The 48,771-nt window shown below is 47.2% G+C and carries 45 protein-coding genes and 1 tRNA gene; 29 read left to right on the top strand and 17 right to left on the bottom strand.

Features of this window, described 5'->3' with window-relative positions; genetic code table 11:
* Positions 1–14: 14 nt before the first annotated feature.
* Together nadC and argS are read left to right on the top strand one after the other, a co-directional pair.
* Positions 15–944: a carboxylating nicotinate-nucleotide diphosphorylase gene (nadC, locus tag NDI33_RS23890; protein ID WP_190672851.1), complete on the top strand. Its 930-nt coding sequence runs from the start codon at positions 15–17 to the stop codon at positions 942–944.
* Positions 928–2,685 (top strand): arginine--tRNA ligase, encoded by a 1,758-nt coding sequence (gene argS / locus NDI33_RS23885; protein WP_190672848.1) that lies wholly within the window; start codon positions 928–930, stop codon positions 2,683–2,685. Before nadC ends, argS begins: the two co-directional genes overlap by 17 nt.
* Before the next feature lie 67 nt (positions 2,686–2,752).
* Here the strand turns inward: argS and def are convergent, their stop codons facing one another.
* The gene (gene def, locus NDI33_RS23880; RefSeq protein ID WP_190672845.1) at positions 2,753–3,289 is read right to left on the bottom strand and encodes a peptide deformylase; all 537 of its coding nucleotides are present in this window, start codon (positions 3,287–3,289) and stop codon (positions 2,753–2,755) included.
* Positions 3,290–3,369: 80 nt separating this feature from the next.
* Between def and dnaA the strand changes: the two genes are divergently transcribed.
* Positions 3,370–4,752 (top strand): chromosomal replication initiator protein DnaA, encoded by a 1,383-nt coding sequence (gene dnaA / locus NDI33_RS23875; protein ID WP_190672842.1) that lies wholly within the window; start codon positions 3,370–3,372, stop codon positions 4,750–4,752.
* A gap of 419 nt (positions 4,753–5,171) precedes the next feature.
* Positions 5,172–6,344 carry a DNA polymerase III subunit beta gene (dnaN, locus tag NDI33_RS23870; protein WP_190672839.1) on the top strand — a complete coding sequence of 391 codons (1,173 nt, stop codon included), beginning with the start codon at positions 5,172–5,174 and terminating at the stop codon, positions 6,342–6,344.
* Here dnaN and NDI33_RS23865 read toward each other — a convergent pair.
* The 6 genes from NDI33_RS23865 to NDI33_RS23840 all read right to left on the bottom strand — a co-directional run bounded on the left by NDI33_RS23865 (position 6,341) and on the right by NDI33_RS23840 (position 10,983).
* Positions 6,341–7,780 (bottom strand): trypsin-like peptidase domain-containing protein, encoded by a 1,440-nt coding sequence (locus NDI33_RS23865; RefSeq protein ID WP_190672836.1) that lies wholly within the window; start codon positions 7,778–7,780, stop codon positions 6,341–6,343. The genes dnaN and NDI33_RS23865 overlap by 4 nt on opposite strands.
* Positions 7,781–7,908: 128 nt before the next feature.
* Entirely contained in the window at positions 7,909–8,394 is a 486-nt protein-coding gene (locus NDI33_RS23860) for a PD40 domain-containing protein (protein WP_190410269.1), read from the bottom strand.
* A 215-nt stretch (positions 8,395–8,609) separates the two neighbouring features.
* On the bottom strand, positions 8,610–9,134 hold the full coding sequence (locus tag NDI33_RS23855; RefSeq protein WP_190672833.1) for a PD40 domain-containing protein: 525 nt from the start codon (positions 9,132–9,134) through the stop codon (positions 8,610–8,612).
* Positions 9,135–9,136: 2 nt separating this feature from the next.
* The gene (locus NDI33_RS23850; protein WP_199302290.1) at positions 9,137–9,631 is read right to left on the bottom strand and encodes a PD40 domain-containing protein; all 495 of its coding nucleotides are present in this window, start codon (positions 9,629–9,631) and stop codon (positions 9,137–9,139) included.
* A 163-nt stretch (positions 9,632–9,794) separates the two neighbouring features.
* Positions 9,795–10,625 (bottom strand): Ycf66 family protein, encoded by an 831-nt coding sequence (locus NDI33_RS23845; RefSeq protein WP_190672827.1) that lies wholly within the window; start codon positions 10,623–10,625, stop codon positions 9,795–9,797.
* A gap of 238 nt (positions 10,626–10,863) precedes the next feature.
* Entirely contained in the window at positions 10,864–10,983 is a 120-nt protein-coding gene (locus NDI33_RS23840) for a photosystem II reaction center X protein (protein ID WP_190410189.1), read from the bottom strand.
* A gap of 270 nt (positions 10,984–11,253) precedes the next feature.
* Here NDI33_RS23840 and NDI33_RS23835 point away from each other — a divergent pair, with 270 nt between their 5' ends.
* The gene (locus tag NDI33_RS23835; RefSeq protein WP_190410190.1) at positions 11,254–11,547 is read left to right on the top strand and encodes a YggT family protein; all 294 of its coding nucleotides are present in this window, start codon (positions 11,254–11,256) and stop codon (positions 11,545–11,547) included.
* A gap of 60 nt (positions 11,548–11,607) precedes the next feature.
* On the opposite strand, the gene accC is transcribed toward NDI33_RS23835, so the two are convergent.
* On the bottom strand, positions 11,608–12,960 hold the full coding sequence (accC, locus tag NDI33_RS23830; protein ID WP_190672824.1) for an acetyl-CoA carboxylase biotin carboxylase subunit: 1,353 nt from the start codon (positions 12,958–12,960) through the stop codon (positions 11,608–11,610).
* A 192-nt stretch (positions 12,961–13,152) separates the two neighbouring features.
* Here accC and NDI33_RS23825 point away from each other — a divergent pair.
* Positions 13,153–13,233 (top strand) — tRNA-Leu (locus NDI33_RS23825).
* A 167-nt stretch (positions 13,234–13,400) separates the two neighbouring features.
* Positions 13,401–14,024, top strand: coding sequence for a chorismate lyase (locus NDI33_RS23820; RefSeq protein ID WP_190536009.1), 624 nt, complete (start codon positions 13,401–13,403; stop codon positions 14,022–14,024).
* A gap of 246 nt (positions 14,025–14,270) precedes the next feature.
* Here NDI33_RS23820 and purF read toward each other — a convergent pair whose 3' ends face one another.
* From purF to pdhA, 3 genes are all read right to left on the bottom strand, one after another.
* On the bottom strand, positions 14,271–15,764 hold the full coding sequence (gene purF / locus NDI33_RS23815) for an amidophosphoribosyltransferase (RefSeq protein ID WP_190410193.1): 1,494 nt from the start codon (positions 15,762–15,764) through the stop codon (positions 14,271–14,273).
* 164 nt (positions 15,765–15,928) lie between these two features.
* On the bottom strand, positions 15,929–18,286 hold the full coding sequence (purL, locus tag NDI33_RS23810; protein WP_190672821.1) for a phosphoribosylformylglycinamidine synthase subunit PurL: 2,358 nt from the start codon (positions 18,284–18,286) through the stop codon (positions 15,929–15,931).
* 185 nt (positions 18,287–18,471) lie between these two features.
* On the bottom strand, positions 18,472–19,506 hold the full coding sequence (gene pdhA, locus NDI33_RS23805; RefSeq protein WP_190410195.1) for a pyruvate dehydrogenase (acetyl-transferring) E1 component subunit alpha: 1,035 nt from the start codon (positions 19,504–19,506) through the stop codon (positions 18,472–18,474).
* Positions 19,507–19,675: 169 nt separating this feature from the next.
* On the opposite strand from pdhA, the gene NDI33_RS23800 reads away from it, so the two are divergent.
* The 6 genes from NDI33_RS23800 (at position 19,676) to NDI33_RS23775 (ending at position 27,480) form a co-directional block, all read left to right on the top strand.
* Positions 19,676–22,114 (top strand): IMS domain-containing protein, encoded by a 2,439-nt coding sequence (locus tag NDI33_RS23800; protein ID WP_190672819.1) that lies wholly within the window; start codon positions 19,676–19,678, stop codon positions 22,112–22,114.
* Between the two features lie 88 nt (positions 22,115–22,202).
* Complete coding sequence (locus tag NDI33_RS23795; RefSeq protein ID WP_190410197.1) at positions 22,203–23,165, top strand: AEC family transporter; 963 nt, start codon at positions 22,203–22,205, stop codon at positions 23,163–23,165.
* Positions 23,166–23,896: 731 nt separating this feature from the next.
* Entirely contained in the window at positions 23,897–25,165 is a 1,269-nt protein-coding gene (locus tag NDI33_RS23790) for a DUF4912 domain-containing protein (RefSeq protein ID WP_190410198.1), read from the top strand.
* Between the two features lie 99 nt (positions 25,166–25,264).
* Positions 25,265–25,834 (top strand): hypothetical protein, encoded by a 570-nt coding sequence (locus NDI33_RS23785; RefSeq protein ID WP_190410199.1) that lies wholly within the window; start codon positions 25,265–25,267, stop codon positions 25,832–25,834.
* Positions 25,835–25,857: 23 nt separating this feature from the next.
* Positions 25,858–26,259, top strand: coding sequence for a DUF2358 domain-containing protein (locus NDI33_RS23780; protein WP_190410200.1), 402 nt, complete (start codon positions 25,858–25,860; stop codon positions 26,257–26,259).
* A gap of 33 nt (positions 26,260–26,292) precedes the next feature.
* Complete coding sequence (locus NDI33_RS23775; protein WP_190426895.1) at positions 26,293–27,480, top strand: TRC40/GET3/ArsA family transport-energizing ATPase; 1,188 nt, start codon at positions 26,293–26,295, stop codon at positions 27,478–27,480.
* Positions 27,481–27,628: 148 nt separating this feature from the next.
* Here NDI33_RS23775 and NDI33_RS23770 read toward each other — a convergent pair whose 3' ends face one another.
* Positions 27,629–27,829, bottom strand: a complete 201-nt coding sequence (locus NDI33_RS23770; RefSeq protein WP_190672816.1) for a chlorophyll a/b-binding protein — start codon at positions 27,827–27,829, stop codon at positions 27,629–27,631.
* Positions 27,830–27,859: 30 nt separating this feature from the next.
* Complete coding sequence (locus NDI33_RS23765) at positions 27,860–28,879, bottom strand: succinate dehydrogenase/fumarate reductase iron-sulfur subunit (RefSeq protein WP_190410203.1); 1,020 nt, start codon at positions 28,877–28,879, stop codon at positions 27,860–27,862.
* 453 nt (positions 28,880–29,332) lie between these two features.
* On the opposite strand from NDI33_RS23765, the gene NDI33_RS23760 reads away from it, so the two are divergent.
* Both NDI33_RS23760 and NDI33_RS23755 read left to right on the top strand, forming a co-directional pair.
* Positions 29,333–29,761: an AbrB family transcriptional regulator gene (locus NDI33_RS23760; protein WP_190524196.1), complete on the top strand. Its 429-nt coding sequence runs from the start codon at positions 29,333–29,335 to the stop codon at positions 29,759–29,761.
* A gap of 226 nt (positions 29,762–29,987) precedes the next feature.
* Positions 29,988–30,869, top strand: coding sequence for a type II CAAX endopeptidase family protein (locus NDI33_RS23755; protein ID WP_190672814.1), 882 nt, complete (start codon positions 29,988–29,990; stop codon positions 30,867–30,869).
* A gap of 17 nt (positions 30,870–30,886) precedes the next feature.
* Here NDI33_RS23755 and cbiE read toward each other — a convergent pair whose 3' ends face one another.
* From cbiE to NDI33_RS23740, 3 genes are all read right to left on the bottom strand, one after another.
* On the bottom strand, positions 30,887–32,164 hold the full coding sequence (cbiE, locus tag NDI33_RS23750) for a precorrin-6y C5,15-methyltransferase (decarboxylating) subunit CbiE (RefSeq protein WP_190672811.1): 1,278 nt from the start codon (positions 32,162–32,164) through the stop codon (positions 30,887–30,889).
* A gap of 94 nt (positions 32,165–32,258) precedes the next feature.
* The gene (locus tag NDI33_RS23745) at positions 32,259–32,876 is read right to left on the bottom strand and encodes a cobalt-precorrin-8X methylmutase (RefSeq protein ID WP_190672808.1); all 618 of its coding nucleotides are present in this window, start codon (positions 32,874–32,876) and stop codon (positions 32,259–32,261) included.
* 52 nt (positions 32,877–32,928) lie between these two features.
* Positions 32,929–33,714, bottom strand: a complete 786-nt coding sequence (locus NDI33_RS23740) for a DUF1868 domain-containing protein (protein WP_190410208.1) — start codon at positions 33,712–33,714, stop codon at positions 32,929–32,931.
* A gap of 34 nt (positions 33,715–33,748) precedes the next feature.
* On the opposite strand from NDI33_RS23740, the gene holA reads away from it, so the two are divergent.
* The 11 genes from holA to NDI33_RS23685 all read left to right on the top strand — a co-directional run bounded on the left by holA (position 33,749) and on the right by NDI33_RS23685 (position 45,760).
* A complete protein-coding gene (holA, locus tag NDI33_RS23735) occupies positions 33,749–34,768 on the top strand; it encodes a DNA polymerase III subunit delta (protein ID WP_190672807.1) in 1,020 nt (339 codons plus the stop codon).
* 339 nt (positions 34,769–35,107) lie between these two features.
* On the top strand, positions 35,108–35,587 hold the full coding sequence (locus NDI33_RS23730; protein WP_190410210.1) for a DUF4168 domain-containing protein: 480 nt from the start codon (positions 35,108–35,110) through the stop codon (positions 35,585–35,587).
* A gap of 98 nt (positions 35,588–35,685) precedes the next feature.
* Positions 35,686–36,129 (top strand): urease accessory protein UreE, encoded by a 444-nt coding sequence (ureE, locus tag NDI33_RS23725; RefSeq protein ID WP_190410211.1) that lies wholly within the window; start codon positions 35,686–35,688, stop codon positions 36,127–36,129.
* Between the two features lie 146 nt (positions 36,130–36,275).
* Complete coding sequence (locus tag NDI33_RS23720; protein ID WP_190672804.1) at positions 36,276–36,977, top strand: urease accessory protein UreF; 702 nt, start codon at positions 36,276–36,278, stop codon at positions 36,975–36,977.
* 103 nt (positions 36,978–37,080) lie between these two features.
* Complete coding sequence (gene ureG / locus NDI33_RS23715) at positions 37,081–37,698, top strand: urease accessory protein UreG (RefSeq protein WP_190410213.1); 618 nt, start codon at positions 37,081–37,083, stop codon at positions 37,696–37,698.
* Positions 37,699–37,838: 140 nt separating this feature from the next.
* The gene (gene urtA, locus NDI33_RS23710; RefSeq protein WP_190672801.1) at positions 37,839–39,173 is read left to right on the top strand and encodes an urea ABC transporter substrate-binding protein; all 1,335 of its coding nucleotides are present in this window, start codon (positions 37,839–37,841) and stop codon (positions 39,171–39,173) included.
* Between the two features lie 295 nt (positions 39,174–39,468).
* A complete protein-coding gene (urtB, locus tag NDI33_RS23705) occupies positions 39,469–40,629 on the top strand; it encodes an urea ABC transporter permease subunit UrtB (protein ID WP_190440244.1) in 1,161 nt (386 codons plus the stop codon).
* A 63-nt stretch (positions 40,630–40,692) separates the two neighbouring features.
* Positions 40,693–41,823 carry an urea ABC transporter permease subunit UrtC gene (gene urtC / locus NDI33_RS23700; protein WP_190672798.1) on the top strand — a complete coding sequence of 377 codons (1,131 nt, stop codon included), beginning with the start codon at positions 40,693–40,695 and terminating at the stop codon, positions 41,821–41,823.
* Positions 41,798–42,559: an urea ABC transporter ATP-binding protein UrtD gene (gene urtD / locus NDI33_RS23695; RefSeq protein ID WP_190440242.1), complete on the top strand. Its 762-nt coding sequence runs from the start codon at positions 41,798–41,800 to the stop codon at positions 42,557–42,559. The genes urtC and urtD overlap by 26 nt, the downstream gene beginning before the upstream one ends.
* A gap of 203 nt (positions 42,560–42,762) precedes the next feature.
* The gene (gene urtE / locus NDI33_RS23690) at positions 42,763–43,464 is read left to right on the top strand and encodes an urea ABC transporter ATP-binding subunit UrtE (protein ID WP_190672853.1); all 702 of its coding nucleotides are present in this window, start codon (positions 42,763–42,765) and stop codon (positions 43,462–43,464) included.
* A gap of 175 nt (positions 43,465–43,639) precedes the next feature.
* Positions 43,640–45,760: an ATP-binding protein gene (locus NDI33_RS23685; RefSeq protein WP_190672795.1), complete on the top strand. Its 2,121-nt coding sequence runs from the start codon at positions 43,640–43,642 to the stop codon at positions 45,758–45,760.
* Positions 45,761–45,883: 123 nt separating this feature from the next.
* On the opposite strand, the gene NDI33_RS23680 is transcribed toward NDI33_RS23685, so the two are convergent.
* Positions 45,884–46,705, bottom strand: coding sequence for a hypothetical protein (locus NDI33_RS23680; RefSeq protein ID WP_190672792.1), 822 nt, complete (start codon positions 46,703–46,705; stop codon positions 45,884–45,886).
* Positions 46,706–46,817: 112 nt separating this feature from the next.
* On the opposite strand from NDI33_RS23680, the gene NDI33_RS23675 reads away from it, so the two are divergent.
* From NDI33_RS23675 to NDI33_RS23665, 3 genes are read left to right on the top strand one after another with little or no spacing between them, the layout of a single operon-like run.
* Entirely contained in the window at positions 46,818–47,705 is an 888-nt protein-coding gene (locus NDI33_RS23675; RefSeq protein ID WP_190672789.1) for an urease accessory protein UreD, read from the top strand.
* A 49-nt stretch (positions 47,706–47,754) separates the two neighbouring features.
* Positions 47,755–48,057 (top strand): urease subunit gamma, encoded by a 303-nt coding sequence (gene ureA, locus NDI33_RS23670; RefSeq protein WP_190672786.1) that lies wholly within the window; start codon positions 47,755–47,757, stop codon positions 48,055–48,057.
* 27 nt (positions 48,058–48,084) lie between these two features.
* The gene (locus tag NDI33_RS23665; RefSeq protein WP_190672783.1) at positions 48,085–48,642 is read left to right on the top strand and encodes a DJ-1/PfpI family protein; all 558 of its coding nucleotides are present in this window, start codon (positions 48,085–48,087) and stop codon (positions 48,640–48,642) included.
* The last annotated feature ends 129 nt before the right edge of the window (positions 48,643–48,771 follow it).

Raw genomic sequence — 48,771 nt, 5'->3', positions numbered from 1 at the left:
GGAAAACTGAAGTGGTGAGTCCCAGGGCTGTTCTACCTCCCTTGATCGTATTAGACCCACTCCTGCACTCCTGGTTGTTGGAGGATGTCGGTCGCGGCGATCGCTCGAGTCAAGGTTTGTTAGGCAACAAGGTACGTGTGGGGCAAGCTGAGTGGACTGCTAAGGAGGCAGGAGTCATTACCGGATTGCCGATAGCTAGTCGGATATTCCAACTGTTGAACGATAGAGTCAGTTTTGTTGCTGTTGTCGCTGAGGGGGAACAGTGCCAGCGAGGACAGTTGGTTGCTCGCGTTGATGGCTCGCTAGAGGCGCTGCTGCTCGGAGAACGAGTTGCTTTAAACCTAGCTATGCGTTTGAGTGGGATTGCTACACTCACCCGTAAGTATGTTGAGCAAATTGCGGATTTGCCAGCTCAATTGGTGGATACTCGCAAAACGACTCCGGGGCTGAGAATTTTAGAAAAGTACGCGACACAGGTGGGGGGAGCGATGAACCACCGAATGGGGTTAGATGATGCTGTGATGATTAAGGATAATCACATTGCTGTGGCTGGAGGGATTGGCAAGGCGCTCGCTTGTATTCGCTCCCAAATGCCCTATCCATTGACTATAGAAGTAGAAACCGAAACCCTAGCTCAAGTGAAAGAAGCCTTACAGCACGGTGCTGATATCATCATGCTGGACAATATGCCGCTGGAGATGATGCGGCAGGCAGTGCAGATAATCCGCCATAGCAATGACCGGATCAAGATTGAAGCATCGGGCAACATTACTCTAGAAACTATTCGTGCTGTGGCTGAAACTGGCGTAGACTACATTTCCAGTAGTGCCCCGATTACTCGCTCAACATGGCTCGATTTGAGTATGAACATAGACGTTAGTACGATGGAGGAGAGAAGTACGCTGCCTGAGGTTTCGGCAAAACCCAATGAACTCTACCCTTGAACAACTTAAAAATAGATTTGAGCAGGCTTTAGTTGCCGCTTTCGGCAGTGACTATGCTGGGGTAGACCCAATGTTAGTGCCTGCTAGCAATGCCAAGTTTGGCGATTATCAGTCTAATGTGGCAATGTCTTTAACTAAAAAGTTGAGTCAGCCGCCACGAGCGATCGCCCAAAAAATCGTTGAGTATATAGATGTCACCGATTTCTGTCGTCCGCCAGAAATTGCGGGTCCTGGTTTTATCAATTTCACCCTGAAACCAGAATATTTGGAAGCGCAGCTAAGTGCTATTCAGGCAGACTCCCGATTGGGTATCAGCAAGGCAAAACATCCCCAGCGGGTAGTGGTGGATTTTTCTAGCCCTAATATTGCTAAAGAGATGCACGTTGGGCACTTGCGTTCAACGATCATTGGAGATTGCATTGCCCGAACTTTGGAATTTCAAAATCACGATGTTTTGCGACTGAATCATGTAGGCGACTGGGGAACCCAGTTTGGAATGCTAATTGCCTACTTGAGAGAAGTTTGTCCAGAAGCTTTGACAACTGCTAATGCGATAGATTTGGGCGACTTAGTGGCTTTCTACCGCAAAGCAAAACAGCGGTTTGATGAGGATGAGAAGTTTCAAGAAACTGCCCGACAAAAAGTCGTCAAGTTACAAGCGGGTGACGAAGAATCCCGCCGGGCATGGCAGCTGCTGTGCGAACAGTCTCGGCAGGAGTTCCAGATTATCTACGATCGGCTTGATGTCCATCTGACAGAACGAGGGGAATCTTTCTATAACCCCTTGCTAGCCGGAGTAGTGGAAGACCTCGCTCAGTTGGGCTTGCTCGTGGAAGACAATGGGGCTAAATGCGTATTTCTGGAAGGGTTTACCAACAAAGCAGGTGAACCTTTGCCCATGATTGTCCAAAAGTCTGATGGAGGCTATAACTACGCCACTACTGATTTGGCAGCCTTACGCTACCGGATTGAACAAGATCGAGCCGATCGGATTATCTACGTTACGGATGCTGGACAAGCCAATCACTTTACTCAAGTGTTTCAGGTAGCGAAACGGGCTGGCTGGATTCCAGATAATTTAGAGTTGGTACACGTCCCCTTTGGTTTGGTGCTGGGGGAAGATGGAAAGAAGCTGAAAACTCGCTCTGGAGAAACGGTGCGGTTACGAGATTTGCTGGATGAAGCGATCGCGCGTGCCCGTGCTGATTTAGAAACCAGACTGAAAGAAGAAGGTCGAGAGGAAACAGAAGAGTTCATCACCCATGTTGCTAAAGTGATTGGCATGAGTGCGGTTAAGTACGCCGACCTCAGCCAAAACCGCACTAGCAACTACGTCTTTAGCTATGACAAGATGTTGTCTCTCCAAGGCAATACCGCACCTTACCTGCTTTATGCCTATGTACGAGTACAGGGAATTAGCCGTAAAGGCAATATTGACTTTGAACAGTTGGGAATGAATGCCAAAATTCTGTTGCAGGAAGAAACAGAATTAGTGTTAGCGAAGCATTTACTACAACTGAGCGAAGTTCTCAGTGACGTTGAGCAAGATTTACTGCCCAATCGCCTTTGTCAATATCTATTTGAACTGAGCCAAAAGTTTAATCAGTTCTATGACCAGTGTCAGGTGCTTAAAGCGGAGGAACCCGTGCGGACATCTCGGTTGGTTTTGTGCAATCTAACAGCGCGAACTTTGAAGTTAGGATTATCTCTACTTGGCATTTCTGTGCTAGAGCGTATGTAGGCAGGGTGGAAGCGATCGCTCACGCTTCTAATCAGTCAAACCAAACAATCGTCAACAATCTAGGATATCAGTGCTGCTGTTGAACAATTCGTTGCTGATATTCCTGTTCGGTCATCATCTCTTGCGTGCTTTGTAAACGATCTACAAACACGATGCCATCCAGGTGATCGGATTCGTGTTGAAAAATTCGGGCGACAAAATCTGTGAACTGTTGACGATGCAATTTACCATCCCGACTGGTGTATTCCACATCAATCGTTTGATATCTGGGAACCGACCCTCGAATTCCTGGAATGCTGAGGCACCCTTCCCAGCCTTTCACCACCTCATCAGAGTGAGCAATGATGCGAGGATTTATTATGGCGGTTGGTTCCATCTCAGGAGCGGCGGGATACCGAGGATTCGGACGAGATGCGACGATGAACAAGCGATAAGATTGAGCTACCTGGGGTGCTGCAATGCCAACACCGCTTGCTTGAACAACGGTTGTAATTAGGTCATCAATCAGCTTTTGGATCTGTCCAGAGTGGACATTTTCAATAATTTGAGCTTGTTGGCGCAGGATGGGATTTCCCAGTTGAGTAATTGGCAGGATTTCAGCCATATTTGAGACTGGTTTAAAAGAGCGATCGCTCTTCACAAGAATGGATAATACTATTCTGCACAAAGCCGTAGAGGTGAGGCGTGGATATTTCTCTTGAACAGCTCTGGAGCCAAGTGCTAGAGCGTCTACAGCTACAACTGAGCCGTCCTACCTTTGAAACGTGGATCAAAACTGCCAGCGCTCAAGAGCTGGAAAATAACTGCTTGGTGATTTGCACACCTAATCCGTTTGCCCGGAATTGGTTGCAGAAATATTACATCAAAACAATTGCTGATGTCGTACAAGATATTCTGGGACAGCCGGTGGAAATTCACATCACGGTTGCCAAAGGAAATGAAATCTCTAGCGCTGATGATGCCGAAATTTCTTGGTCGCTGCCTATAGAAACCAGTGTCCCCGAAATTCCCCATAACCAGCGTCCCAGACCGACCGAACTAAATCCTAAATACGTTTTTTCACGCTTTGTTGTTGGCTCTAATAATCGGATGGCTCATGCAGCTTCTTTAGCTGTGGCAGAATCTCCAGGGCGTGAGTTTAATCCATTATTTTTGTGTGGAGGTGTTGGACTAGGAAAAACTCACTTAATGCAAGCAATTGGGCATTACCGTTTGGAAATTCACCCAGATTCTAAAATATTTTATGTTTCTACTGAGCAGTTTACAAATGACTTGATTGCAGCAATTCGTAAAGACAGTATGCAACGGTTTCGAGAACATTATCGAGCTGCCAATGTACTGTTGGTGGATGATATTCAATTTTTAGAAGGAAAGGAATATACTCAAGAAGAATTTTTTCATACTTTTAATACTTTACATGAAGCTGGAAAGCAAGTAGTAATCGCTTCTGACCGCCCTCCTAATCAGATTCCTCGCCTGCAAGAACGCCTTTGTTCCCGCTTTTCTATGGGATTAATTGCCGATATTCAGCGCCCAGACTTAGAAACACGGATGGCAATTTTACAAAAAAAGGCAGAATATGAAAATATGCGATTACCGCGAGATGTTATTGAATATATAGCGACTAACTATACTTCAAATATTCGGGAATTGGAGGGCGCTTTAATTCGGGCTGTGGCTTATATTTCAATTTCCGGTTTGTCGATGACTGTCGAAAATATTGCTCCAGTTTTGAATCCACCTGCGGAAAAAGTAGCGGTTTCTCCAGAGGCGGTAATGATAGCGATCGCAGAAACTTTTGAGCTTCGCATTGAAGATTTAAAAAGTAATTCTCGCCGTCGAGAAATTAGCTGGGCGCGACAAGTTGGTATGTATTTAATGCGTCAGCACACAGATTTGAGTTTACCCAGGATTGGTGAAGAATTTGGGGGTAAAGATCACACCACAGTAATGTATAGCTGCGAGAAAATTACTCAATTAAAGGATAGCGACCCTGATGTAGCTAGAACGCTACGCCAACTTAGCGATCGCATCAATTTTGCTAGCAGAAGCCAAAATAAATCCTGATACTCCTCTCACAGCTAGTCAGCAGCCGTTGATTTAAGTTTTTGGAAACTACTTATAAAGAATGATTCACCTCCAGAAGGGTTGTGGAAAACTCCTAGTTTTCTGTGGAAAAGCTTGTGGTAAAGCCGTGAAAAACTTTGTGTCATTAGTGAAAAACAATGACAAGTATAAATACCTTGTGGAAAAAAGAGTCACTTTTCCACAAGGTTCCCACAATTCATTAGAGCTGCTAAAACATTCACGGAAAATTCATTTGACAACATTTTCCACATTTTCCACAGAGCTTCAGCAGTTTTGCCTAAAGCAGGTAAGCAGGGTAATCTGGATTGCTGAGGACAAGGGTGCTACGATCTCCTTCTGTGCCAAAAGTACCGCGCTATGAGCGTCGTTTGGCTGAACAACTCCAAGGTTGAACATCTATGAAACTGGTTTGCACCCAAAACGATCTCAGTACCAACCTTTCTCTCGTCAGCCGAGCAGTGCCATCGCGTCCGACACATCCGGTCCTAGCGAATGTCAAGCTGGAAGCTAACAAAAAAACGCAGCAAGTCAGTTTGACGGCATTCGATCTCAGCCTTGGCATTCAGACTAGCTTTCCAGCACAAGTGGAAGAGGAAGGTTATCTCACTTTACCCGCTAAGCTGTTAAACGATATTGTTTCCCGTCTAGCAGAGGGAGAAATTACTTTAGAGGATAAAGGGGAGGAAGGGACAAGTGAAGGGATTATTGCCACACTGACTTCTGCCTCTGGGCGTTATAAAGTCCGGGGTATGACCGCAGAAGAATTTCCAGAACTGCCAGTAATAGAAAATGGCGAAGCTGCTCAATTGCCTGCCGCTGCATTAATTGATGGCTTGCGGGGTTCCTTATTTGCCACCAGTCCAGACGAAACGAAGCAGGTTCTCACGGGCATCCATTTAACAGTCAAACCAGAGTATCTTGAATTTGCCGCGACAGATGGTCATCGTTTATCGGTTGTTGAAACGACTAACCAAGGTCAAACGGATGAAGAACCCTCTGAGGCGATTAGTCAGGCAGCTCCGTTAGAAGTCACGATTCCAGCACGGGCACTGCGAGAACTAGAACGAATTTTAGGAATGCGCCAGTCGGCGGAAGCGATCGCTCTCCATCTTGACCAAGGGCAGGTCGTATTTGAGTTAGTCGATCAACGTTTGACTAGTCGCACCTTAGAAGGTCAATATCCCGCCTATCGTCAGTTGATTCCACAACAATTTGAGCGGCAGGTGACAATCGATCGGCGTCAGCTACTCAATGCATTAGAACGAATTGCTGTACTAGCTGACCAAAAAAATAATATTGTCAAATTCACGATAGATAGCACTAACCAGCAGATTGCTTTATCAGTGGAAGCACAGGATGTCGGTAGCGGGCGCGAATCTCTGCCTGCGCAGATATCGGGAAAGGATCTAGAGATTGCCTTCAATATTACCTATCTCAGAGATGGACTGAAGGCGCTGCAATCCTCCGAGATTCAAATGCAAATGAATACAGGGAATAGCCCGGTGATTTTGACACCGCTAGGAGGTCTCAAAATGACTTACTTAGTGATGCCGGTGCAGATTCGCGCTTAACGAATTGTTAAGAGATAGCGACCTCGACCGCGCGGATTTGAGGCGGTGGCGATCGCTCGATAAACGCCTGTTCGGGGTAAAGTCACACTCATCTGAGAATTGGGATTGCTGCGGCTGATGTTATCGTTCTCAGCAATCTTCCGACCATTTTGATCGACCAAAATTAGATAGGTATCAAAATCAGGACTGGCAAGTGCGATCGTCAGAGGCTGACCGGCACGACCTTGAAAGGAATATTCCTGAAACAAACTGCCATCAGAAAGCACCTTGGCACCCCGGCCCAGAATACCCGCTTGCCGCATCAGCAAACGACTTTGGGAAGTTTGATAGCGATCGCCTCCGGCAGCCGCCATTGCTCGAAGACGGTAAGCACCTACTTGTCTTCCCTCAGAGGAATTGGCAATGATTAGATAAGTGCCACTTGCAGGCAGTGTCGCCACAAGGCTAGCGTTTCCCCTACCGCCCCTATCATCGTCTTGTGCAACTTCATTGCCATTGGGGCCAAGCAGAATTAAGTAGGAATCAATCTGCTGACTCGCCATATCAATTCTGACTTGCTGACCGGCTCTCCCCTGAAAGGTGTAAAGGTCAAAATAGCTATTATCCGCTCGGAGAACATTATCACCACTGCCGAGAGTGGCGTTAATCACCGCACCATTCAAAACAATGGGCTGAGGCGGTTGTCTTCCAGAAGCAGGTTGTTGCCGTTGAACAGTGGTAGGGGCGCGTCCTTGGCGCACCGCTGTCAAGAACGGCTGTACTCTGTCTACAGAAATCGCAAATCCAATGCCAATGTTTCCCGCAGTCTGACCGCTGGTAAAAATAGCAGTATTGACGCCAATCAATTCTCCTTGGCTATTGAGAAGAGGACCACCGGAATTGCCTGGGTTGATGGCTGCATCGGTTTGGATTAAACCGCGCTGTTGGTCAATCCGGCTAACAATACCAACGGTGAAGGTTCCTTGAAATCGACCAAAAGGATTCCCAATCGCAAACGCCCGCTGACCGACTTGTACAGAGTTTGGAGGAGCGATCGCAACAGTGGGCAAATTGTTCTGTCCGCGAATTTTAAGGACAGCTAAGTCTAGACTGCTGTTAGCAAAAGCAATGATATCGGCTGGGAGTCTTCTGCCATCTGAGAGAATAACAGTAACAGTTTGGCGACCATTTGCCACAACGTGAGCATTGGTCAATACCAGGCCGTCTCGGCTAATAATGCTACCGCTGCCGCTACCGTCACCAGCCTGGATGGATACCACTCCTGGACTAGCGCGTTTATAAACCTGAATATTTGTTTGTTCTTCAGCTTCTTGGGCAACAGCGATATTTGACTGTTGCCAGTTAAAGGGAACCATTGCGTCGATTGCATTAGCACCAATGGCAGCGGCGGCTGCGATGATGCCCGAAGTGGCAATACGCAGAACTTTGGTACTCATTATGTTAATTTTTTAAGCTTTTTTGACTGTTTTAGCATATTTAGTAGCGATCGCTCTCAAGCAATGCTCTTTCCATAGAAGAAGCCTCTGACTCGCTCGTGCAGGAACTCGCCAATTTCATCGATCTTCTACTGTTGTAAAGAGCCAGAATTTGTTGCTGAAGTTCCTCTTTCTACAGTTGCAATATGCCATTGGCCTAACTGGCTAGTTTCAAACGCCACGTAGCGACCATCACCGGAAATAGTGGGATGGCGTACCGAGCCTCGGATGCTGCTAGTGAGCAATTCGGAGCGTTGAGTTTGACGGTCGTAGACAAAGATATCCGTCTTGCCTCGTTCGCTAGAAACATAAGCAATAAATCGACCATCAGCATTCAAAGCGGGTTGATCCTGTCTGGAGTCCCGACGATTGATATTGGGGAGATCGACGAGACGGCGTTGCTGCAAGTCGTAAAGGAAAATGTCTCGATTATTATTGCGGTCAGAAGCAAAGGCGAGATAGCGACCGTCACTGCTGTAGGCGGGATATTCGTCAGGGGTCTGGCTGTTGATACCGCCAGTCAGTATTTGCGGCGGGTTGAAGAGCTGGGTATCAAGACAACCAGTTATCCCCATTGTGAATAAAATCGTTAGCCAGCGCCAGTTAATTAGCCATTTCATATCACTTGCGCCTAAATACCTGATGACTGTAGCTGTGAAGTGCGACTACACGAATCAAGCCTGCCTTTATAGGCTAAAAAAATCCCCTGATTCGCCAAAGCTGTGGATTCAGATAAGCGGGTATTTACTTTTTCCAACCATTCCTTCCCAAATACTCAGCACTTTTATCCTCAAGGAGGTGCTGGAAGATTCAGCGTTTGTCCAGAGCGATCGCTAACTACAATATCCCACTGACCATTTTCACTAGATTCAAAGGCAATCGTACTGCCATCAGCGCTAATCGTTGGATTTCGCACTTCTGCTTGCACGTTTTCCGCGAGATTCCTTAACTGGCGAGTTTCGCGGTCATAGAGGTAGATTCCCGACCGACCCTGACGACTTGCAGCAAAGACAATGTAACGACCATCAGCGGAAACAGCCGGGTGAGATGCGATCGCATCCAAAGAATTTAATCCGGGCAAATCAATCAAACGCCGATCCACCGTGTCGAAAAGATAAACATCCTGACTGCTGCGCCGGTCAGAAATTAGGACTATGTAGCGGCTGGCGATTTGAGGATTGATATCAGACGCGGGGCTATTTAAACTTCGCCCCCCTGAATCAAAGGGAAAACTCACGAGACGACCTGAGCCAGTACAACTACTCAATAAACTGGCTAAGGCAACAAATACTGATAGAAAAAGGTTACGTTTCACGCTCAGGGAGAGGCAGACGGGCTGCCATCAGGGATATCTAACTCAATATTAGGCCCCCGGTCTAGCACCTCTACATCCCACTGACCGCGACTGCTGCTTTCAAAGGCAATATAGCGACCATCTGGACTAATGCTAGGATTTCGCACCCAACCGCGATAGCCCATCGTGAGAATTTGTGAGGATTTGGTGCTGCGATCGTAAAGTTCAACTTCCGGGCGTCCTTGGTCGCTGGCAATGTAGACAATGTAACGACCGTTCTGACTGAGACTGGGATTTTCTGCGATCGCGTCTTGCCGGTTCAAGCGCGGTACATCTACAAACTGTCGCTGTTGCAAGTCATACAGCAAAATCTGTCGGCTGCCATTGCGGTTAGAAACAAAGGCAAGCAACCGACCATTGCCGCTCAAAGCCGGTTGCTCATCTGTATAACGACTGTTGAGGGCAACTGGTCCTGTTGAGCGATTGACTGGGGTACAGGCAACGACTAACCCAGCCATGCTAAACCAGATTCCCCATTTGACCCAGGTATGGATTCCCAGACCGCACGTCCATCTTTTCACGTCAAAGTTGCATTGTTGCTTGCAAAAGTAACCCGACCCAATGAACCAGATGCGTCTCATGAAACGCGGGGCAGACACGAAGACACCGCCCTTACCAGACTCATTCTTGGTCAAAATTGCTGGAGTTGCCGCCTTCGTCTTCCGGGTAGTCTATGGGTTTGTAGTCTACATAGTCGGTTGGGGTTGCTTCTACATCTTCCCGGCTCTCTCGATTAGGCGATCGCTCCGATGATTCTCCCCTAGGTGGACGACTTCTTCTTGGCTTGGCAGCAGTCTCTGGATCTCGGCTGGGTGGACGAGTCGAGCTGGGACGGCTACTGCGAGACGGTTTTTCCTCCCATGTGTCTGAGACTTCCCAATCGTCCGGTTGTTCGGTTGGGCGAGTTTCTGTTGGACGGGGACGACGCTTGCGAGGACGGTCTCCTTGTCCCAGCCTTTCAGGATTACTATTACTAGGATTACTGTTACTCCGACTGGATGGACGGCGACGCGGTTCATCGTCGTAAGTCTCTACCGTTCGGCTATTGCGAGATTCTTGCGTTCCCCGAATCCGGCGTCTCGGTGGTTCCTCATCCATCGGTTCGAGTTGATCCAACTCGGCTCGATACACGCGGCTTACGGGACGATCGTCATCGACAATTTGCGTATTTCGCTTTGCAACCTCCGTCGCCACTCCACGCATCCGAATACTTTCAAATGCAAAAAAGATAGCAGAGCCGGTCAACAGAAATTGACCGAATTGCAAAATCGGATCGAGTCGCCATCCTTGAAATAAAAGAATGAAGCCGCACAAGAGACCGACCGCTGCAAAAAAGATATCGTGATCTCGCGCTAGCTCTGGACGCACGGTACGCAGAAAGTACAGTGCTGCCCCTGCCACTGCCAGAAAAATACCCAGAAGACTGGCTGAGTTAAGCCCGAAGTTTACCATTGCTGTTTTCCCAAGACAAATCTATGTTAACGAGTTAACCGCAGAAATTGGTACGCAGGTTGGGAATTTTAATTCTAAGTATCCTGGGTCAGCAGGAGAACGAGCGGGCAGAAACTGGCTTGCTGCATCGCATCAGCTCTTCTCCCTTTAACATATAAAACCTCAGTTTTTTTAGAGCGAGCAACTAATTTAATAATTACTCTCTCGACAAACTGAGGTTTCCGGCTATTCCGACAATCTAGGAACGTTGGATTTTATCCTTCTGACTAATAAAAATCAGCGCCACCGTGGCTGGGATGACAACAATTACAGCACCCCAGAGCAGACTATAGAGAAAATTCGCTAATGAAGGCGTCATTTTTTTCGCTCGCTTTGACAACGATTTCTTTTGATCAATTTTAACGATATGTTATGAACTTGAGAAGCCTATTTTTCGCTTCATTTTGTTTTTACGTCTCTTCTACCCCTATACCAGTCTGGCTGAATAGGATTGAGTGCCACGCTGCGTTAGAATAATGAGAGTTTGGTTATAAAACTTTAACTATAATGCCTTACGGCGTCAGTTGCATGACAAATACGCGACATGGCTAAAGTTTTGACACCCGGAAATATTCTTGATTAAGAACCAATGGACGCTGTTTCGCTTGCTAGTTGGATTCTTGGCCCGCTTGTGGGCTTGATGACTTTGCTGTTTATCTTTCGGATCGTCCTTACCTGGTATCCTCAGATAGACCTAAATCGGCTTCCCTTTAACTTGATTGCTTGGCCTACAGAACCTTTTTTAGTGCCATTGCGGAAAATTGTGCCCCCTATCGGTGGTGTGGACATTACCCCGATCGTTTGGGTGGGGATCTTTAGCCTAGTGCGAGAGATTCTCTTAGGTCAGCAAGGACTGCTGACGATGTTTGCTCATACTCATTAAGGCGCTTCGGAGGTTAGTAAAAGTGGGTAACGGAAAAATCACCGATTACCCACTCCTTACTTACTGCTGGGACTGCATTAACTTCTCAACAAAATTGGTATAAACCTCGCCTTGTAAAAACTCCGGTGTCTCCATAATTTTTTGATGGAAGCCAATGGTTGTGGGCAAACCCGTGATGGCACACTCCCGCAATGCCCGTTTCATCCGCTTAATTGCAGTAGGGCGATCGCTACCCCAAACAATTAACTTACCAATCAGGGAGTCATAGTAAGCAGGGATTTCGTAGTCCGTGTAGACATGAGAATCCATCCGAACACCAAAGCCACCAGGAGGCAGATAGCCGCTGATCCGCCCCGGATGAGGACGGAAGTTGTGGTCGGGGTCTTCCGCATTGATTCGACATTCAATGGCATGGCCTCGGAGAACGATTCGATCTTGAGTCAGCGACAATTTCTCCCCTTGAGCAATGCGGATTTGCTCGGCAATCAAGTCTAACCCAGTGATCATTTCTGTCACCGGGTGTTCGACTTGAATCCGAGTATTCATTTCCATGAAATAAAATTCCCCAGAGGGTGCAAGCAGAAACTCCACAGTCCCGGCACCCGTGTAGTTGATAGACTTAGCAGCCATGACAGCGGCAGTGCCCATTTTTTGGCGCAGTTCTGAACTGAGAACTGGACTAGGGGCTTCTTCTAGTAACTTTTGATGACGCCGTTGGATAGAGCAATCGCGTTCACCCAGGTGAATTACGTTGCCGTAGCTATCGGCTAAGATTTGAAATTCGATGTGGCGGGGACGTTCAATAAATTTTTCCAGATAGACGCCTGGATTGCCAAATGCAGCTTCTGCTTCTCCCTGTGCAGCTTGGAAGAGCTTGACGAGTTCGCTTTCTTCCCGCACCAAACGCATTCCTCGCCCTCCACCTCCGGCGGTCGCTTTGATCATGACAGGATAGCCGATTTCATCCGCGATCGCTAATGCTTCCCGATCGGACATTAATATCCCGTCACTTCCCGGCACTGTAGGCACCCCCGCCCGTTGCATCGTTTCTTTTGCGGTGGATTTGTCTCCCATTGCCCGAATCGCTTCCGGCGTTGGACCAATGAAAGAAATCTGGTGATCCGCGCAGATTTCCGCAAATCGGGCATTTTCTGCTAAAAAACCATAGCCCGGATGAATAGCGATCGCATTGCGCGTCAAAGCTGCCGCAATAATATTGGGAATATTCAGATAACTTTTGATACTGGGGGGTTCACCAATACAAACGGCTTCGTCAGCCAATTGCACATGAAGGGCGTGTCGATCGATCGTCGAGTGAACTGCAACAGTCGCAATCCCCATTTCTTCGCAGGTACGGAGAATGCGGAGAGCAATTTCCCCTCGGTTAGCAATTAAAATCTTTGAAAAACGCATCTTCTAGTTTTTAGAGAAATGGGGTAGCGCAAGGAACAATCATTATTATTTCAGGATGTTGCCTTCAGCATCAGTACAATATATAGATCGCATCACCTCGCATTAGAACAGTTATTGATACTGATTGAAAGTCTTGTTTCTTCCAAAGAGAACGAAATTGCCTCAAAGATGATACAATTGGTATATATGCAAGCGGATGTGGCGGAATTGGTATACGCGCACGTTTGAGGGGCGTGTGGCTTTGCCTTGCGAGTTCGAGTCTCGCCATCCGCATTACTTTTTCAGTTCTCAGTGCTGCAAGCGCATCAACGCATAGTATGCACTGAGAACTGAAATTGCAAAAGAACTAAACTCACCACTCAATTTTTTTTGCTGGAATAGGTTTCCGGCAAGAAATTGTTTATGATTTTATATAAGAAAATGAAGTTTTGTAAAGAGCTTTGACTTCAACTGTTATACCTACAAACAGCATTAGCCTACCAAGAAATTGGTATGCTCTCAGCCCGCTTTGGCAGGGAGGCGAAGAAGTGGTGCAGCAAGGACTGCCTCACACACAGCTAGCACCAGCATGGCAGATGCTTTTACTGGGAGATGGCTCCCCGACGCGCCACCTGCAACTTTTGACGGGTGAACCAACAGAAGTAGATGTCATTGATATGTCGCCTGTTGGCATGGATGCTGATGCAGCACCCAATCAAATCCAGGCTGTACCAGGACCTAGGTTGCGACGACAGGTATGGCTGCGTACCACCTCCGGTCAGCGGCTGGCTTACGCGACTTCCTGGTGGGAAGCCAGTCATGTAGATGAGTATTTACAAAACCGTTCCTTGCCAATTTGGGCAAGTTTGGCTCGCCTGCGTACCGAGTTATATCGGGATGTCCAGGGAATTTACTACGGTCAGTCCGATGCTTTAGAATCTGCCTTTGGACAAACAGGCCCATTCTGGGGGCGTCACTACCTATTTTGGCATCATGGGCGTCCGCTGACGCTAATTTATGAGGTTTTTTCGCCCTATTTGACCAACTACTTGGGGCCAATGCAGCCGGTGAAGCCAGGGGATTAAGTAGAGAGACTTTATGAATTTGTAGGATGGGTAGAGCAGGAGCGAAACCATCGAACCTTTGTCAATGTTGGTTTGAGAATCGCCCAAACTTCAAAATGACGGAGTTTTATTCAGTTCTCCCATCTTCTTGACACTCTCCGGTATAAATACGCAAAGCAAACATAAAGTGAAAAACTTACAGGGGAATGAAGTTTTGGCCTCTTTCCTGTGTAAGTTTTTCAAACTTATTTAACCACTGACAAAAAGCTAACAGCTAGCTGCTTTTTCCAACATCAGCTTAGAACGCTTAACTTGCTCTGGAATTGAGATGGGATAGTCACCCGTAAAACAAGCAGAACAAAAATTGTTGGGATCTTCGCCGGTAGTTTTTAACATTCCCTCGCGGCTGAGATAAGCTAGCGAGTCTACACCTATTTGTTCGGCAATTTCTTCGACTGACTTTGTTGCCGCAATCAACTGATCTTGGCTATCCGTGTCAATACCATAAAAGCAGGGATGAGTTACGGGTGGAGAGGAAATTCGCATATGAACCTCGGTGGCACCAGCATCTCTGAGGGCTTTGACAAGTTTGCGGCTAGTCGTTCCTCGCACGATAGAGTCGTCAACAATAACGACTCGTTTCCCACTCAGCACATCTTTAAGAGGATTGAGTTTCATCTTGATGCCACACTCTCGCATTGCCTGAGTCGGCTGGATGAAAGTGCGACCAACATAGCGATTTTTAATCAATCCCTCGGCGTAAGGAATACCGGATGCTTGGGAAAACCCAATCGCGGCGGGAATGCCGGAATCGGGTACGCCAATAATGATATCGGTATCCGCTGGAGATTCCTGAGCGAGTTGCCGTCCTAAGCGCAGCCGGTAGCTATAGAGACTCTCGTCATGCATGACGCTATCCGGACGAGCAAAGTAAATCATTTCAAAGATGCATAGTTTCCGCTTGGGTTGTTCTGCCCAGAAGAAAGAAGCCATACCTTCTTCGGTAATCCAAACTAACTCGCCCGGTTCAACATCCCGCAGGTACTCAGCCCCAATAATATCTAAGCCACAAGTTTCTGATGCGAGGACATAGCGCTGAGGATTCGTGTTTAAAATGCCAATCACTAAGGGACGAATACCGTTGGAGTCGCGGGCACCCATCAAGCCGTCTGGCGTTCCGATTGCCAGACTAAAGGCTCCTTCGCATTGCCGAAAGGCTCGGATCGCTCCTTCTAACCAGTCTTTGCCTGCGTTAATTTCTTCTGCGATCGCAAAGGCAATCATCTCAGAATCCGTCGTCGTGACTAAGTTACAGTCGCGTCGCAACAACTCTTCCCGCAGTTTCCCAGTATTGACTAAATTCCCATTGTGTGTCAGAGCAAGGGTTCCTAACCGAGTCTCTACAACTGCTGGCTGAGCATTAACAACGCGGCTGGAACCCGTCGTGGAGTAACGGGTATGACCAACTGCCAAGTTCCCTGGTAGCTGGTTCAAGATGGATTCGTTGAAGACTTGGGAAACCAAGCCCATCTCTTTGTGTAAATGAACCTGCTTGCCGTCAAAAGCGGCAATACCAGCAGATTCCTGACCCCGGTGCTGTAACGCATACAAACCAAAATAGGTCAGTTTGGCGACATCTTCACCTGGTGCATAAACCCCAAAAACGCCACAGGCTTCCTCTGGCTTATCAGGTCGCTGATCGTTCAAGTGGTTAGACTCAGCTGGAGACTCATCGCTTGCAAAGGGATGGTTGGGAATCATGTGAGAACTTGGCTCCTACTTGTTGAGGCAGAGAAAAACTAACCAGGCTTAGTAATTCTTAATAATCTCATAACAAAGCGTTAATGTCGCTAGCCGAAGACATAGACCAGGAATTTAGCTCTGTCTGGGTCAGCGATTTCTGGAAGTAAATTGGGGAAGGTTGGCTAAACGGTTAAACGGCGTTGGATAGCATTGTGATAAGCATCGCCCATTTTCTTAATGCTAACGTCTATCAAAGTTTGGCTTTGAGTCGTAAAAACCCGTAACTCGCTGTCCGGTTTTCCGACACGACCCATTTGTTCCCAGCAATCTTCCAGTTGCTCCTTTAAATAGGATTCCCAAATTTCTTGGTGTTCTTGCACGACAGAAACTAAAATTCGCGCTCCCCCTTCACCAAAAAGGATAGAATCCCAGCGTACAGAGGGTTCTGGAGGAAGTTTCCAGTGAATTTCGGCTCCCAAATTGCTAGCGATGCAAGCTTCCGAGAAAGCGATCGCAAGTCCTCCCTCAGCACAATCGTGAGCTGAGCGAATCCAACCTTGACGAATTCCCTCCCGGCAAGCAGCTTGTACCCGGCGTTCCAAATCAAAATCTACGGTGGGCGGTTTACCAGCGACAATGTCATGAATGGCTGACAAATACTCGGAAGCACCTAACGTGACTCCCTCTGGTGAATCCAAACGTTTTCCCAGTAAATAAATTAAATCTCCCTCGGCTTGCCAAGCTTGGCTGCAAATTCGCGTAATGTCAGGAATTAACCCCACCATCCCCACCACGGGCGTCGGATAAATTGGCTGGGGATTTCCGTCAGCGTCCAGGGTTTCATTGTAGAGAGACACGTTGCCGCCAGTCACCGGCGTTCCCAATTCCCGACAAGCTTCCGCGATTCCCCGACAAGCATTTGCGAGTTGCCAATAACCCACTGGCTTTTCTGGACTCCCAAAATTTAGGTTATCCGTGACTGCTAAAGGTTCGGCTCCCACACAACTAAGATTACGAGCCGCTTCTGCGACGACTGCCTTGGCTCCTTCATAGGGATCAAGATAGACGTAACGAGCATTGCAATCGACAGTGGCAGCAACCCCTTTGTTCTCTCCCTGGTTAATCGAGTAATTTGGCGAAGGTTCTAGCGGACGCACCCGCACCACGGCTGCATCTGCGCCACCTGGAACAATCACAGTATTGTTTTGCACCTGATGGTCGTACTGACGATAAACCCAACGCTTAGAGGCAATTGTGGGAGTATCTAACAAAGTCAAAAGAATGTCATTCCAGGTGAGAGAACGACCTTGAATTTCAATGCCAGCACTGGTACAAGTCGGAAGGCGATCGCTTGTCCACTCCCAAGCTACACGCGCATACTCTGGCGCTTCAGTCAACAATTCTCGGTGATAAATGGGCGTATTATCCGCCAAAGCCGTTGCTGAAATTTCTGCCGCCACGCCGCCTTGGAACAAAATCCGCACAATCGGCTGCTCAATCACAGTGCCTGCAACGACAGCTTGTAGACCCCAGCGGTGGAAAATATCAATTAACTCCTGTTCGCGCCCCTTGTAAGCAACAAACAGCATCCGTTCCTGAGATTCAGAGAGTAAATATTCATAAGGCACCATTCCCGTTTCCCGCACTGGAATTTTGTCTAGATCCAGTTCAATCCCGACGCCACCTTTCGCTGCCATTTCTGACGTAGAGCAGGTAATGCCTGCTGCACCCATATCCTGCGCGGCGGCAACAGCACCCGTTTTAAAGGCTTCTAAGCAAGCTTCAATGAGGGATTTTTCTAGGAAAGGGTCGCCCACTTGTACCGCTGGACGGTCATCCATCGACTCATCGCTGAGTTCTGCACTGGCAAAACTCGCCCCGCCCATGCCATCTCGCCCAGTCGTAGAACCCACATACAGAACTGGATTTCCAATCCCTACGGCTCCAGATGTGACAATTTCCGGAGTTTCCATTAATCCCAGGGCCATGACATTCACAAGTGGATTGCCGGAATAAGCTGGATCAAAATAAACTTCACCGCCCACAGTAGGGACTCCCACACAATTGCCATAATGGGAGATTCCTGACACCACACCATTGAACAGTCGCCGCGTCTTGGCATCTTCGAGAGAACCAAAGCGGAGGGAGTTTAACAAGGCAATGGGACGCGCACCCATTGTAAAGATATCCCGGAGAATCCCGCCGACTCCCGTTGCAGCCCCTTGAAACGGTTCAACTGCTGAGGGGTGATTGTGAGATTCGATTTTAAATGCGAGTTGCAGTCCGTCGCCCAAGTCTACAACACCAGCATTTTCTCCTGGCCCGACGAGAATGCGATCGCCCTCAGTCGGAAACTGCTTGAGTAATGGTCGCGAGTTCTTGTAGCAGCAATGCTCCGACCACATGACGCCGAACATCCCTAACTCAGCTTTATTCGGATGACGCCCTAGCCGTTGGACAATGTCTTCGTATTCTTCTGGTTTTATACCTTCTGCGGCAATTTCTTCGGGGGTAAACGGAGCGGATGAGATTGTAGACATGGAACCCTTGCACGAACGGCACAGGGTTATTGTATCGATATTTCCCCGCTACTTATGCGGTAAATGTGCTTGTAACTTTAACGGATATAAAATTGTGTCAATTTTAAGGAGTTTTAAAGCGCATCTAAAAAAATAGAGTAGGCATTGCCTACCCTATATTTGACTACCGTTATTAACGCTAACTGTTAATCATCACCGGCAAAAATATAACGGTACAGTTCGCTAGGATCGGGTTCTGGGCTTTCCTCGGCAAACTTCACCGCATCGTCGATGACGGCTTGGATTTTCCGGTCAATTTCCTTGAGTTCTTCTTGGTCTACCAGATTGTGTTCTACAAGATGAGCAGCCAACTTTTTGATTGGATCGCGGGCGAACCAATATTCCTTCTCATTTTTAGAACGAAGTTCGTCAGGGTCAGCGAGAGAGTGACCTCGGAAGCGATAGGTTAGGGCTTCAATCAAGGTTGGCCCTTCACCCGCACGGGCACGCGCGATCGCTTCCTGGGCAACTGCACGAACTGCTAACACGTCCATCCCATCAACCTCAACACCTGCCATGCCAAATGCATGGGCTTTCTTGAAAATCTCTGGTACAGAAGTTGCCCGTTCGTGCGCCATACCAATTGCCCACTTGTTGTTTTCCACAACATACAAAATTGGCAGTTTCCACAGCGCCGCCATATTCAAGCATTCAAAAAATTGACCGTTATTCGCTGCACCGTCGCCAAAAAAGCAGGCGGTTACTTGATCGGAACCGGCATCTCCCAAGGCTTCGCGGCGGTACTTACTGGCAAAAGCCGCACCCGTAGCAACAGGAATCCCTTCAGCCACAAAAGCATAACCTCCCAGCAGTTTATGCTCCGAGGAGAACATATGCATCGAGCCGCCGCGCCCTTTACTACAGCCGGTTGCCTTACCAAACAACTCAGCCATTACCTCTTTTGCAGGCACCCCAGCACTCAGAGCATGAACGTGGTCGCGGTAGGTGCTGGAAACATAATCCTCATCTTGGCGCATTGCCTTGATGACGCCAGTTGACACAGCCTCTTGACCGTTATATAGGTGGACAAAACCAAACATTTTGCCCCGGTAGTACATCTCGGCGCACTTATCTTCAAAAAACCGCCCCAAGACCATGTCCTCGTAAAGGATCAATCCTTCTTCTTTGGTGATTTGGGTTTGATCGGCGTGAAAGACGGGTAAAATGCGTTCCTGAACCATTGATTTAAGGGATAAACTTGACGTGATTGGTTGAACGGCGGTTTTTATCTACCAAGATAAGCTTCTACTATAGAAGCTAGGGGGTATAATTATCGCACCTATTCTATCGTTTATGTTCGCTCGTACAGATACAGATTAATTTAGTTGCCTGGGGCTGAGGAAGTAGACTGTGAGAATTCCGCTCGATTACTACCGGATTCTGGGCCTGCCGATTCAGGCTACGGCTGAGCAGTTGCAGCAAGCGTATCGCGATCGCGCTCTGCAACTTCCTCGACGAGAGTATTCAGAAATCACGATCGCCGCCCGAAAACAACTGCTAGACGAAGCTTACGCGATTCTGTGCGATCCAGAACAGCGTTCCGCTTACGACGCTACATTTCTGACAAAAACATACGACCTGGATTCAGAATCAGGAACAGCAACTCGTCAGGAAGGAAATGGTACAGCAGACACCGACCTTGACCCTTATACGCCCAGCATCGAAATTCAAGATGAGCAATTCGTTGGGGCATTGCTGATCTTACAGGAGCTAGGAGAATACGAACTGGTGCTGAAGCTGGGACGTCCCTTCCTCAGCCGTGCTAGCACCAGTATCGAAAAGGGTCGTTTGGGCAACCCTCAGCTAGTGCAACCAGATATTGTGTTGACGCTGGCATTGGCGTGTCTGGAACTAGGCCGAGAGCAATGGCAGCAAGGTCAATATGAAAACGCCGCCACCTCCCTAGAGACGGGTCAAGAATTACTATTGAGAGAAGGTATCTTTGCCAGCCTGCGGGGTGAAATTCAGGCGGATCTTTACAAGCTTCGCCCGTACCGAATTTTGGAATTACTCGCGAGTAGTGAAGACAAAGTAACCGAACGCCGTAAAGGATTGCAGCATTTGCAAGAAATGTTGCAAGAACGCGGCGGCATCGATGGCACCGGAGACGATCAATCGGGACTGAACATTGATGACTTTCTCCGCTTCATTCAGCAGCTGCGGAGCTACTTGACCTCCGCCGAACAGCAGAATCTCTTTGAAGCAGAAGCGCGTCGTCCCTCGGCAGTGGCTACCTATTTAGCGGTTTATGCTTTACTAGGTCGGGGGTTTGCCCAACGACAGCCGGGTCTAATTAGACAAGCTAAGCAGATGCTGATGCGCTTAGGCAAGCGTCAGGATGTGCATTTGGAACAGGCGGTGTGTGCCCTTCTTCTCGGTCAGACGGAAGAAGCCAGTCGCGCCCTAGAACTCAGCCAAGAGTACGAACCCCTCGCCTTCATTCGAGAACATTCTCAGGGCGCGCCAGACTTGTTACCTGGGTTGTGTTTGTACGGGGAGCGTTGGTTGCAAGCAGAAGTGTTTCCCCACTTCCGAGATTTGGCATCGGTGCGAGCTTCCTTGAAGGATTACTTTGCCGATGATCAGGTTCAGGCGTACTTAGAAGAATTGCCAGTAGAGGAAGATACAACCAATGAGTGGGCGGTATTGCCGACTCAGCAAGTATCTTATGCTGCGACTCCCGTCTCGCGAGGGACAAGTGACTCCCCAGGATTTCGCAGACCGGAGAGTGTGGTATCTCGCTCCAGTGGGCGGAACGGCAGTGGAGAGAATGGGGGCAGGATGAGCGATGCGGCATCAAGCAACGCGCCCTTGCGTCCCAATGCTGAAGAAAGTTCCTCGCGCGATCGCCTTCAACAATTGGTGGAACAGCAATCTGGCGCAGCTCATCGAACGGCGACAATGACCGCTACAATCGATCGCCCGCAAACAGGGGGAGGATCGAATTTACCGGCGGCAGAACGAGTTTCTCGGTCTCCGGAACCAGAAGGAAACGATCCGGGCTTGGCTGGGGATGCTGCCTCGAAGCGTCAGCGCCGCCGAGGGAATTCACCGGAACAAAATGAACAACCACGAGCAACAATCGCAAGTCGGTTGCGGAGACCAGATTCTGTGTCCAAGGCATCCCCCACAGGGGGAGATGTATCAGGTCGTCGTTCAGGTGGTCGTCTTCAACGTTCCGCAGCTTCCTTGCGCTCGGCAAAAACCGGACGGCTTCTTTTACTGGGACTTGCCGGGATTCTCAGTTTGGGAGTCTTGCTAATGCTAGCGACCGCTGCTTTCAGTTGGCTCCAGAGAAGTTTCTCAGGCCCGCTCTTAGAAGGAGAGCAACCAATGGTACAGCTAGCTGCTCCTCCAGTACCCATTCCCGAACCAGGCAGTAAACTACTGAGTCCATCTGGCCCTCTAACCCAGGAAACAGCTCGACAATTGGTTCAGATTTGGCTTGCTAGTAAAGCCGATGCCTTGGGTGAAGAGCATACCGTCGAAAAATTACAGCAAATCCTTGCCGATCCCGCTTTATCTCGTTGGCAAAAACGTTCTCAAAGCACAAAGAACAGTAACTCGTACTGGAAGTACAGGCACAAGGTCGAGGTAAAATCTGTTGAAATGAGCGATCGCAATCCCGATCGCGCCAAAGTGGATGCACAGGTGAATGAAGCCGCAGATTTCTATAAAGCAGGTAAGCTCAATCAAGCTTCTTCCTATGATGAAAGCCTGCGCGTGCGTTATGACCTAGTACGCAAAGATGGTCAGTGGCTGATCCAGGACATGAAGGTTCTGAGGTAGTCATTGGGGATTAGTCATGAGTCGGCTCGTCATTAGGCGACCGATTGTTAACGCTTGACCGTGGCTGATAACCAGTGGCTAATAACGAATGACCGAAACCTTATTTCATGCCTATACGCCCATCATCCTGTGGACGGCACTCGGTTTTATACTCTTTAGATTTATCCCTAATTCCTTACCCAGGTTGCTGGGTCGCGGTCTTTATTGGGTTGGGGTGCCGCTACAAATTCTGACGCTGGCTCGTCAGGCAAACTTATCAGAAAATGCTGGAGTAGTTCCGCTAATTGCCATAGGAGCTTTGGCGGTCGGTTTTACTTTTGCATGGCTAAGTTTGCAGGTTTGGAAACGCTTCAGCCGTGAAAATGGCGACAGTAAAAAGTCTTCTTTTCTGCCTTTTTTAGACCGCCCTCGCTACGGAAGTTTCATCCTGTCTGCCATGCTGGGCAATACAGGTTTTGTGGGGTTAGCGATCGCTCCTTCTTTGATTAGCGCTCAAGCTGTGGGTCTAGCCGTCTTCTACAGCGTCACGAATAACATCATTGGTACCTATGGAATTGGTGTCTTTATCGCCAGCTACTTTGGGCGACCCGCAAAGCGAAATCATTGGTGGATTCAACTTCGAGATATCTTGACCGTTCCTGCCTTGTGGACATTTAGTTTCGGATACCTCACTCGCTCGGTTGAACTGCCGACTCTACTAGAATCAGGACTGCAAGCTTCTGTAGGGTTTGTCATTGCTAGCTCCTTTGTGCTAATGGGGATACGGCTCGCTCAGCTGCAAGGATGGAAGAGTTTTCGGGTTGCCTTACTCCCTGCCCTGGTGAAAGTTGTGGTGATGCCAGGACTGGTGGGTATTGCAGCCACCCTAATTGGTTTATCGGGCGATGCCCGCTTGGCAATGGTTCTCATGGCAGGTGTGCCCACTGCCTTTGCAAGTTTGATCCTGGCGGAGGAGTACGATCTCGACCCAGATTTAGCCGCCAGCAGTATTGTCCTAAGTATCGGACTGCTACTGTTGATGATTCCGGTTTGGCTGCTTGTATATGGTTAATCCGAAAACGCCAATACAGGAGTTCTCGTTTCTGCCTCATTAATCTAGCTTTCTTGCCGATTACCAAAAGTTGAGCCTCTGAAGAAAGCGTTCCCAAGGCAGGGGAGCTTAAGAATGAGACCAATCTCTCTTTGCCTCTAATGATTGGGGAAGGATTGGGGCAAGGACAGATTTCAACGATTGCCCCAAAAAAGTGAATGGGTTTCGCTTATTTTGTCAAGATTCTCTGACATTGTATGTCTGCATGGGAACGTTTCCGACAAATTGACAAGTTACGGCGATCCCAATCCGTTTATAATGTCAAAATATCATGACAATTCGATCCCCAAGTCCCTTATAACTTCGTAGATATACCTATAATTGGCTGAAACACCCCTTGACCTAACCCAGTATTTTTCTGCAACATGAAATTAACAAAGCGATCCCGCGATCCCAAAGAAATGCTCTAATCAGCAAATTTCTAAAATCCTGGGCGCTCAGTTAGATTCTCAATCCAGCCAAGAAAGCCAGTCAGTCTTCTTGGCGTCACAAAAGCAGCCCCTATTCAAGACTGACACCGGCTCATTCAAGACCGCAGCTAACCATTGAGACGTTACGGATTTCAGAAAGGGGATAACATGGCACAACTTTCCGAAGTTGAAGAGATGCGAAATAGCATTTTGTGCTGCTTTGCTAGTCAGTCTCTAGAGAAGTAACCTAACTGCCGCCCAAACTACCGGAGACTATTTGTTATGGCAAAAGAACGCCCACCATTGGAAGAGATGACATTAAGGCAACTCCGTAAAGTTGCTAGCGAATGCAGCATCTCTCGATACAGCAGAATGCGTAAAGAGCAACTGCTAACAGCAATTAAAGAAGTTCAACGCACCAAGATTTCTCTCGGTTCAACTCGTATAGTGGAGGCGCAAGAAGAAGTGGAAGCAGCAAAATTTGAACTGGGTCAGGAAGATCGCACAGGTGGAACCCTGGCATCCGTAGATGAAGGTCTAGGGGATCTTCCGGGTGGCTACGGTGAAAGCCGGGTTGTCCTGATGCCTCGCGACCCCCAATGGGCATACACCTACTGGGATATCCCCAACGATCATAAAGAAGATTTGCGCCGTCAGGGAGGACAACAACTAGCGCTGCGACTCTATGATGTCACCGACGTGAATCTAGAATATCAAAGCCCTCACAGCATTCAGGAATATCCTTGCGATGAGCTAGCGCGGGAATGGTATTTGCCGATGCCCGTGAGCGATCGCGACTATGCTGTAGACATCGGCTACCGTTGTGCTGATGGTCGCTGGCTCGTCTTAGCTCGTTCCGCTCCCGTCCGCGTTCCTCCCGTTTATCCTTCAGATTGGATTGAAGACCAATTCATCACCGTTTCTTGGGAAGAAGACCTGCGCGGCAAGACTTTCCTCGAACTGGTTCCCCCTGCCAAGAAAATGGCAATGGCTGGCTACGGTAGTGTAGCAACAGGTGGCAATCCTATTTACGACGAAATCTTCGGCATGGCTCAGACTGTCGAAGCTCAACGGGTAGCCGGTTCGTTGTTTGGCTCCATGCAGCAAGTACCTGGTTCGATGCAGTCAGTGTCCCTTGCCGAACAAGCTCTGAGTTCCTACGTCTTCCCCTCTGGCGTTGGGATGTGGGCAGTTCCTACCGTATCTGGTCTTACCATGTCTGGTGTGGGAATGTCCGGTGCTGGCTTCTCAGGTTCCGGCATCCCAATGCGTCCTCGCCAGTTCTGGTTGGTTGCCGATGCTGAACTCATTGTTTACGGTGCTACCGAGCCAGATGCTACAGTCACAATTGGCGGTCGTCCCATCAAGCTGAATCCAGATGGCACCTTCCGCTTCCAGATGTCCTTCCAGGATGGTCTGATTGACTACCCAATTATGGCAGTGGCGGCTGATGGCGAGCAAACTCGCTCGATTCACATGAAGTTTAACCGCGAAACGCCATCGCGCAATACCAACACCAAAGAAGATGCTGTTGAGGAATGGCTCTCTTGAAAAGATGAAGGATGAGGAATAAATTCCTCCTTCTGTCCTCAATCTTCTGTCTTTTGAAGTTTCCCCCGGCTAAGGCTGGGGGTTTATTATTTGGAAATTATGAAACCTGAAGACATTACCAAAACCCTTACAGAACTATTTGATGCCGCAGCGATTGAAGCAACTGCCCCCGGCTTGTGGCAAGTAGAAACGACTCAGATGCGGCTGTTGGTTCTGCTTTCCGATGACAGTTCTTGGTTGCGAGTTCTCTTACCGATTGCACCCGCTCAAGAAGCACAACCGTTTGTAGAACAGCTGCTAGAAGCCAATTTTGATGACACTCAGGAGACTCGTTACGCCCTGAATCAGGGAGTGCTATGGGGTGTATTTCAGCACAATCTTGAGACTCTAAATGTAGAGGATTTTTCAGGAGCGATCGCGCGACTGATTTCTCTGCATCAGACAGGTTTATCTGACTGCTTTAATCAGCTAGTTGAAAGTCGAATTAGTCAAATTATCCTTGCTGCCAAGCAGCAAGGACAATCCCTCGAAGCCACACTCCAAACCCTCGATCGATTCTACGAAGAAGGTCTCATGGGCGATTTGGATCTGCCTCCAGAGGCTCGTGAAGAAGTGCTGGCAGCATGGCGGCGTCAGTTAGAACGCCTCTGGACTGAAATCGAACCGTAGCTTCTTGTCACCCTCTAAGTCTCATGGACATCATTCAAATCCTCAAAGACGACTACCAAAGATTTCCAGAAAACCAAACCTACAGCATCTATGCAGAAGACGTTTTTTTCAAAGATCCGCTGAACAAGTTTAATGGTCTTGAGCGTTACAAACTCATGATTGGCTTTATCAAAACCTGGTTTATGAACGTCAGGATGGATTTACATGACATTCGCAAATCCGGAGATACAATCCAACTTGAGTGGACTTTGAGCTGGAATACCCCTCTGCCGTGGAAACCTCGTATCGCCATCCCAGGCTGGAGCGAGTTAAAACTCAACACTGATGGAATGATTGCTTCCCATATCGACTACTGGAAATGTTCGCGTTTTGATGTGTTGAAACAACATTTGTTACCCTTAAAACAGGGAAAAAATAATAAGTAACGTAAACAATTCTCAGATAGGAAAAAAGCATTCATGCGCGTAATTTTGATGACCGGCAAGGGTGGCGTTGGCAAAACTTCTGTAGCCGCCGCTACTGGCTTGCGTTGTGCCGAACTCGGTTACAAAACCCTTGTTTTAAGTACCGATCCCGCTCACTCTCTCGCCGACAGTTTTGATTTGGAACTAGGGCACGATCCGCGACAGGTTCGCCCGAACTTGTGGGGTGCTGAATTAGACGCTCTGATGGAATTAGAAGGCAACTGGGGCGCAGTTAAGCGTTATATTACCCAAGTTTTGCAGGCAAGAGGCTTGGAAGGCGTACAAGCGGAAGAATTAGCAATTCTACCCGGCATGGATGAAATTTTCGGTTTGGTACGCATGAAGCGCCACTACGATGAAGGCGAGTTTGACGTTTTAATTATTGACTCAGCTCCTACGGGGACGGCTCTAAGATTGCTCAGCTTGCCGGAAGTCGGCGGTTGGTATATGAGACGTTTTTACAAGCCGTTACAGGGCATATCAGTAGCGCTCAGACCTCTAGTTGAACCGATCTTCAGACCAATTGCCGGTTTTTCCTTGCCCGATAAAGAGGTAATGGACGCTCCCTTTGAATTCTACGAGCAGATTGAAGCTTTAGAAAAAGTATTGAGTGACAATACTCAGACTTCGGTGCGCCTCGTCACCAATCCCGAAAAAATGGTGATTAAAGAGTCTCTCCGCGCCCATGCTTATTTGAGTTTATACAATGTTGCTACGGATTTAGTGGTGGCAAATCGGATTATCCCCGATCAAGTGACCGACCCTTTCTTTCAACGTTGGAAAGAAAGCCAGCAGCAATATCGGCAGGAAATTCACGAAAACTTCCATCCCTTACCAGTCAAGGAAGTTCCGCTTTACTCAGAAGAAATGTGCGGGTTAGAGGCTTTAGAACGGTTAAAGGAAACGCTCTATAAAGATGAAGATCCCACTCAGGTGTATTACAAGGAAACCACTCTGAGGGTTGTGCAAGACCAAAATAACTACAGCTTAGAACTTTACTTGCCCGGTATTGCCAAAGATAATATCCAACTAAGTAAAACCGGCGATGAATTAAACATTACGATAGGCAATCACCGCCGCAATTTGGTATTACCGCAAGCCTTGGCAGCCCTGCAACCGGCTGGAGCAAAGATGGAGGATGATTATCTTAAAATCCGGTTTAGCACTCCGGTTCAGGTGTAGCCAGTTAATTTGGGTAGATATTAAGGCAGAATTTAGATGCGTAGGGGCGTGTTTATACCATGCCCCTACGGATGGAATTAGCAACTCACAAATCCACGCCCCTACGGATGGAATTGGCGGTTAACCAATCCATGTCTTTAAGTGCGGATTAGCGCAAACCCAGCCAGGTAAAAAAATCCTGATGGGTGAAAAATTCCAGCACCAATAAAGCAACAAACCCTACCATTGCGAATCGTCCGTTGATTTGCTCGGAGTAGAGCGTCCAGCCGAAAGCAGGCTCTGGTTGGTTGTAATTTTCTGCGGGTGTTTCTACGGGTGATTGTTCTGGGGAAGTTGTTTCAGGATTCATTGTTTTTACTTCAATCGTGATTCAATATGATTAAGACTCAAGGCTTTGGACAGATTCAATGAGCGATCGCACTACCTCAGCCCCAGCAGACGGCTCAAACCCCAAAGGAAACTTACCGCGAGCCAGCATTCTTAATCCGAGTGGCCCCAGGCTAATCATCCCCTTGATGTCTCTAAAAGAATTTCCCACGACTTGTAAACCAAACCGACGTTCATCAATCCAACCACCTTCCTTCACTAGATCAATTAATACTTTCCGGTGACGGATCGAACGACTGGCTTGATCGTCCTTGCGGTCGAGAATTTGCTGTTTAATTTTGCCGATTTGATCCATTGGTGCCACATCCATCGGACAAACCGTATTACACATAAAACAGCGGGTACAACCCCAGACGCCTTTGGTGCCTTCGTTGTAATTTTCCAAACGGGATTCTATTTCGGCGTCACGAGAATCCGCTACCATTCGATAAGCCTTTGCAAGGGCGTGAGGTCCTACAAAATCCGAATTGACCTCACGGGCGTTGCATTCAGAATAGCAGGCACCACACAATATACAATTGCCTGTTTGATTAAGGCGATCGCGTTCTTCGGGTGTCTGTAAAAACTCTCGTTCCGGTATAGGATTTGCCCCCGTACTCACATAGGGTTCAACTACTTCAAGATGATCCCAAAAACTACGCATATCCACTACCAAATCTTTAATGACCGGCATATTGCCCATTGGTGCAATAGTAATTTCTGGGATGGCATCTAAAGGTTTTTGCGGGGCATCTGAAAGGGTAGCACTCGCTGCTATCTGTTGCAGCCTTTGCACTTCACTGCCAATATTTTCCTTACACGCCAAAGCGGAACGACCGTTGATTCGCATTCCACAACTGCCGCAAATTGTGTTGCGACAATTCTTGCGAAAAGCTAAACTTCCATCCTGCTCCCACTTAATAAGATTTAGGCAGTCCAGAATTGTGTTACCAGGATCGACATCCAACGTATAAGTCTGTACTACAGGAGAGGAATTTTGCTCCTGCCGGATGACCTTAAAAAGGACTTGCATGCTTCAAAGCTCTTCATTGCTCTTAACTTCTAGTCTAAAGCTGAATTTACGATCTGTAGACAAATAGGAGCTTTGTTTGGCATGACTAGACTAAGGGGTGTAGCTGATTTTTAGATGCTGAAGGCTTGAAGGATAAAACAGACAGCTCTCCTGTCTTCCCCTCCAAAAGATAGATTTTCAGAAGTAAATACTTTACACTTTATACTTTAAACTTTACAAAATCTCTAGTCTCTAGTCTCTAGTCTGTCCTTTAACGATCTGCTATCTGGTAGTAAGAACCTCAACTTTTACCCAATTACGCAATTTTGCTGCAATCTAAGAATTTGGAGGATGCTCTTGTAAATATCCTTGTGAAAGTTGAGTGATTTAACGATATATTTTTTTAGTCAGCCAAATATTGGCATTAGACACTCTTTACTATACTGTAGATTGAAGTGTATTTTGCATATAGCGATGAGTGAAACCGCAACAGCTCCATTGACAGGGAAAGCACTGCTTCAAAAAGTAAAAGAGCTTTCACACTTACCACGGCGAGAAACAGCAAAACGCTGTGGCTATTACACCGTAACAAAGAACAACCAGACTCGCGTCAACTTAACAGACTTTTATGACGCAGTTTTAGGCGCGAAAGGTGTTCCCCTCGATCCAGAAGGAACAAAAGATGGTCGGGGTCGCGAACCAACCTATCGTGTAAGCGTACACAAAAATGGTCAAATTGTTATTGGTGCAACTTACACTGAGGCAATGGGATTAAAGCCTGGTGATGAGTTTGAAATTAAGCTGGGTTACAAGCATATTCACCTAATTCAGGTGGATGGCGGAAGTAAGACTGGAGACGATACCAGTGATGAAAGCGAAAGTGAGGAGGCGACTGCATCATAAGCGGTAATGCTTTCTGATATGGCGTTGCTTCTAACAAATTTATCGGGAAATTTGAAAGAACCAACTGCCTCTCCTTTCAAGGGAGCATCCTAGGGAAAGCAAATACATCTTTTGTGGACTAGACATAAAAGCTGCGGGGGTTCATGCTTACCCCCAGCGGTAAATAAGGCAGTTTTTTCCCAAACTTGAGGTGTTACGCTTGAGCCAATGAAAGCTGTCTTTAACAATGCCTATTTTTGATCGAGCCGATTGGTGGCTGGTATCACTTCCACGAACTCCTGCTGTGTTGAAGGCGATCGCTTTCTTCATTGTCTGGCTAGTTCTTTGGTTGCCAGTTGCGATTCCTTTGGCAGCAGTGCTAAAATGGCGACCCTTTCACCCCTTGGCTGTAGAGCAAAAGCTCCCTTTATTAGCTTCGCTCTATTTAATTGCCCCTGCGATCGTCTGGGGTGCCGCTTGGGTGGAGGGGGCTTTTTTTTCAGATTATGGGTTGGGCTGGAAAGCTTCAATATTCATTTCACTAGGACAAGGCTTCGCTTTAGGGGTGCTAAGTCTGTTAGTGGTGTTTGGCATCCAAAAAGCGTTGGGCTGGATCGAGTGGCGATCTCAAGAGAATCCCCTCCCTGAAGATACACAGAACCCACCGCAAAATCTGTGGTCGGTAGTCGGATCTGTCTTACTCCCAACATTGTTATTGGGATTATTGATTAGTGGAATTGAAGAGTTAATTTTTCGGGGATTTCTGCTTACGGAACTCCAGCAAGATTATTCAACTTGGGTAGCGGCGGCAGTTTCTAGCTTAATTTTTGCGCTGCTTCATTTGGTTTGGGAACAGCAGGAAACATTGCCTCAGCTACCGGGATTATGGCTGATGGGGATGGTATTAGTGCTGGCTCGTGTCTGTGATGATGGGAATCTAGGCTTGGCATGGGGACTTCATGCAGGATGGATTTGGGCGATCGCAAGTTTGGATACGACGAGAGTGATTCGCTACACTGGCATGGTTCCGGCTTGGGTAACTGGTTTGGGAGAAAAGCCTCTTGCGGGTGGTGCGGGGATTTTTTGTCTGCTGGGAACTGGGATTTTAATCTGGCAAATTTATCTTTAAAATGAGCATCTTTAAAATCAGCGATTTGCTGCCAGAATCGTGACGGGATTCAGCGGGGAAAACCGAGTCAGCGATCCCACCGGCACAGAACGCGATAACTGCACTTGCAACAACTGATAATCCCATTGCTGACGCGATAACCAGCCCAAAGTCTCATTCAGGTGTTCCAGCGTGGCGAGTGCCAGTACCAAGCGCCCTGAAGCAGTTAAATGCGAATTACAGGTATCGAGAATTTCAGTTAAATTACCGCCGCTACCGCCAATAAAGATGCGGTTAGGTGCCGGGAGGCTGTACAAAGCTTCTGGGGCGCTGCCATGAATAGGAATCACATTTTCTACTTGGAAGCGATCGCAGTTCTGCTGAATTAACATCGTGCCAGCAGCCGTTTTCTCAATCGCATAGACGCGAGAAGTGGGGAATAAACGGGCAATCTCAATCGAAACTGAGCCAGTACCTGCCCCAATATCCCAAATAATTTGTCCCGGCTGTAGCGCCAGTTCTCCCAGTACAAGAACCCGCACTTCCCGCTTCGTCATCAAGCCAGGGCGATCGCTAAAACTCAAGAAACTCCCATCCGGGACTCCCAGCATCGGCAGGGCATCCAGATTCGGTAGGAATGCGTCCCCACTCCTGCTCGCTGAATCAGACGGACGTAGCAAGACAACGACATTCAAAGAAGCAAAATCTTGCTCTTGTAGAGCCGTAATTAATTGTCTCCCGGCACAGGGAAAAGACCGAACTCGCTCATCAGCACCACCTAAATTTTCACAAACCCAGAACTGATAAGTGCTGGGTAAATCTAAAGCGAGTAACAGACCAGCGATCGCTTCCGGCGTATTTTGAGTATCGGTTAATACAGCAATCTTCTCAATGCCCTGTTGCAGCGCTTGGGTTAACTCATCCAGCGATCGCCCGTGGGCGCTGATGACACGCGCATCCTGCCAGGGAACCTTAATCCGGTTAAAAGCCAGCTGAACCGAACTCAGATGCGGATGAAACGTTAATTCTGCTGAGGGTAGTTGTGCCACCAACAGCCGTCCTAGTCCAAAAAAGAGGGGATCGCCACTCACCAATACGACAATGCCGCCAGAACCCGCAGACAGGCGATCGCGAATTTCCTCAACTACCTTTGTCAAGTCACCCAGAATCAGACGTTGGGCTGAGGAATTGGGAAAGTAAGAGAGATGGCGATCGCTCCCAATTAACAGCGTCGCTTGCTCTACAATCTCCCGCACGCCATGACTCAGCCCATCTGCACCATCCAAGCCAATTCCAACAACGTGTACCAGTGTCATGAATAGCGGCTGAATGCACGGGACGACGGGAAGTCGCTGCGATACCGACTCAACGCAAATCGATTTTTCGTGACCCTAAATAGGCAGCGAATCCCTAACATTCCTCTGCCTCCCAAGCCAATAGGAGTAAAGCATTCACAATCGCGGCGGTAATCGGTGAACCGCCCTTGCGCCCCTCAATCCGAATTTGGGGTACGGGCGTCTTTTCTAGTACCGCTTTAGACTCTACGACGGAGATAAATCCAACGGGTGCGCCAATCACTAAAGCCGGTTGAATGGGTGCCGAGGGTAACTCTGCACACAAAGCCAGCAGAGCAGTGGGAGCATTACCAATCGCATAAATTGCCTCTGGAAATTCTTGCCAACATTTTAGTAAGCCGGTTTCCGTGCGCGTCTTGCCAGGGAGAGCAATGCTTGCTTGTTCCACAGCGGCAACCAGGGGATTGTTAAAGGTTTGCGCCACCATTCCCGCCACTCCCTGTTTGACCATGCCAACGTCTGTAACAATCGGCACACGACGCCGCAAGGCAGCGATCGCGCTTTCAATCGCCCCCTCACTAAATCGAATTAATTGGGCAAATTCAAAATCAGCGGTGCTGTGGATGGCTCGACGTACAATTGCGTACTCGGAGGGGCTAAAGCGGTGTTCGCCAATTTCTCGATCGATGAGAGCAAAACTTTGCTGGAGGATGGGATGAATGGGTAAGCTCATAAATCAGGAGTCAGCTAATAGCGATTTGTAAGCCGCTATTAGCCGATTGTTTTTAAAAAGTTAAAACGGGCCAATCAGGTTCCCGATAATACCGGGTCATATCGTCAAATTTTCGCAATTGCGCTTGGTGTGTCCAAATTTCTGGAGAATTTTCCAACCATTGGTTGTTAATTTGAGAAAGTTTTTCACACAAGCGAGCGCGGTTCAAATCTGGTGAAATATCGCCAAAATAGCCCAGCGTCACATGGGCAGTAAAACGATATTGCTGTTCAATCCCCAACTCTATCAAACTCCGACTTTGATAGATAAACCGGCGAAACTTCAACATTCGCTCGTAAGTGCCTTCGTCTTTGGGGACTAAACAAACCGCGACTGCACGGGGCATTACCATCAACCCCAGCAACTGCCAAAGCATCGGATTGCCGCCAGTGAGAGATGGCTGGGACTGCTCGAAAATTTGAGCAATGCGATCGCGCAGTTGTTCTTCAAACTCCGGATTCTCACTCGTGGTGTGCCGATAAGCACTGTCCCAAATCAAATCTGCTAAGGTCACATGAAAACTCTCAGCAGGGACTGGCACAATAAAACCAGGATCTAGCTGCTGTAGGAGTTGCTCTTGGCACGCTTTCAAGCTTTCGTAAAACGTCGCATTCTCGGATTCTTCTCCCGCAGGTGGCGTGATCGCCGAATAGCCAGGGAAAGGCACGGCTTGTCTTGTCCCTGACGGGGAGGGCTTAAACTTCGGAGACTCCTGTATATGCTGTACTTGGGACTCGTAGGTTGCAGGTAGTGTTAGCCGTGCTACCCGATTTAAATAAGTGTGATAAGTCTCGTCCAATCTTAATAGCCTCGTACTTTTCAGAGATGCTTTAATGCCAATTTACCTCTACTGGGGTGAGGATGATTTTGCCCTGGAAAAAGCTGTTGACTCCCTGCGCGATCGCATTCTCGACCCCCAATGGGCTAACTTTAACTATGACAAAATTTCTCAAGCGCTACCCGATGCGGTCATCACTGCTTTAAACCAAGCAATGACACCACCCTTTGGCAGCGCCTACCGTTTGGTATGGTTGGTTGATACTACTATATGCCTGCACTGTTCGGAAGATCTGCTGGCTGAACTGGAACGTACGATACCGGCGATTCCTGAGTCTTCAGTATTTTTGCTAACGACTCGCTCTAAACCCGATGGGCGTCTCCGGTCTACAAAGCTGCTGCAAAACCATGCTGATATTCGAGAATTTTCGCTCATCCCGCCCTGGAAAACTGAAGAACTGCTAAAAAAGGTGCGTCAGGTTGCCCAGCAAGTCGGTGTAAAACTAACCCCCGCAGCTGCCGAACTGTTAGCCCAATCTGTGGGAAATGATACCAGACAACTTTGGAACGAACTGGAAAAGTTGCAGGTTTACGCCGGTATCCCGAAGCCTCTTCCCACCGCTTCTGACCAGGCAGGCGTATCCCAAGACGCGATCGCCCTCGAAGTCGTTGCTACCCTAGTAACCTCTAACACCCAAAACAGCTTGCAGCTCGCATCGGCGATCGCCAAGGGGAATACCGCCCACGCCTGTTCGCTGGTTGCCGACTTAATCGGTCATAACGAACCCGCTTTGCGGATTGTCGCCACCCTCATCGGTCAATTTCGTACCTGGTTGTGGGTGAAACTGATGGTAGAGAGCGGTGAGCGAGATGAACGGGCGATCGCCACTGCGGCAGAAATCGGCAACCCCAAACGAATTTACTTTCTGCGCCAAGAAGTCAAAGACTTCTCTGTGCGTCAACTCACCTTAACCTTACCCTTACTCCTGGAATTGGAAGTCGCCCTCAAGCGAGGAGCTGACCCCATTTCAACGTTACAAATGAAAGTTATCGAACTGTGTCAATTGTATCAATGAAGGCATAAACACGTAGAGAGAATTCTTTCCTCCCTCCCTTTACACCTAGAGGTAGGGAGGAAAGCGCTACCTATACCACCCAATCGTTACAGCTTTGGTAACACCCCGCTTTTTATGCGAAAGTGTGGTAAAATCCTCACACTCATAATATCCGTAGTTAGTTGTAGATTACTACTCGATCCTTACTCCGTAGGGAGAAGGCTTCTGTTTTCTGAGGTACCAACACGAGATGTAAATCTACGAATGCCCATCTCTAGCTGGAACTTCTCACCCTTAAAACAGTTCAGAAAAAGTAATCCGTGTGTGTTTTGATTTTCTATTTTTTGGTCGCACTAGATCATGATGACTTTATACAGTTCACGTCGCTCTCTGAATCGAGTCTTATCTCAATGCCTGAGTGTTGGTACTCTCGCTGCTCTAAGTCTGTTGTTAGGTTTTGCACCCGGTCTATCCGAGCGCTCTCATAGCCTTGACTTTAGTTCTCAGGCATACGCTCAATCACCCTTCAGCTCTAAGGACTTAAGCAACTTCGCCAGGGCTGTTTTGGCGATGGAACCGGGTCGCCAAGCTGCCTATAACGAGATCAAAAGAATCGTGGGCAGCCCTCCAAATATTGCTTGCAGCCAGCCGAATAGCCTGCGATCGCTTCCAGGAAATGCCCAGGCCATTGCCATCAATTACTGCAAACAGTCTCAAAAGATTGTTGAGAGCAACGGTTTGTCCATTGGATTATTTAATCAAATTACGGTGGAGGCGCAAAAAAATTCGGAGGTAGCAGCACAGATAAAAAATGAAATGATCCGTCTGCAAGCTCAGTAAAAAATAAACTTTTGCTGACCCTGCTTGACTCGGATATTGATGTCATCTGTGCTGATGTTAGTAGCATCACCATAACTTGCTGACTAAAGATTCCAGTGATGCTAACGATAACGCAACGCTTTCCCGCCAATTTGGATGCATCGGTCAACTTTACTCTTTTTCTGACTGCCGAGGAGCGCACGCGCAGCCGCTATCGCTTTGAAACTGCTGAGGGACAAGCTTTGTATCTGCGCTTACCCAGAGGAACCGTGTTGCGCGATCGCGATCTCCTTCAATCTGAAATCGGTGATATCGTCGTGAGAATCGTGGCTAAACCGGAACCCGTTCTCACTGCGACTGCCCAGAAACCCCTCGATTTGCTGCGGGCGGCTTATCATCTAGGCAATCGCCATGTACCGATAGAAATTGCTGCCACTCATTTGCGGTTGTCTCCCGACCCCGTTTTAAAGTCAATGCTAGAACATCTGGGGATGGAGGTACGAGAGGAAATCTCGCCTTTTTATCCAGAAATGGGTGCCTATGGACACCATCATCACGCTTAGTTAATTGGGTAATCGGTAATGGGGGAGTTTTGAGTTTTGAGTTTTGATTTCTAGAAACGCGATAATCGCGTCTGAGTTTTAACGAGAACCGATACAAAACTCTAGGCTTCATCCTAAAACTCTTCCCCACTCCCTACCTACCAACAATGACCAACGAGCAATTACCGATTCCCCATTCTCCAGTTAACCTGCTGTGTCTTATGCAACTGGTGAGTCCCGCGTTGCCGGTAGGTGCTTATAGCTATTCCGAAGGGCTGGAAACCCTCGTCGATGCTGGTGTAATTGAGAACCTGCAACATCTGGGACACTGGCTCAAACAGGAACTGGGTTATGGGGCAATTCGGTTGGAAGCAGCGGTGATGATTCGGGGATATCGGGGGGCAATTGCCGGGGATTTAGAGGCTTTAAATTACTGGAATGTCTGGTTATCTGCTGCTAAGGAAACACAGGAGTTGCAAGCACAAAGTTGGCAGATGGGGCGATCGCTAATCCGATTGCTTTTGGAATTACAGCCGCAGGTTCGGTCAATGGTGGATGCAATTGGGAGTCCTTGTAATTATGCGATCGCTTTCGGCATTGCCACCGCCCATTGGCAAATCGACGCTGCATCTGCCCTCTTGGGCTACTTACACAGCTGGGCAACCAATTTGATCGCAGCCGGGGTCAAATTAATTCCCCTCGGACAAACGGCTGGGCAACAGCTACTCCTAGAACTACAACCCATCTTGATTCAGGCTGCCAAGGAAATTTTAGCGTTAGAAGATGACGCCCTGAGTAGTTGCGGCTGGGGATTAGCATTGGCGAGTATCGCTCACGAAACACAGTACACGCGCTTATTTCGGAGTTAAAAGAAATCGGCACAAAAACATATCGCTGGTAAAACCTGGGAATAGCTTATCGTTAATTGCCTTGCTACGATGAGCAATTAGCCATTCGCAATTCGCAAATTTTATGAATGCTTTTCGGGTTGGAGTTGCTGGCCCAGTGGGTTCGGGAAAAACTGCCTTAGTCGAAGCCTTGTGTAAGGCGATGCGGCAAAAATATCAAATTGCTGTGGTCACGAATGATATTTATACTCAGGAAGATGCCCAGTTTTTAGTGCGGAGTCACGCCTTGGAAAGCGATCGCATCCTTGGCGTCGAAACTGGCGGCTGTCCCCATACTGCCATCCGCGAAGACGCTTCCATGAACATCGCCGCCATTGAACAAATGGAACAGCGATTTCCCGATTTAGACTTAGTGTTTTTAGAAAGTGGCGGCGATAACTTAGCGGCTACCTTCAGCCCAGAACTGGTAGACTTGACAATTTACGTCATTGATGTTGCAGCCGGTGACAAAATTCCGCGCAAAGGTGGTCCCGGAATTACTAAATCCGATCTTTTAGCAATCAACAAAATTGATCTTGCTCCTCAAGTGGGAGCAGATTTAGGGGTCATGGAACGCGATGCGCGGAGGATGCGGGGAGAAAAACCCTTTATCTTTACGAATTTGAAGACTCAGCAAGGATTAACGGCTGTGGTGGACTTTATCCGCCTAAATCTGGGCGAAATTTCAGAAACCGCAAGCTGACCTTTCCGAAAGCTGTTCCAAAAATTCGATTCTTTGTATCATTGATAACAATTCTTTCCCAGAACATCGCTCTAATATCACTGCTTAACTGTATATGTTCTCTATCATTGGGCTGATTCAGCCAGGAGTACGGTAACGGTATGGCAAGGCGATTAGGGCGACGTAAATTTCTTCTATACGGTTCTGCTACTCTGGGAACCAGTATTCTTCTCAAAGCTTGTAGCAGCACTCCCACTTCCACCTCTGAGACTGCCAGCCCAACGGCTGCGTCTCCCTCTCCCAGCGCGACATCCGTTGCGGCTGCCGGTGCAGGAAACACCATCAAAGTCGGGATTCTGCACTCTCGCAGCGGCACGATGGCGATTAGCGAAAACAGCGTTGTAGATGCCGAACTGTTGGCAATTGAGGAGATTAATAAAGCCGGTGGCGTCCTCGGCAAGCAAATTCAAGCAATTGAGGAAGATGGTCAATCCGACTGGCCTACTTTTGCAGAGAAAGCGAGAAAGCTAATCGATCAGGATAAAGTTGTCACCGTTTTCGGCTGCTGGACTTCCGCCAGCCGCAAAGCAGTGCTGCCAGTATTTGAAGAAAAAGGTCATATGCTCTGGTATCCCGTGCAATACGAGGGTCAAGAGTGTTCCAAAAATATTTTCTATACGGGTGCTGCCCCCAACCAACAAATCGAGCCAGCAGTCGATTGGCTCTTGCAGAATAAAGGTAAAAAATTCTTCCTAGTTGGCTCAGATTACGTTTTTCCGCGTACCGCGAATACGATTATTAAAGAGCAGTTAAAGGCAAAAGGCGGCGAAACCGTCGGGGAAGATTACTTACCCCTAGGCAATACAGAAGTTACGCCCATCATCACTAAAATTAAAGCGGCTCTGCCTGAGGGAGGGGTCATTTTTAATACCCTGAATGGAGATAGTAATGTGGCTTTCTTCAAGCAGATGCAAGGTGCAGGATTAGGGCCAGATAAATACCCCGTAATGTCTGTCAGTATTGCCGAAGAAGAAGTCAAGGCAATTGGCACAGAATATCTCAAAGGCCAATATGCCGCATGGAATTACTTCCAAACGGTAGATACCCCGGCGAATAAAAAATTTGTCGAAGCTTTTAAGGCAAAATACGGTCCAGATCGGGTAACAAATGACCCGATGGAAGCAGCTTACATTGCTGTTTATCTGTGGAAACAAGCTGTCGAGAAAGCAAAAACCGCTGACGATTTAGAGGCAGTGCGAAAGGCTGCGGTTGGTCAGAAGTTTGAGGCTCCAGAAGGCACTGTAACGATGGAAAGTAACCATCACATTTCTAAGTTTGTACGGCTAGGTGAAGTCGCAGATGATGGTCTCTTTAAGATTGTCTATGAGACGAAATCAGCAGTGAAGCCAGTTCCTTGGAACCAATTCGTTGCTGCAACTAAGGGTTTGGGATGCGACTGGTCAGATTCCAAAAAAGGTGGTCAGTACAAAATTTAAGCGGTTAAAAATTAGTCCTTAGTTATTAGTCGTCAATCTTGAGAAGATTGGTTGGGTTTCGTTACCTGATGGTGTTGGCTAATTAAGAACCTAACCCCCCATCCCCCTTCCCTATGAGGGAAGGGGGAGTCTGGAAGCCTCTTCCCTACAAGGGTAGAGTTTGGGGTGGGGAGAGGTCAAAAATTAATGCCAACAGCATCCGTTACCTCAACCCAACCTAGGGGATTTGAAAGCTAATAACTAATGACTCACGATCCATGACTAATGACCCATGATTAATGGCTGAGGAAGCGGTGTGATAGCAGGATTGCTGGATGGGATTTTTAATGGAATTAGCATCGGCGCGGTTTTGTTAATTTCAGCGCTGGGACTAGCCATTGTCTTTGGACTCATGGGTGTCATTAACTTAGCTCACGGTGAGTTGATGATGCTAGGAGCCTACACAACGTTTGTTGTACAAAATGGCTTCAAAATATTGGGTAAGCCTTGGTCTGAAACCTATATTGTTTTTGCGCTAATTTTGGCTTTCCTGGTGACAGCAGGTGTGGGATTAGTTCTGGAACGGGGAGTGATTCGTTATCTTTACGGACGCCCGCTAGAAACCCTGTTAGCAACTTGGGGCGTTAGTCTGATTTTGCAGCAATTCGCTCGCAGTGTTAGCTGGGTGTTAGTCATTGGCATTGGGATATTTTGCCTTTTGTTTTTTGGCGCTTTTTGGATTCTGTCCCGCCGCTCAGATTTTGAGCGTATTCGTAACTGGGTAATTGCAATCATGTTGCCGATATCTCTAGGCGTTGCAAGTGCCACAAGTGCAGTTTTGGGACAAACTTATAAATTGGCTGTCACCAAGCCTTGGTTTGGCGCTCAAAATGTAGACGTGACGGCACCCAACTGGTTACGAGGAGGATTGCGGCTGGGTACGTTGCAGATGCCCTATACGCGGCTATTTATTATTGCGCTAACCATTGTTTGTGTTGCTGGAATTTATGTATTTTTGCAACGGTCTTCATGGGGCTTAAGAATTCGCTCGGTCATGCAGAATCGTAGTATGAGTGCTTGTTTAGGAATTCCTACTGCCAAAGTTGATGCCATTACATTTGCTTTGGGTTCTGGATTGGCTGGAATTGCCGGTTGTGCGATTAGTTTGCTGGGTTCAGTGGGACCAAATACAGGGCAGAACTACATCGTCGATACATTTATGGTGGTTGTTGTCGGTGGCGTCGGTAAGCTGGTGGGCAGTATTGTGGCAGCGATGGGAATTGGCACGATTAACTACTTAATCAGTTCTAAAGTCTTAGTGCCGATGGTGGCACCGATAAAGCCTTTAGTGGATTTCTTTGAGTTTTTCGGCACAACCAGTATGGCGAAGGTGATGGTATTCGCCTTAATTATTGCGTTCCTTCAGGTGCGTCCAGGAGGGATTTTTCCACAGAAGGGACGTAGCGTTGATGCTTAAACAAAGACAATCGAGTAGAGGCTCAAGGCGATGATTTTGGATGCGGTTCTTGAAGTTAAGGGCATGAAGCAGCAACGTAGACGAGCGGTGCTGATGGAAGTGGGGATAACGATTGCGATCGCTCTCCTCCTCATTTTCATAATGCCAGCAGTTCTCACAGGCTTTCGTCTCAACTTGCTAGCACGATTTTTGGCGTTAGCGATCGCTGCCCTCGGCATTGATTTAATTTGGGGCTATACGGGTATGCTCAGTTTGGGGCATGGTGTATTTTTTGCGCTCGGTGGCTATGCCTTGGCAATGCACTTGCAATTAGCTCCTCTCAAGAACGGTTTACCAGAATTTATGAGCCTCTTCGGCATTACAGACCTACCTTGGTTCTGGAAGCCGTTTTATTCGTTTAGTTTTGCCGCCGCAGCCGTTGTGATAATTCCGGCTGTATTAGCCGCAATATTGGGTTATTTAGTATTTCGCAACCGGATTCGGGGCGTTTACTTCTCAATTTTGACCCAAGCAGCGACGATTGTATTTTTTAATTTCTTCAACGGGCAGCAGGGATTTTTTAACGGCACCAATGGTTTAACCAATTTCAAAACATTATTAGGGGCAACAGTCAGTGATAGTCAGACGCAATTTGTTTTCTACGCGCTAACAGTCTTATTTTTGGCAGGTGCTTATGCTTTGTGCCGGTGGCTGACTAGCGATCGCTTTGGACGAGTTCTGGTTGCGATTCGGGATGATGAGAGCCGGATGCGCTTTTCTGGCTATAATCCCACTGGATTTAAAGTTGTGGTGTTTGCGATTTCCGCTGCTCTGGCTGGAATTGGGGGTGCTTTATTCACCCTTCAATCGGGTTTAATTTCACCGAAAGCAATGGATATTGCTTTTTCGATTGAAATGGTAATTTGGGTAGCCGTGGGAGGTCGTGCCAGCTTAATCGGAGCCATATTTGGGGCGCTATTAGTCAACTTTGCCAAAAGTCTTTTGAGCGAGCAATTTCCAGGTATTTGGGTATTTTTCCAGGGAGCATTATTCCTAATTGTGGTAACAGTTCTTCCCGATGGTGTAGTCGGTTGGCTACGCTATCAAGGTTTCCAGCGCCTGCTGACACTTCTAGGGCGGAAGCAGATGGCAACCTATCCCAGCCTTGAAGAAGACCCAGAGGTACAGCATGAACGCGAAAATATTAGAAACTGAAAATTTAACGGTGAATTTTGATGGTTTTAAAGCACTGAACCATCTGAATTTCAGCATGGATGTCGGAGAATTACGGGTCGTAATTGGTCCAAACGGTGCCGGGAAAACAACCTTTTTGGATGTCATTACTGGCAAAGTACAACCGACTGAGGGACGGGTATTATTTAAGGGGAGAAATGTGAAAGCACTCTCCGAACATCAAATCGCCCGATTGGGAATTGGGCGAAAGTTCCAAACCCCCCGCATTTACCTCAACCTGACGCCCCGCGAAAACCTAGAACTTAGCTGCAATCGTAATAAAAATGTCTTAGCAACGCTATTTGGGCGTCCCGCTACTGGCGAACGTAGCAAAGTAATGAGTTTACTTGAAACGATTGGCTTAAGTGCGAAAGCAGATATCCGCGCTGGTTTACTTTCTCACGGAGAGAAGCAACGCTTAGAAATTGGGATGTTAGTTGCCCAATCGCCCGATTTATTGTTGGTTGATGAACCCGTTGCGGGGCTAACTGATGAAGAAACTGACAATATTGGAGAACTCCTAATCGCGTTAGCGCACAGTCATTCTATTTTGGTGATTGAGCATGACATGGAATTTGTGCGCCAAATTGCTCGTAAAGTAACGGTGTTACATGAGGGTTCAGTTCTGTGTGAAGGCACAATTGAGGAAGTGCAGAGCAATCCTCGTGTCATCGAAGTTTATTTGGGGCAGCCAATAGAAAGTAATTCTTTAGGGTAGCTTTAAATCAACCAAGCTTTAAAATAATCACATCCTTTAATTATCCAATAGCCTTAATAGCGTTGCTTTCTTGGAACTTCACCCAGAAAATTAAGCTGTTGACAGAGAAAAAATTACAAAAATATGGTTAGTTTGACAGAAGCATAATGACTCAAGTAAATGATGCGATCGCTCATCCGAGCAGCCAATCCCCAACCCAACTGATGCTGCAAGTCTCCGGATTGAATGTCTACTACGGTGAAAGTCACATTCTCCGCAATGTTGATCTGAGCGTACCAACTGGACAAATGGTGTGCTTGATTGGGCGCAATGGCGTCGGCAAAACTACTCTACTCAAGACAATTATGGGGTTACTGAAACCTCATAACGGCATGATTACATTTGCTGGGGAACCGATAACTAACAAAACGCCAGATAAACGGGCACGAATAGGGATTGGCTACGTTCCTCAAGGACGGGAAATTATCTCGCGATTGACAGTGAAAGAAAATTTGTTGCTGGGTTTGGAGGCGCGACGGGAGGGTAGAAATGGTAAGGAAGAAATCCCAGAAGAAATCTTTTCCCTCTTTCCCGTTTTAAAAACGATGCTGTCTCGGATGGGTGGCGATTTAAGTGGAGGACAACAACAGCAACTCGCGATCGCTCGCGCTTTGATGGGGAAGCCGCGGTTACTTGTACTGGATGAACCCACAGAAGGTATTCAACCCTCGATTATTTTAGAAATAGAAGCAGCAGTGCGCCGCATTATTGAATCTACCGGCATTTCTGTTTTATTGGTCGAGCAACACTTGCATTTTGTCCGACAAGCAGATCGGTACTACGCGATGCAAAAAGGCGGTATCGTCGCGTCTGGCTCGACTAGCGAACTCAGTCAGGATGTAATTCAACGGTTTCTGGCTGTCTGACGCACATAGCTAAAAATCTTTGCGAATAAACCGTAGAACTTGCAACCAAGGTAGGCGCTTTTACGCCTCCGAAAATAGAGCGGTCAGTTTACTCTCACAGCCGCTAAACTGTGGAGAGCCTTATGACAGATTATCTGTCTGGAGAACGAAACACCGCATCTATATTAACTCAGAGATGTTCAAGCGGCTGCAACAGCTTCAACCCAAGCTGCTAATTTTTACCTTTGGGGCATCTTTGCTACCCGTGATGTTCCTGAGTGCTGTAGCGTGGCGGTTTGTGCAGCAGCCGCTCATCGACTTAGAAAAGACTCGGCTCGACGATCAAGTTTTAGCCTTTCGGGGATACACTGCGGCTACTGAGAAAGGATTGCAAAATTTATCCTCTAGCTATGCAATCTGGACAGATTTATACAACGCAATTGGGAAGCGAGATGAGGCTTGGATAAAAAAGGAAGTCTCCGAGCAACTTGTTCTTTCTACCGATGTCGATCATGTGAAAGTGGTGGATCGTAGGGGAGAGATTTTGGGAGAGCGGGGTGACGCTTTGCGAATTCCGAATGTAGCTGAGCGGATAACAGATGCGATCGCTACCAACAAGCCAACGACGATGTTGATTGATAGCGGCTTGCCTCAGATATTGCTCTTTTCAACAGCGCCTGTTTACAACAGCGATGGTACGGGGAAGTCACCCGGAACTTTGATTTTAGGGCAAAATTTAGATGAAACTTGGTTGCGTAACTTTCTTAATTTCTCTCAACCTACCACTAAACTGCAAGTTATTTCTCTAGATGGCAAATCAATCATTTCTAGCAATACCAAATCCAGCATTGAGCCTTGGGAACAAGTAAATTTAAAGTCGCAGGTGTTACGCAAGATTCAAAAAGGTAAAACAGTTTATCGGATCGAACCAAAATCTGGTTTGAATACGATATATGCTCCGATTACTTCCCGCAATCAGCCTATTGCCATTGCCAAAATTCAAATTGTCTCAAAGTATTTTAATCAAGCTTCCATCAACCTAAACCGTGTGATTTGGCTAGGACTGGGATTGGCTACCTTGTTATCGATTGCGATCGCACATTTGCTAGCCAAACAAATCGGCAACCCGATTATCCAGCTCTCTGAACGCAGTAAAACCTTAGCCGCAGGCGATTTGACTACCCCCATTCCCGGTATCGGCGCGGGTGGTGAAATCGGTCAACTTGCTCATGCTTATCAAGAAATGGCTCAGGCGCTAAAAGCCCTCATCGGAAACCTAGAGCAACGAGTTGCAAAGCGTACTGAGGAACTAGAACAGGCGCGTCAGACTCTTGAAGAACGGGTGCAACAGCGTACTGAAGAGCTTTCGCAAAAAAACCAGCAATTACAGCAAGCCCACGACCAACTACAGCAACTGAATACTGAATTAACTACCAACGCTCAACAGCTCAGTCAAGCATTACGCAATTTGGGAAGGGCGCAGGCGCAACTCATTCAAACTGAAAAAATGTCTAGTTTGGGTCAACTTGTTGCTGGCATTGCCCACGAAATTAACAATCCGATTAATTTTATTTATGGTAATCTTCCCCATATCAGTGACTACACAAAAAATCTACTGAACCTCGTACAACGCTATCAAAAAAGTTATCCTGATGCTGAAATACAGCAATATATTGAGGACATCGATCTCGATTTTTTAACGGACGATCTGCCTAAAATTATTACTTCAATGAGGGCTGGCAGCGATCGCATTCGTCAAATTATTCTATTACTGCGAAACTTTTCCCGACTCGATGAAGCTGAAAGGAAGCGCGTCAACATTCATGAAGGAATTGATAGCAGTTTGCTAATTGTGCAGCATCGCTTGCAATCAGGCGGAGACTGGAAGGCGGAGGGAAATCCAGAGATTCAGGTAGTTAAGCAGTACGGCGTTCTGCCACCCGTTGAATGCTATCCGGCGCAGCTTAACCAGGTATTTATGAATATTTTCAGCAATGCAATTGATGCTCTGGAAACTTTCAAAGAGCAACCCGAAAAACGGATTTACATTAAAACTGAATTTAGTGCAGCTAAGCAAATAATTATCAAAATTAAAGATAACGGTTCCGGGATTCCAACAGCGATTAAATCAAAAATATTTGACCCTTTCTTTACAACCAAAACTGTCGGAAAAGGCATAGGTTTAGGACTAACTGTATGTTATCAAATATTAGAACATCATCAAGGACGTATTGCTATTATCTCCGAACCGGGGCAGGGAACAGAAGTTATCATTGAATTACCCATTAAGTTAAACAATCCAATTGGTAATCCCTAAAAGGTGCTGATTGCCTTTTTCTTAGCAATCAACAAGCTAGTAAGTTTTAATTTATCGGATTTTTTGCACTTAATAAGCAATACTTACCAATTAGAAAATTACTATTTTATTTGCTATTTAAAATTAATTTTGATTTCTAGGATCTCCAAAGAGATAGTAACCAGTAACTTTTTTAAAAGCCTCGGAAGTTTTATCACCAAGGCAACCATCTACACTTAAATAAATTCCTGAAAATTGATTTAAAAACTGTTGCAGTTCTTTGCCGTTATCAATCTTAGAATCTGGTGAATAATATACCAAAGGTTGCTTTTCGCCAGGTTGGATATCTACATCTTTTTCTCCAACCTCACTGGTTTCTGGATTATCCCAAGTAATTGTTCCTCGATCGATCATTCGGCGCAGAAGTACGGCGGCACCGTATTGCTGCGATACGGCTGTATTTGACCAGGTGCCATCGTCAACGTATTTTCCTTTAGTATAGTGGTTTGAAGCACTCCACAAATAAGGTGAAAGAACATCAGAATGGTAGAGGCGATAACCCCAACCGTTGTAGCCTTCTAACTTAAAAAGAATGTTTGGAAGGCTCCAATTTTTCCATTGGTCAAATTTATCAAAAGTTAAAGCATCAATGGCACTTTCTTCCCATGTAAAAGGAGGATTCCCACTAGACGGGCGATCTTTTGGTTCGCGTATAGTTTTTCTTGTCAGCGGATCTCCATTATGCAGGTGAGTATTGAAATTTAAGGAAGATTCCATGTTGTGAATAATGGCTATCACATACCAGGGAATCGCCAGTCTTTTCGCTACCGCATCATATCTAGCCCGATTTGTATCAATGGTATCTAAAATATTATCTACTTGCTCAATTTTATTTTTAGTGATTTTGCAGCTATCAAAGAGTTGCTGGTATTCGTTTTTTAAGTTTTCAAAGCTGATAGCTGCCATAAGAATCTCCAGTATAAAGACTTAAGAATATTCGGTTGAATCGAGTTTAATGGTATTTTTGTTTAAGATGATTTTCCGGAGTAAAAAATTAACAATTTATACACCAAATTTAATGAAAGACCTCGATCCGGCAGTAGCAAATCCCTCATCCTCTGGATGGCACGGCATTCTTAACTTGGAGTTTTCTAAAACCCAAAGCAAAACCCAGGTGATTAGCGATCGCGTAAAAGCACCGCTGAAGGTACAGCGCCCATTTTATCCAGAAGGGTCGGAGATTTGTCATAGTGTAATTTTGCATACAGCGGGGGGTGTTGTGGGGGGCGATCGCTTATCGCTTAATTTCCACCTCCAACCCAACGCCCAAGCCTTAATCACTACCGCTGCCGCCGGTAAGGTTTATCGCAGCAATGGATTGCCAGCGAGTCAAAGGATTGAAATCGAGGTGAACGCGGGTGCTACTTTGGAGTGGCTACCGCAGGAAACAATTATTTTTGACGGTGCGATGTATCGACAAGACTTGCGGGTAGAATTAGCTCCAGAAGCAAGTTGGCTGGGTTGGGAAATTACACGCTTTGGACGCAGTGCCAGAGGGGAGAGATTCTTACACGGAGAGTGGCGATCGCATACTGAAATCTGGCAGCAAGGACGCCCTCTGTGGATTGACAGGCAATGGTTACCCGGCGGGACAGAAATCCTCGACAGTCCTCACGGTTTAGCTGGGCAATCCGTTGTAGCGAGTTTAGTCTGGATTGGGCAAGCGGTGTCACCAGAGATTGTAGAAAAAGCACGAAATCTAGGGAATCATTCACCCTTTTTTAAGAAAGGGACAGGGGAAAATCTTCACCAAGCAGGCATTACTCGTCTTCCTGCTGGGCTATTGTGTCGCTATCGCGGTTCTTCTACTTCCCAGGTGCGAAACTGGTTTATAGATATTTGGAATTTGCTGCGATTGCACTTTTTAGAACGCCCTGCTTGTCCACCGAGAGTTTGGCAAATTTGAGCGAATCGTAGTAGACATAGAGAACACGAAAGAATGTAAGAGGTTATCAATGCAACTGACGCCACAGGAAAAAGATAAGCTGTTGATTTTTACGGCGGCACTATTAGCGGAACGCCGCAAGGGAAGAGGTTTAAAACTGAATTACCCAGAAGCGATCGCTTATATTTCTGCTGGCATTCTAGAAGGCGCTAGAGATGGACGCACCGTTGCCGATTTAATGAGTTATGGGACAACACTACTGTCACGGGAAGAAGTAATGGAAGGTGTGCCAGAAATGATACATGAAGTGCAGGTAGAAGCTACATTCCCCGATGGTACAAAACTGGTTACAGTTCACAACCCAATTCGTTAGATAATCCCGTAGCTTGAAGGATTGTTTATGAAGGTTGCATTTATCATTTACACGGGAATGACCGCTTTAGATTTTATTGGAGTTTACGATCCAGTTACTCGTCTCAAGACAATGAATTTTATAGCCGATTTGGAATGGGATATTTGTGCCCATTCTCAAGAAGTCAGCGATAACGCTGGACTTCGTTTCACTCCGAATAAAGTAGGTGAATCTCTCCAACCCTACGACATGATTATCGTACCCGGTGGAATTGGCACCCGAAACTTAGTTGACGATCCTGAGTTAATGACATGGCTGAAAACCTCAGCAACTTGCAAGTTCAAAGTTTCTGTGTGTACGGGTTCTTTACTACTCGGTGCAGCAGGATTTTTAGAAGGAAAAACAGCAACAACCCATCCCAATGCTTTTCAAGACCTTCAAAAATATTGTAAGTCGGTCCTAGACAAAAGAATTGTTGATGAAGGTGACGTAATTACCGCCAGAGGAGTTACTTCGGCAATTGATTTAGGTTTATATCTTTGTGAAAAGTTCGTCGGATACGAGATTAAAGAGAAAATCCGTCAGCAAATGGATTATCAGACATGATCTTACAAAAATAAGGGGTAGTGCCCAAGATGTAATGATGGAGAAGAAGAGTTTCTTTGTGATATTTTCCTCTTATGCCCGTCTGTCCCATTTGTGCATCTACTCAAACCGTCAAAAATGGTCGCATCC

Source organism: Trichocoleus sp. DQ-A1, assembly GCF_039961955.1.
GTDB lineage: Bacteria > Cyanobacteriota > Cyanobacteriia > Cyanobacteriales > FACHB-T130 > FACHB-T130.
Note: the sequence above shows the minus strand (reverse complement) of the source record. Positions and strands in the feature narration are given on the sequence as shown.

What these genes read in the sequence shown, in the direction of transcription:
- argS (WP_190672848.1), top strand. Translation starts at nt 928, where the DNA reads ATGAACTCTACCCTTGAACAACTTAAAAATAGATTTGAGCAGGCTTTA.
- NDI33_RS23730 (WP_190410210.1), top strand. Translation starts at nt 35,108, where the DNA reads ATGATGACTTTATACAGTTCACGTCGCTCTCTGAATCGAGTCTTATCT.
- urtE (WP_190672853.1), top strand. Translation starts at nt 42,763, where the DNA reads ATGCTGCAAGTCTCCGGATTGAATGTCTACTACGGTGAAAGTCACATT.
- cbiE (WP_190672811.1), bottom strand. Translation starts at nt 32,164, where the DNA reads ATGACACTGGTACACGTTGTTGGAATTGGCTTGGATGGTGCAGATGGG.
- purF (WP_190410193.1), bottom strand. Translation starts at nt 15,764, where the DNA reads ATGATTCCCAACCATCCCTTTGCAAGCGATGAGTCTCCAGCTGAGTCT.
- NDI33_RS23720 (WP_190672804.1), top strand. Translation starts at nt 36,276, where the DNA reads ATGACCAACGAGCAATTACCGATTCCCCATTCTCCAGTTAACCTGCTG.
- ureA (WP_190672786.1), top strand. Translation starts at nt 47,755, where the DNA reads ATGCAACTGACGCCACAGGAAAAAGATAAGCTGTTGATTTTTACGGCG.
- NDI33_RS23835 (WP_190410190.1), top strand. Translation starts at nt 11,254, where the DNA reads ATGGACGCTGTTTCGCTTGCTAGTTGGATTCTTGGCCCGCTTGTGGGC.
- dnaN (WP_190672839.1), top strand. Translation starts at nt 5,172, where the DNA reads ATGAAACTGGTTTGCACCCAAAACGATCTCAGTACCAACCTTTCTCTC.
- purL (WP_190672821.1), bottom strand. Translation starts at nt 18,286, where the DNA reads ATGTCTACAATCTCATCCGCTCCGTTTACCCCCGAAGAAATTGCCGCA.
- NDI33_RS23840 (WP_190410189.1), bottom strand. Translation starts at nt 10,983, where the DNA reads ATGACGCCTTCATTAGCGAATTTTCTCTATAGTCTGCTCTGGGGTGCT.
- NDI33_RS23675 (WP_190672789.1), top strand. Translation starts at nt 46,818, where the DNA reads ATGAAAGACCTCGATCCGGCAGTAGCAAATCCCTCATCCTCTGGATGG.
- NDI33_RS23680 (WP_190672792.1), bottom strand. Translation starts at nt 46,705, where the DNA reads ATGGCAGCTATCAGCTTTGAAAACTTAAAAAACGAATACCAGCAACTC.
- NDI33_RS23685 (WP_190672795.1), top strand. Translation starts at nt 43,640, where the DNA reads ATGTTCAAGCGGCTGCAACAGCTTCAACCCAAGCTGCTAATTTTTACC.
- holA (WP_190672807.1), top strand. Translation starts at nt 33,749, where the DNA reads ATGCCAATTTACCTCTACTGGGGTGAGGATGATTTTGCCCTGGAAAAA.
- NDI33_RS23760 (WP_190524196.1), top strand. Translation starts at nt 29,333, where the DNA reads ATGAGTGAAACCGCAACAGCTCCATTGACAGGGAAAGCACTGCTTCAA.
- NDI33_RS23755 (WP_190672814.1), top strand. Translation starts at nt 29,988, where the DNA reads ATGCCTATTTTTGATCGAGCCGATTGGTGGCTGGTATCACTTCCACGA.
- NDI33_RS23780 (WP_190410200.1), top strand. Translation starts at nt 25,858, where the DNA reads ATGGACATCATTCAAATCCTCAAAGACGACTACCAAAGATTTCCAGAA.
- NDI33_RS23845 (WP_190672827.1), bottom strand. Translation starts at nt 10,625, where the DNA reads ATGGTAAACTTCGGGCTTAACTCAGCCAGTCTTCTGGGTATTTTTCTG.
- urtC (WP_190672798.1), top strand. Translation starts at nt 40,693, where the DNA reads ATGAAGCAGCAACGTAGACGAGCGGTGCTGATGGAAGTGGGGATAACG.
- NDI33_RS23865 (WP_190672836.1), bottom strand. Translation starts at nt 7,780, where the DNA reads ATGAGTACCAAAGTTCTGCGTATTGCCACTTCGGGCATCATCGCAGCC.
- urtA (WP_190672801.1), top strand. Translation starts at nt 37,839, where the DNA reads ATGGCAAGGCGATTAGGGCGACGTAAATTTCTTCTATACGGTTCTGCT.
- ureG (WP_190410213.1), top strand. Translation starts at nt 37,081, where the DNA reads ATGAATGCTTTTCGGGTTGGAGTTGCTGGCCCAGTGGGTTCGGGAAAA.
- pdhA (WP_190410195.1), bottom strand. Translation starts at nt 19,506, where the DNA reads ATGGTTCAGGAACGCATTTTACCCGTCTTTCACGCCGATCAAACCCAA.
- NDI33_RS23765 (WP_190410203.1), bottom strand. Translation starts at nt 28,879, where the DNA reads ATGCAAGTCCTTTTTAAGGTCATCCGGCAGGAGCAAAATTCCTCTCCT.
- def (WP_190672845.1), bottom strand. Translation starts at nt 3,289, where the DNA reads ATGGCTGAAATCCTGCCAATTACTCAACTGGGAAATCCCATCCTGCGC.
- NDI33_RS23745 (WP_190672808.1), bottom strand. Translation starts at nt 32,876, where the DNA reads ATGAGCTTACCCATTCATCCCATCCTCCAGCAAAGTTTTGCTCTCATC.
- accC (WP_190672824.1), bottom strand. Translation starts at nt 12,960, where the DNA reads ATGCGTTTTTCAAAGATTTTAATTGCTAACCGAGGGGAAATTGCTCTC.
- NDI33_RS23785 (WP_190410199.1), top strand. Translation starts at nt 25,265, where the DNA reads ATGAAACCTGAAGACATTACCAAAACCCTTACAGAACTATTTGATGCC.
- NDI33_RS23860 (WP_190410269.1), bottom strand. Translation starts at nt 8,394, where the DNA reads ATGGGGATAACTGGTTGTCTTGATACCCAGCTCTTCAACCCGCCGCAA.
- NDI33_RS23775 (WP_190426895.1), top strand. Translation starts at nt 26,293, where the DNA reads ATGCGCGTAATTTTGATGACCGGCAAGGGTGGCGTTGGCAAAACTTCT.
- urtD (WP_190440242.1), top strand. Translation starts at nt 41,798, where the DNA reads ATGAACGCGAAAATATTAGAAACTGAAAATTTAACGGTGAATTTTGAT.
- NDI33_RS23795 (WP_190410197.1), top strand. Translation starts at nt 22,203, where the DNA reads ATGACCGAAACCTTATTTCATGCCTATACGCCCATCATCCTGTGGACG.
- NDI33_RS23850 (WP_199302290.1), bottom strand. Translation starts at nt 9,631, where the DNA reads ATGGCTGGGTTAGTCGTTGCCTGTACCCCAGTCAATCGCTCAACAGGA.
- NDI33_RS23770 (WP_190672816.1), bottom strand. Translation starts at nt 27,829, where the DNA reads ATGAATCCTGAAACAACTTCCCCAGAACAATCACCCGTAGAAACACCC.
- NDI33_RS23790 (WP_190410198.1), top strand. Translation starts at nt 23,897, where the DNA reads ATGGCAAAAGAACGCCCACCATTGGAAGAGATGACATTAAGGCAACTC.
- NDI33_RS23665 (WP_190672783.1), top strand. Translation starts at nt 48,085, where the DNA reads ATGAAGGTTGCATTTATCATTTACACGGGAATGACCGCTTTAGATTTT.
- ureE (WP_190410211.1), top strand. Translation starts at nt 35,686, where the DNA reads ATGCTAACGATAACGCAACGCTTTCCCGCCAATTTGGATGCATCGGTC.